The organism is Vicinamibacterales bacterium, assembly GCA_035699745.1.
Lineage (GTDB): Bacteria > Acidobacteriota > Vicinamibacteria > Vicinamibacterales > 2-12-FULL-66-21 > JAICSD01.
Genome location: DASSPH010000015.1, coordinates 1 through 57,671 on the forward strand (window position 1 = coordinate 1; position 57,671 = coordinate 57,671).

Annotated in this window: 45 protein-coding genes, 1 tRNA gene and 1 other RNA gene (1 of these 47 running past the window's edge); 29 read left to right on the forward strand and 18 right to left on the reverse strand. The window is 69.3% G+C overall.

Going from position 1 to position 57,671, the window contains the following annotated elements; genetic code table 11:
* Window positions 1-206: 206 nt before the first annotated feature.
* Genes mltG through VFK57_02225 form a run of 3 tightly spaced genes read right to left on the reverse strand, consistent with a single transcriptional unit; the run spans window position 207 to window position 4,177 of the window.
* Window positions 207-1,244, reverse strand: a complete 1,038-nt coding sequence (gene mltG / locus VFK57_02215; protein HET7694497.1) for an endolytic transglycosylase MltG — start codon at window positions 1,242-1,244, stop codon at window positions 207-209.
* A complete protein-coding gene (gene ruvX / locus VFK57_02220) occupies window positions 1,241-1,672 on the reverse strand; it encodes a Holliday junction resolvase RuvX (protein HET7694498.1) in 432 nt (143 codons plus the stop codon). Before ruvX ends, mltG begins: the two co-directional genes overlap by 4 nt.
* A 24-nt stretch (window positions 1,673-1,696) precedes the next feature.
* A complete protein-coding gene (locus VFK57_02225) occupies window positions 1,697-4,177 on the reverse strand; it encodes an ADOP family duplicated permease (GenBank protein HET7694499.1) in 2,481 nt (826 codons plus the stop codon).
* A gap of 28 nt (window positions 4,178-4,205) precedes the next feature.
* Between VFK57_02225 and VFK57_02230 the strand changes: the two genes are divergently transcribed.
* The 17 genes from VFK57_02230 (at window position 4,206) to VFK57_02310 (ending at window position 20,113) form a co-directional block, all read left to right on the forward strand.
* Window positions 4,206-6,272, forward strand: a complete 2,067-nt coding sequence (locus VFK57_02230; GenBank protein ID HET7694500.1) for an alkaline phosphatase family protein — start codon at window positions 4,206-4,208, stop codon at window positions 6,270-6,272.
* On the forward strand, window positions 6,253-7,431 hold the full coding sequence (locus VFK57_02235) for a peptidoglycan DD-metalloendopeptidase family protein (protein ID HET7694501.1): 1,179 nt from the start codon (window positions 6,253-6,255) through the stop codon (window positions 7,429-7,431). Before VFK57_02230 ends, VFK57_02235 begins: the two co-directional genes overlap by 20 nt.
* A complete protein-coding gene (locus VFK57_02240) occupies window positions 7,428-8,669 on the forward strand; it encodes a S41 family peptidase (GenBank protein HET7694502.1) in 1,242 nt (413 codons plus the stop codon). The genes VFK57_02235 and VFK57_02240 overlap by 4 nt, the downstream gene beginning before the upstream one ends.
* A gap of 47 nt (window positions 8,670-8,716) precedes the next feature.
* A tRNA-Val gene (locus VFK57_02245) sits at window positions 8,717-8,792 on the forward strand.
* A gap of 107 nt (window positions 8,793-8,899) precedes the next feature.
* Window positions 8,900-10,855: a threonine--tRNA ligase gene (gene thrS / locus VFK57_02250; protein HET7694503.1), complete on the forward strand. Its 1,956-nt coding sequence runs from the start codon at window positions 8,900-8,902 to the stop codon at window positions 10,853-10,855.
* Window positions 10,856-10,881: 26 nt separating this feature from the next.
* Window positions 10,882-11,469: a translation initiation factor IF-3 gene (gene infC / locus VFK57_02255; GenBank protein HET7694504.1), complete on the forward strand. Its 588-nt coding sequence runs from the start codon at window positions 10,882-10,884 to the stop codon at window positions 11,467-11,469.
* A gap of 3 nt (window positions 11,470-11,472) precedes the next feature.
* Window positions 11,473-11,667, forward strand: coding sequence for a 50S ribosomal protein L35 (gene rpmI, locus VFK57_02260; protein ID HET7694505.1), 195 nt, complete (start codon window positions 11,473-11,475; stop codon window positions 11,665-11,667).
* A gap of 18 nt (window positions 11,668-11,685) precedes the next feature.
* Complete coding sequence (gene rplT / locus VFK57_02265) at window positions 11,686-12,075, forward strand: 50S ribosomal protein L20 (GenBank protein ID HET7694506.1); 390 nt, start codon at window positions 11,686-11,688, stop codon at window positions 12,073-12,075.
* 93 nt (window positions 12,076-12,168) lie between these two features.
* Window positions 12,169-13,290: a phenylalanine--tRNA ligase subunit alpha gene (gene pheS, locus VFK57_02270; protein HET7694507.1), complete on the forward strand. Its 1,122-nt coding sequence runs from the start codon at window positions 12,169-12,171 to the stop codon at window positions 13,288-13,290.
* On the forward strand, window positions 13,287-15,386 hold the full coding sequence (gene pheT / locus VFK57_02275; protein ID HET7694508.1) for a phenylalanine--tRNA ligase subunit beta: 2,100 nt from the start codon (window positions 13,287-13,289) through the stop codon (window positions 15,384-15,386). Before pheS ends, pheT begins: the two co-directional genes overlap by 4 nt.
* A gap of 15 nt (window positions 15,387-15,401) precedes the next feature.
* Complete coding sequence (locus VFK57_02280; protein HET7694509.1) at window positions 15,402-15,728, forward strand: hypothetical protein; 327 nt, start codon at window positions 15,402-15,404, stop codon at window positions 15,726-15,728.
* An 11-nt stretch (window positions 15,729-15,739) separates the two neighbouring features.
* Window positions 15,740-16,075 (forward strand): cell division protein ZapA, encoded by a 336-nt coding sequence (locus tag VFK57_02285; protein HET7694510.1) that lies wholly within the window; start codon window positions 15,740-15,742, stop codon window positions 16,073-16,075.
* A gap of 112 nt (window positions 16,076-16,187) precedes the next feature.
* Window positions 16,188-16,374, forward strand: a non-coding RNA gene (ssrS, locus tag VFK57_02290) — 6S RNA.
* Between the two features lie 44 nt (window positions 16,375-16,418).
* Window positions 16,419-17,993 (forward strand): ribonuclease Y, encoded by a 1,575-nt coding sequence (gene rny / locus VFK57_02295; GenBank protein ID HET7694511.1) that lies wholly within the window; start codon window positions 16,419-16,421, stop codon window positions 17,991-17,993.
* The gene (gene thiL / locus VFK57_02300) at window positions 17,962-18,981 is read left to right on the forward strand and encodes a thiamine-phosphate kinase (protein ID HET7694512.1); all 1,020 of its coding nucleotides are present in this window, start codon (window positions 17,962-17,964) and stop codon (window positions 18,979-18,981) included. The genes rny and thiL overlap by 32 nt, the downstream gene beginning before the upstream one ends.
* A gap of 4 nt (window positions 18,982-18,985) precedes the next feature.
* Entirely contained in the window at window positions 18,986-19,480 is a 495-nt protein-coding gene (locus VFK57_02305; GenBank protein HET7694513.1) for a DUF2062 domain-containing protein, read from the forward strand.
* 69 nt (window positions 19,481-19,549) lie between these two features.
* Window positions 19,550-20,113 (forward strand): 3D domain-containing protein, encoded by a 564-nt coding sequence (locus VFK57_02310; protein HET7694514.1) that lies wholly within the window; start codon window positions 19,550-19,552, stop codon window positions 20,111-20,113.
* Here VFK57_02310 and VFK57_02315 read toward each other — a convergent pair.
* The 4 genes from VFK57_02315 to VFK57_02330 form a co-directional block, all read right to left on the reverse strand.
* Entirely contained in the window at window positions 20,084-21,898 is a 1,815-nt protein-coding gene (locus tag VFK57_02315; GenBank protein ID HET7694515.1) for an ABC transporter ATP-binding protein, read from the reverse strand. The genes VFK57_02310 and VFK57_02315 overlap by 30 nt on opposite strands.
* 99 nt (window positions 21,899-21,997) lie before the next feature.
* Window positions 21,998-23,812, reverse strand: coding sequence for an ABC transporter ATP-binding protein (locus VFK57_02320; GenBank protein HET7694516.1), 1,815 nt, complete (start codon window positions 23,810-23,812; stop codon window positions 21,998-22,000).
* A gap of 115 nt (window positions 23,813-23,927) precedes the next feature.
* Window positions 23,928-26,885 carry a carboxypeptidase regulatory-like domain-containing protein gene (locus tag VFK57_02325; GenBank protein HET7694517.1) on the reverse strand — a complete coding sequence of 986 codons (2,958 nt, stop codon included), beginning with the start codon at window positions 26,883-26,885 and terminating at the stop codon, window positions 23,928-23,930.
* 175 nt (window positions 26,886-27,060) lie between these two features.
* Complete coding sequence (locus VFK57_02330) at window positions 27,061-27,765, reverse strand: GntR family transcriptional regulator (GenBank protein HET7694518.1); 705 nt, start codon at window positions 27,763-27,765, stop codon at window positions 27,061-27,063.
* A 169-nt stretch (window positions 27,766-27,934) separates the two neighbouring features.
* Here VFK57_02330 and VFK57_02335 point away from each other — a divergent pair, with 169 nt between their 5' ends.
* A complete protein-coding gene (locus VFK57_02335) occupies window positions 27,935-28,768 on the forward strand; it encodes a hypothetical protein (protein ID HET7694519.1) in 834 nt (277 codons plus the stop codon).
* An 89-nt stretch (window positions 28,769-28,857) separates the two neighbouring features.
* On the opposite strand, the gene VFK57_02340 is transcribed toward VFK57_02335, so the two are convergent.
* Window positions 28,858-31,578, reverse strand: a complete 2,721-nt coding sequence (locus VFK57_02340; GenBank protein ID HET7694520.1) for a hypothetical protein — start codon at window positions 31,576-31,578, stop codon at window positions 28,858-28,860.
* A 6-nt stretch (window positions 31,579-31,584) separates the two neighbouring features.
* On the opposite strand from VFK57_02340, the gene VFK57_02345 reads away from it, so the two are divergent.
* Entirely contained in the window at window positions 31,585-33,258 is a 1,674-nt protein-coding gene (locus VFK57_02345) for a hypothetical protein (protein ID HET7694521.1), read from the forward strand.
* Here VFK57_02345 and VFK57_02350 read toward each other — a convergent pair.
* The 5 genes from VFK57_02350 to VFK57_02370 form a co-directional block, all read right to left on the reverse strand.
* Window positions 33,255-35,528, reverse strand: a complete 2,274-nt coding sequence (locus tag VFK57_02350; GenBank protein ID HET7694522.1) for a transglycosylase SLT domain-containing protein — start codon at window positions 35,526-35,528, stop codon at window positions 33,255-33,257. The two genes, VFK57_02345 and VFK57_02350, sit on opposite strands and share 4 nt — an antisense overlap.
* Window positions 35,528-37,819, reverse strand: coding sequence for a hypothetical protein (locus tag VFK57_02355; GenBank protein ID HET7694523.1), 2,292 nt, complete (start codon window positions 37,817-37,819; stop codon window positions 35,528-35,530). Before VFK57_02355 ends, VFK57_02350 begins: the two co-directional genes overlap by 1 nt.
* Before the next feature lie 140 nt (window positions 37,820-37,959).
* Window positions 37,960-38,715 (reverse strand): hypothetical protein, encoded by a 756-nt coding sequence (locus VFK57_02360; protein ID HET7694524.1) that lies wholly within the window; start codon window positions 38,713-38,715, stop codon window positions 37,960-37,962.
* Window positions 38,716-38,776: 61 nt separating this feature from the next.
* Window positions 38,777-39,991 (reverse strand): glutathionylspermidine synthase family protein, encoded by a 1,215-nt coding sequence (locus VFK57_02365; GenBank protein ID HET7694525.1) that lies wholly within the window; start codon window positions 39,989-39,991, stop codon window positions 38,777-38,779.
* Window positions 39,988-40,788, reverse strand: coding sequence for a hypothetical protein (locus VFK57_02370; GenBank protein ID HET7694526.1), 801 nt, complete (start codon window positions 40,786-40,788; stop codon window positions 39,988-39,990). The genes VFK57_02365 and VFK57_02370 overlap by 4 nt, the downstream gene beginning before the upstream one ends.
* A 162-nt stretch (window positions 40,789-40,950) precedes the next feature.
* On the opposite strand from VFK57_02370, the gene VFK57_02375 reads away from it, so the two are divergent.
* The 7 genes from VFK57_02375 to VFK57_02405 all read left to right on the forward strand — a co-directional run bounded on the left by VFK57_02375 (window position 40,951) and on the right by VFK57_02405 (window position 49,530).
* A complete protein-coding gene (locus VFK57_02375; GenBank protein HET7694527.1) occupies window positions 40,951-41,892 on the forward strand; it encodes an amidohydrolase family protein in 942 nt (313 codons plus the stop codon).
* A 71-nt stretch (window positions 41,893-41,963) separates the two neighbouring features.
* Window positions 41,964-42,302, forward strand: coding sequence for a PadR family transcriptional regulator (locus tag VFK57_02380; protein HET7694528.1), 339 nt, complete (start codon window positions 41,964-41,966; stop codon window positions 42,300-42,302).
* Window positions 42,303-42,315: 13 nt separating this feature from the next.
* Entirely contained in the window at window positions 42,316-44,937 is a 2,622-nt protein-coding gene (locus VFK57_02385) for an ADOP family duplicated permease (protein ID HET7694529.1), read from the forward strand.
* Between the two features lie 54 nt (window positions 44,938-44,991).
* Window positions 44,992-46,005, forward strand: a complete 1,014-nt coding sequence (locus VFK57_02390; protein ID HET7694530.1) for a YpdA family putative bacillithiol disulfide reductase — start codon at window positions 44,992-44,994, stop codon at window positions 46,003-46,005.
* A gap of 114 nt (window positions 46,006-46,119) precedes the next feature.
* The gene (locus VFK57_02395; protein ID HET7694531.1) at window positions 46,120-46,584 is read left to right on the forward strand and encodes a (2Fe-2S)-binding protein; all 465 of its coding nucleotides are present in this window, start codon (window positions 46,120-46,122) and stop codon (window positions 46,582-46,584) included.
* A gap of 3 nt (window positions 46,585-46,587) precedes the next feature.
* Window positions 46,588-48,879 carry a molybdopterin cofactor-binding domain-containing protein gene (locus VFK57_02400; GenBank protein ID HET7694532.1) on the forward strand — a complete coding sequence of 764 codons (2,292 nt, stop codon included), beginning with the start codon at window positions 46,588-46,590 and terminating at the stop codon, window positions 48,877-48,879.
* 57 nt (window positions 48,880-48,936) lie between these two features.
* On the forward strand, window positions 48,937-49,530 hold the full coding sequence (locus VFK57_02405; protein HET7694533.1) for a laminin B domain-containing protein: 594 nt from the start codon (window positions 48,937-48,939) through the stop codon (window positions 49,528-49,530).
* A 3-nt stretch (window positions 49,531-49,533) separates the two neighbouring features.
* On the opposite strand, the gene VFK57_02410 is transcribed toward VFK57_02405, so the two are convergent.
* Both VFK57_02410 and VFK57_02415 read right to left on the reverse strand, forming a co-directional pair.
* Window positions 49,534-50,403, reverse strand: coding sequence for a hypothetical protein (locus VFK57_02410; protein ID HET7694534.1), 870 nt, complete (start codon window positions 50,401-50,403; stop codon window positions 49,534-49,536).
* 3 nt (window positions 50,404-50,406) lie between these two features.
* The gene (locus VFK57_02415) at window positions 50,407-50,577 is read right to left on the reverse strand and encodes a hypothetical protein (GenBank protein HET7694535.1); all 171 of its coding nucleotides are present in this window, start codon (window positions 50,575-50,577) and stop codon (window positions 50,407-50,409) included.
* A 244-nt stretch (window positions 50,578-50,821) separates the two neighbouring features.
* Between VFK57_02415 and VFK57_02420 the strand changes: the two genes are divergently transcribed.
* Entirely contained in the window at window positions 50,822-50,947 is a 126-nt protein-coding gene (locus VFK57_02420) for a hypothetical protein (protein HET7694536.1), read from the forward strand.
* A 113-nt stretch (window positions 50,948-51,060) separates the two neighbouring features.
* Here VFK57_02420 and VFK57_02425 read toward each other — a convergent pair whose 3' ends face one another.
* The 3 genes from VFK57_02425 to VFK57_02435 form a co-directional block, all read right to left on the reverse strand.
* Window positions 51,061-53,487, reverse strand: coding sequence for an ABC transporter permease (locus VFK57_02425; GenBank protein ID HET7694537.1), 2,427 nt, complete (start codon window positions 53,485-53,487; stop codon window positions 51,061-51,063).
* Between the two features lie 263 nt (window positions 53,488-53,750).
* On the reverse strand, window positions 53,751-54,113 hold the full coding sequence (locus tag VFK57_02430; GenBank protein ID HET7694538.1) for a PadR family transcriptional regulator: 363 nt from the start codon (window positions 54,111-54,113) through the stop codon (window positions 53,751-53,753).
* Window positions 54,114-54,217: 104 nt separating this feature from the next.
* Complete coding sequence (locus tag VFK57_02435; protein ID HET7694539.1) at window positions 54,218-55,612, reverse strand: Gfo/Idh/MocA family oxidoreductase; 1,395 nt, start codon at window positions 55,610-55,612, stop codon at window positions 54,218-54,220.
* A 108-nt stretch (window positions 55,613-55,720) separates the two neighbouring features.
* Between VFK57_02435 and VFK57_02440 the strand changes: the two genes are divergently transcribed.
* Entirely contained in the window at window positions 55,721-56,062 is a 342-nt protein-coding gene (locus tag VFK57_02440) for a PadR family transcriptional regulator (GenBank protein HET7694540.1), read from the forward strand.
* Window positions 56,059-57,671, forward strand: partial view of an ABC transporter permease gene (locus VFK57_02445; protein ID HET7694541.1) — the 5' portion only. The gene runs 1,009 nt beyond the window's last position; only the first 1,613 of its 2,622 coding nucleotides appear in the window; it begins with the start codon at window positions 56,059-56,061; its stop codon lies off the right edge, out of view. Before VFK57_02440 ends, VFK57_02445 begins: the two co-directional genes overlap by 4 nt.

Consider the following 57,671-nt stretch of genomic DNA (forward strand, 5'->3'; position numbering starts at 1 on the left):
GCCCGTCTGCAGACCTGACCCCCGGTGCGCCCGTCTGCAGACCTGACCCCCGGTGCGCCCGTTTGCAGACCTGACCCCCGGTGCGCCCGTTTGCAGACCTGACCCCCGGTGCGCCCGTTTGCAGACCTGACCCCCGGGTGCGCCGGTTTGCAGACCTGACCCCCGGGTGCGCCCGTTTGCAGACCTGGCCCGCGGGGACGGCCGCTTTACAGACCGGACCCCCGACGTCGGAGGTCGCGGAAGTACTGCACCTGATACTGGTGCACGTTGCGGTTGTGCTCCTCCAGCGTCTCGGCAAACGCGTGGGACCCGTCGTTCTTGCTCACGAAATACAGATACGGCACCGGGGCCGGCGAGGCGGCGGCCGCCAGCGAGGCGCGGCCGGGCGACGCGATCGGGCCCGGCGGCAGCCCCGCGTAGCGATACGTGTTGTACGGAGAGTCGAACTGCAGATCCGCGCGCGTGAGATTGCCGTCGTACCGGCCGGCGCGCTCCAGCGCGTAGATGACGGTCGGATCGCACTGCAGGCCCATGCCGATCTTCAGCCGGTTGGCATACACCGCCGCGACCAGCGGCCGTTCGTCCTGGTTCCCCGTCTCCTTCTCGACAATCGACGCCAGCGTCACCAGCTGCCGCAGCGACAGCCCCCTGGCCGCCGCCGCGTCGACGATGTCCGGCGTCAACGCCTTGCGGAAGCCGGCCACCATCCGCGTCACCAGCTGCTCGGCGGTCGCGCGGCGCGGCAGCGTGTAGGTGTCGGGGAACAGGTAGCCTTCCAGATCCTTCGCCGCCGGATCGAGGTCCTGCACCAGCTCGCCGCGCGAACTCGCGGCAATGAACTCGCGCGCGTCGCCAAACCCCTTGCTCTCGAACAGCGCCGCCATCTGGCGGATCGTCAGCCCTTCGCGGAACGTCAGCGGCGTCACGACCACGTCGCCGCGGGCGATCTTGTCGATCACCTCGCGCGGCGACATCGGCCGATCGAACCGGTACTCCCCCGCCTGCAGGCGCCGCCCCTGCCCCGTCACCCACAGCGCGATGCGGAACCGCGACACGTCCTGGACGACACCGGCGTCGGCGAGACGGCGGGCGATGGTGGCCGAGCCGGCCCCCTGCGGGATCTCGACGAACTGCTCCGCCGCAGCGTAGCCCTTGTACGGCCGGTCGATGTTGAAGTAGAACCACGCGCCGGCCGCGGCGCAGATGGTGAGCAGGATGAAGAGCGCGAGGATGAGCTTCTTCACGGGCGTGGCCGGCCGTCGAGAAAATCCTGCAGGATGAGCGCGGCAGCCATCGCGTCGAGCTGGTCCTTCCGTTTGCGCCAGTCGCGCTCGCGCGCGGCCAGCAGTTCGTCGGCCTCGTGACTCGTCAACCGCTCGTCCTGAAGCGAAATCGGTACCGTGACCGCCGCCGCCAGCATTTCGGCGAGTTTCCGCACCCGCGCGGTCTGATCGTTCGGTTCGCCGTTCAACCGCCGGGGCAGTCCGATGACAATAGCGTCGAGCCCGTCCTCCGACTGTAATGTCCGGATCTCCGCCGCCAGCCGCTGCACGGCGGCGCCGAGGTTGGCATCGTTCTGGAGCCGCTTCCACGGTGAGGCGAGGAGCCCGGTCGCGTCCGACAACGCAAGCCCAATCCGCCGCTCGCCGTAATCGATCCCGAGCACCCGCACGAGGTCGAGCGTACCACGTCGCGCCTAGAGGTCCCGGAGCGCCACGTTCGGCTCGACGCGCGCCGCTCGCGACGCCGGGACGCAGCAGGCCAGGAGCGCGGCGAGCGCGAACGGAACCGGCACCATGACGAACAGTCCAGGATCGATCGGGCTCAGCGTCGTGACGATGGTGGCCTTCAGCGCGACGCGGATCAGGACGCCGAATACGAGCCCGATGACGAGTCCCTTGAGCACGGGACGGAAGCCATCGCGCAGGATCAGACGGAAGATCGCGCCCCGGTTCGCGCCGATCGCGATGCGGATGCCGATCTCTCGCGTCCGGCGCGCGACGACGTGCGCCAGCACGCCATAGAGCCCGGCCATCGCCAGCAGCAGCGCCACGCCCCCGAGCGCGGCCGCCAGACCACCGACGATCCGCAGCAGGAGAAACGGCCCTTCCAGCAACCGCGGACCCGTCCCGATCGCCATCAGCGCGAGCTCGGGATCGACACGTCTGATCGCGGCGCGCAGCGCGCCGACGGCGGCCGAGGGGTTCGCGCTCCGTACGCTGATCGCAATGCCCGGGTCGTAGTGCTGCGCGAGCGGCACGAACAGCGGCGGATTGCCGCGGCGCGTCAGCCTGAACGTGTCCGTATCAGCAGAAACGCCCACGATGGTGTGGACCGCCGGCGCGATCCTGTCGTTGAGAATTCTGCGCCACGGGTGCAGCATCACCGTTCGACCCACCACATCGATCGTATTGAATACCTCCCGCGCCACTCCCTCGCTCACGATGGCGACGCGCGGCGCCTGCGCATCGTCGCGGTCGGTGAAGCCGCGGCCGCGGACGAGGCGCATCCCGAGCGTCGCCAGAACGTCCGGCGTCGCCGCGATCCGGTACGTGTAGTGGCCGACGTCCCGCGTCGCGGTGAACGGCTCTTCGATGGGCGTGATGTAGACCGACGGCGGCATCATGCCGAACGGCAGCCCGGACGATGCGGCCGCGCGCTCGACGCCGGGCTGAGCACGCACGCTCGCCAGGATGTCGTCGACGATCGCCCGGGCGCGTGCCGGGTCACGGCCGTTCAACGCGAAGTCCACTTGCGCCAGCGCGAGGCGCCGGTAGTCGATGCCGGCGTCGAGGCTGCCGGCCCAGCTGACCACTTTCACGCACATCGCGGCGACGAGCACCATCGCGACCGAGCCGCTCACCTGCCAGGCCACGAGCGTGCGATGCAGGCGCCACCGCGCCGGGGTGGCCGCGCCGCCGGCGCCAAGCCTGCCGCGAACGTCGTCCCGCGTGGATTGCAGCGCGGGCCAGACGCCGAAAACGAACAGCGCGAGCATCGTCGCTACGGCCGAGGCGAGGAGCACGGGGCCGCTGATCTCGGGCGTGAAGTGGATGACGACGTTCTGGGCAATGGGCAGGTCGGTCTCGAACGCGCGCGTCAACACGACGAGCAGGACGAGACCGAGGGCGCCGCCGGCCAGCGTCACCAGACCGCTCTCGAGCAGGTGCTCGCGGACGAGACGGCCGCGCGACGCGCCGAGCGCGGTGCGTACCGCGATCTCGTGCATGCGCGACGTGCCCTTTGCCAGCGACAGGTTCGCGAGGTTGGTGCACGCGATGAGCAGGACCATCGCGACGGCAAACAGGATGGCGCCGCCGAGGACGTCGATCCGGTCGGCCTCCGCGGCTTGCGTGCCGTCGCGCACGGTCCAGACGCGGCGCGGCACCGCGCCGTACGGGGTCGAGCCCGGCGATGGCGGGTACGCGGCGTCGAGCCGCTGCCCGATGACCGCCGCTTCGGCGGACGCCTGTGCGGCCGTCACGCCGGGTTTCAACCGGCCCCAGACCGCGATCGAGCGGAGGTTCCGATCGCGCCGCTGCCGCGCGGCCCAGCCGGTGCCAGCCTTGTCGGGCACGCTGACCTCCGGAATCCAGATGGACGCCGGCAGCATCAGGTGCACGCCGTGAAAGGTGCCGCGAACCACGCCGACCAGTTCGAACGTCTCTCCGCCGAGCGTGAACAGCCGGCCGACCGCGGCCGGGTCGGCCCCGAGCCGGGAACGCCAGAACGATTCGGAGACGACCGCGACCCGCGCCGCGTCTGCCTCGTCCTGCGCCTGCAGCAGACGTCCATGCCGCGCGGCCAGACCGAGGGTCGCGAAATACTCGCCGCTGACGCTCTCGCCGAACACCGTCTCGACGGTGCTGCCGATCGAGATCGCCGCCACCATGCGCCGCGCCGCGCCGATCGAGGAGAAGCTCGACTGCTGCGCGCGGATGTCGAGAAAGTCCGGCCAGGAGATCGAGGGAGTCGAACGTCCCGCTGCGGTCCACGACAACGTGCGCTCGGGCGCGGGGATCCCCATCGGCATCCAGAACAGCGTGCGCACCGCCGCATAGATCGCGCTCGATACGCCAATCCCCACCGCGAGCGAGGCGATCGCGAAGCAGGTGAACCCGGGCGCCAGCCGCAGCCGGCGCCACGCCAGCCGAATGTCGCGAAGCCATGGCTCCATGGCGAGGGTTATAATTCGCCGCATCCCCATGTGCAACTGGATGAAGGCGCTCGCGATCGCCGCTGCGGCCTCCGCGCTGTGCACCGCCGCCTGTTCGGGCGGCGCGGCGCGCGGCCCGTCCAGAGTCGACAAGAAGATGGTGATTCTCGGGTTCGACGGCATGGACCCGGCGCTGCTGCAGCGCTACCTCGCCGAGGGCAAGATGCCGCACATCGCCGCGCTGGCAAAGCGCGGCGGCTTCGCGCCGCTGCAGACGACGCATTCGCCCGAGTCGCCGACGGCGTGGGCCTCGTTCGCGACCGGCGTGAACGCCGGCAAGCACAACATCTACGACTTCCTGGTGCGCGACACCACGACCTACCTGCCGGATCTCGGGATGGTGACGCGCACGCCGCCGAAGTTCCTGTTCAACTACTTCCCGGTCTCGAAGCCGAAGGTCGATTCGACGCGCGGCGGAACCTCCTTCTGGGTGACCGCCGGCCAGGCCGGCGTGCGGTCCGACATCCTCACCGTGCCGGTGACGTTCCCGCCCGAAGAGGTGCCGCACGGCTTCATGCTCTCGGGCCTGCCGCTGCCGGACATCCGCGGCACGATGGGCACCTTCTCGTACTACGCGACGGATCTGAGCCGGTACGAGGAAGGCAACACGGAGATGGGCGGCATCCTGAAGCGCCTGGTCTTCGAGGGAGACACCGCAGCCAGCGAGCTGGACGGGCCGCCCAGCCCGATCGTCCGGCAGAAGATCGAAGCGATCCGCCGCAAGGGGGCGACGCTCAGCGAAGCGGATCGCACGCAGCTGGCCGAGCTGCAGGCGGTGCAGGACGTGCGCGTGCCGTTCACGATCCAGTGGAACCGCGCGGCGAAGAACGCGTCGCTCGCCATCGACGGACAGACCATCGCGCTCGAGCCGGGCAGGTGGACGCCGTGGATCGACCTCACCTTCAAGGTGAACTTCGTCGTCCGGCTGCAGGGCATGGTGCAGATGCTGCTGATGAACGCCGGCAGCGAGCTGCAGCTCTACGTCTCGCCGGTGAACTTCAAACCGGAGAATCCGCCGGTGCCGATCTCGTCGCCGCCGGCGTTCGCCGCCGATCTGCGGAAGGGGGTCGGCAATTTCCGGACGCTGGGATGGGCGGAGGCGACCTGGGCGCTGAACGAAGGGCGCATGGACGAGAAGACGTTCATGGACGACCTCATGGTCGCCTTCGACGACCGCGCCAAGGTGATCCTGCACCGGCTCGGCGCCAGCGACTGGGATCTGCTGATCGGCGTCATCGAGTCGACCGACCGCGTCCAGCACATGATGTGGCGGCTGATCGATCCGAAGCATCCGTTGTACGACGCCGCGCTCGCGGCCCGGTTCGGCGACTCGATCGAGCGCGTCTACCGCCGCGCCGACGACTTCGTGGGCGAAGTGGTGAAGCGCGTCGGCGCCGACGTGCCGGTGGTGATCGTCTCGGACCACGGCTTCCACTCGTGGCGCAAGGCGGTGAATCTCAACACCTTCCTGGTGCAGCACGGCTACATGGTGATGAAGGGGCAGAGCGCCGATAAGAAACTGGCGGACCTCTTCGGCGGCGGCACCTTCTGGGAGAACGTCGACTGGTCGAAGACCCGCGCCTACGCCATGGGCATCGGCCAGATCTACTTCAATCTGCGCGGCCGCGAGTCGCAGGGCATCGTGAGCCCCGGCGCGGAGGCGGCGGCGCTCGCCGACGAGCTGAGCGCGCGGCTGCTCACCATGACCGATCCGGACGGCGGCACGCCGATCGTGCGCGCCGTCTACAAGCGTGACGACATCTATACCGGCCCCTACCTGCACAACGCCTCGGAGCTGCAGGTCGGCATGCACGAGGGCTACCGCGTGTCCTGGCAGACCACGCTCGGCGGCTCCCCTCCCGGCATCGTCTACAAGAACGATCGGAAGTGGAGCGCGGACCATGGCGGCTACGACTTCGCGATCACCTCGGGCATCCTGGTGAGCGCCCTCCCGATCACCTCGACCTCGCCGCGGATCATCGATCTCGCGCCGACGGTCCTGAAATATTTCGGCGTCTCGATCCCTGGGGATGTGGATGGCAAGCCGCTGTTCTGAGGATCGTCCGGCAGCGTCCGGCTTCAGCCGGAAGATCCTGACCGCCGGCATCACCCTGCTGCTCGGTCTGGGGCTGGGAGCCCAGACCCCCGACCGATCCCAGACCGAAGCGCTCGCGCGGCGCGCCGCGGAGCGGCTGGCCGCGCTGCAGAAGGAATCCGAGCGGCTCGCCAGCCAGGAGCGCGGCGTGCTCGCGGAACTCCGCAAGCTCGAGGTCGATCGCGCGATCAAGGTCGAGGAGCTGGCGGCCATCGAGCGCGATTCGCGCGGCGTCCAGGACAAGCTCGCCGCCGCGACCCGGCGCGCCGCCGAGCTCCAGGGGGAAGCCGACCGGCAGCGGCCGGACGTCGAAGCGCGCCTGGTGCACTTGTACAAGATGGGGCGCGCCGGCTACTGGCGCCTGCTGCTCGACGTCAACAACCTGCGCGAAGTCGGCCGCGCGTACCGCACCGCCGCGGCGCTGAACCGCATCGATCGCGATCGCGTCGAGGAACACCGACGCACCCTCGCGGCGCTGGCGGCGGAGCGCACGGCGCTCGAGGCGCGCGCCAGGGAGCTGACGATCCTGCAGCGCCGCGCCCGCGACGCGGCCGCCGGAATCGAACGCGCCGTGGCTGCCCGCGCCACCCTCGTGCGATCGATCGACGAGCGCCGCGATCTCAACGCGCAGCTCGCCGGCGAGCTGCAGGACGCGCAGCAGAAGATCCAGGCGACGCTCGCCGCCGCCGCGGCCGGCCGTCCCGCTACCGCGCCGAACCTGCCGCTACGTCCGTTCCAGGGCACGCTGCCCTGGCCGGCCGAGGGTGTCGTGTCGGCGCGCTTCGGCCGGCAGCCTCCCAACACGGCAGGCCCCCCGGTCCGGAACGGCATCGAGCTGTCGCTGCCGGAGGGGCAGCCGGTCAATGCCGTCCATAGCGGGACCGTGGCGTATGCCGACCTCTTCAGTGGCTATGCCAACCTGGTCATTGTCGAGCATGCCGACGGGGCCTACTCGCTCTACGGCCACCTCGCCACCACCGTCGTCAAGAAAGGTGACCGGGTCGAGGCCGGGACGACCGTCGGGACCGCCGGGCGAAACCCGGCCGGGAACCCCTCGATCTACTTCGAGCTTCGCGTCGACGGCAGGCCCGTCGATCCCCTACAATGGCTGAAGCGATGACTACCCGCACGCGACTCTCCGTCCTGCTGATCTCGACGCCGCTCGTCGCCTTCATCGTGTTCGGCGGCATGATGGGCAAGGCGTCCGGCGGCGACCAGACGTTCCAGCATCTCCGCATCTTCGAAGACGTCGTCTCGCTGATCCTCAACAACTACGTCGAGGAGGCGAAGGTCGATCGCGTCATGGAAGGGGCGATGCGCGGTCTCGCGGACGGCCTCGATCCCGACAGCGCGTATCTCACCGCGGCGCAGGTCAAGCTGGTGGATCCGGGCGAGAAGCCCGCCGCCGGCGACGTCGGCGTCGAGCTGACCCGTCAGTACTACTTGCGCGTGATCGCCGCGCGCGACGAGTCGCCGGCGGCGAAGGCCGGATTGCAGACCGGCGATTACGTCCGCGCCATCGACGGCAGGCCGGCGCGCGACATGTCGGTGTTCGAGGGCATGCGGATGCTGCGCGGCGCGCCCGGCACCAAGGTGACGCTGACGATCATCCGCGGCAACGCCGCGGAGCCGCGGCAGATCGAACTGGTGCGCGAGAAGACGCCCGGCGCGATCGTCACCGGCCGCATGCTGCCCGGGGATCTCGGCTACCTGCGCATCGCCGCGTTCGGTCCCGACGCGACGGCGAAAATCCGCGCCCAGGCGACGGAGCTGCAGAAGGCCGGCGCGAAACACCTGATCGTCGACGTGCGCCGCACCGCGGAAGGGCCGTTCGAGAGCGGCATCGACGCGGCGCGCCTGTTCGTGAAGACGGGCACGCTGGCGATGGTGGCCGGGCGCGACCCGAAGGCGACGCCGCCGCCGTCGAACCCGCAGACCTCGCGTCCGGCGGCGGCGGAACCGCCCGCGAGAGTATCGCAGGAGTCGATCAAGGAAACCATCGCCGCCAAGGCCGGCGACGGCGCCATTGCGCTGCCGGTCACGCTCCTGGTGACCACCGGCACCTCCGGCGCGGCGGAGCTGTTCGCCGCGGCGCTCGACGGCAACACACGCGCGGATCTCGTCGGCGAGCGGACGCTCGGACGCGCCGGGATTCAAAAGCTGGTGCGGCTGCCCGACGGCCGCGGCCTGTGGCTCACCTACGCGCGCTATCTCACGCCCGGCGGCGAGATCATCCAGGGACGCGGCCTCACCCCCGACCTGGCGGTCGACGAGCCCGACGTGGACTTCGATCAGCAGAAACCGGCCACCGACCCGGTGCTCGACGCCGCCGTGGCCCGGATCCAGAAAAACGGGTAACTTCTGTTACAATAGCGGTTTCGGCAAGGGCCTGTGTTTCAGGACATAGGCGCGTAGCTCAGTGGTTAGAGCGCCTGCTTGACACGCAGGAGGTCGGTGGTTCGACTCCACTCGCGCCTACCAGCCTTCGCTCACGCGCGCCAACCTGAGCGTGAGCTGCGGTTGGCACGCCAGGCGAAGGTTGTCCGCCGCAGCGCCAGCGCGAAGGTGGACGGCCACGAATAACGTTCATGAGTGAGATCTCAGTCACGCTGCCCGACGGATCGGTCCGTCGTGTGAGCGCCGGCAGTACGCCTGCCGACGTCGCGGCCGGGATCTCTCCGCGCCTCGCCAAGGCCGCCATCGCCGCCATCGTCGACGGCAAGCCCGTCGATCTCACCTGCCCGCTCACGGCGGATGCCCGGGTCGAGATCCTCACGGACCGCGGCAGCGACGCGATGCACGTCTACCGTCACAGCACGGCGCACCTGCTGGCGGCGGCGGTGACGAATCTCTTCCCCGGCGTCCAGTGCGGCATCGGTCCGGCGACGGACGAGGGCTTCTTCTACGACTTCGTCGTCCCGCGGCCGTTCGTGCCCGAGGACCTCGAGGCGATCGAGAAGAAGATGAAGGAGATGGCCGCGCAGGATCTGCCCTACGAACGGCAGCTGTGGCCGCGCGAGGAAGCGATCGCGTTCTTCAAACAGCGCGGCGAGCCGCTGAAGGTGCAGTTGATCGAGGAGAAGACGGCCGGCCAGCCCGAGGTCTCCGTCTACACGATCAAGGACCGCGACACGTTCGTCGATTTCTGCGTCGGCCCGCACGTGCCGTCGACCAGCCGGCTGAAGGGCTTCAAGCTGCTCAACACGTCCAACGCGTACTGGAAAGGTGACGCGAAGGGGACGCCGATGCAGCGGATCTACGGCACGGCCTTCTTCAGCGACAAGGATCTCCAGGCGCACCTGCAGCGCATCGAGGAGGCGAAGAAGCGCGACCATCGCCGCGTCGGTAAGGAGCTCGGGCTCTTCACGTTCCACCAGTGGGCCCCCGGCGCCGCGTTCTGGCTCGGCAAGGGGACGACGCTCTACAACACGCTGGCGGATTACATGCGCCGCGTGCTGTTTCCCTCCGGCTACGTCGAGGTGAAGACGCCGCTCATCTACAACAAGGCGCTGTGGGAGACGTCCGGGCACTGGGGGCATTACCGCGAGAACATGTTCCTCGTCGAGTCCCGCGACGGCGATCCGATGGGCGTGAAGGCGATGAACTGCCCCGGCCACATGCTCGTCTTCGGCAGCGAAGTGCGGAGCTACCGCGATCTGCCGCTGCGCTTCCACGAGCAGACGCCGCTGCACCGCAACGAGGCGTCCGGCGTGCTCGCCGGGCTCACCCGGGTGCGCCAGTTCTCGCAGGACGACGCGCATTGTTTCGTGACCCAGGAGCAGATCGGCGAGGAAGTCGAGCGGCTGATCCGGCTGGTGCAGCGGGTGTATGCCGACTTCGGGCTGCCCTTCGTCGCCAAGCTGTCGACCCGGCCGGACGAGTTCCTCGGCGAGGTCGCGACGTGGGACAACGCGGAAGCGCAGCTCAAGGCGGCGCTCGCGGCGGCGGCGATGCCGTACGAGTTGAACGAGAAGGACGGCGCGTTCTACGGTCCGAAGATCGACTTCGACATCATGGACGCGCTCGGCCGCCGCTGGCAGTGCGCGACGATCCAGCTCGACTACCAGATCCCGCAGCGCTTCGGCCTGAAGTACGTCGGCGCGGACAATGCCGAGCACATGCCGATCGTCATCCACCGCGCGATCTTCGGCAGCTTCGAGCGGTTCATCGGCATCCTGATCGAGCACTACGCGGGGGCGTTCCCGCTGTGGCTGGCGCCGGTGCAGGTGACGGTGCTGCCGATTGCGGACCGCCACGCGGCGTATGCGGCGGGCGTGCGGGATCGGCTGGCGGCGGCGGGCCTGCGGGTGGAGCTGGACGCCCGGCAGGAGAAGATTAATTATAAGATCCGCGAGGCTCAGCTGCAGAAGATCCCCTACATGCTGGTCGCGGGGGATCGCGAGGCGGCGGAAGGCACGGTGTCGGTGCGCAGCCGCAGCGGCGGGGACCAGGGGGCGCAGCGCGTCGACGAGTTCGTGCAGACGGCGCTGACGGAAATCGCCGGCAAGGGGCAGGCGGAACCCGAATCGGGCGCCGCTGCGTAAGTAACAGGGTTGCCCAGGAGGTAGTTATCGCTTTTGATCGAGGTCCGCGCCGAGACGATCGCACGCGGGTGAACGAACGCATCAGGGTCCGCGAAGTCCGCGTCATCGACGAGGACGGGACGCAGCTCGGGATCATGCCGCCGCCTCAGGCGATGGCGATTGCCCGGCAGAAGGGGCTCGACCTCGTGGAGATCGCCGCGACGGCGGTGCCGCCGGTCTGCCGCATCATGGACTTCGGGCGCTATCAGTACCAGGAACAGAAGCGCGCGCGGTCGGCGAAGAAGCACCAGAAGATCATCGAGGTCAAGGAAATCAAGTTCCGCCCGAAGGTCGACGAGCACGACTACCAGTTCAAGAAGAAGCACATCGAGCGCTTCCTCGCGGACGGGGACAAGGTCAAGGCGACGATTTTCTTCCGCGGCCGCGAAATGGCGCACCCCGAGATCGGGCGGCGCATCCTGGAGCGGTTGATCGACGACCTCGCCGACGTGGCGACGCCGGAGAACATGCCGCGGCAGGAAGGCAACCAGATGCACACCATCCTGTCGCAGAAGGTGGGCGGGAAGAAGCCGGCGCCGAAGGCGCCCAAGGTCGAGAGCGTAGAAGGTAGCTGAGTCATGCCGAAACTGAAGAGCCATCGGGGCGCGGCCAAGCGCTTCAAGAAGACGAAGTCGGGAAAGTTCAAGCGCGGGAACGCGTTCAAGGCGCACATCCTCACCAGCAAGACCCGCAGCCGCAAGCGCAAGCTGAAGGGCACGTCGCTGGTGTCGGACCAGGACACGGCGAAGCTGCGCCGCATGCTCCCCTATTAACCAGACGGAACTACATCAATGCCTCGAGTCAAACGTGGAAACGTCCGGCGCGCGAAGCGGAAGAAGCTGCTCAGCCGTGCCAAAGGGTTCTATCAGACCAAGAGCAAGCTCTATCGCTCCGCCAAGGAGTCGGTCGACACCGCCCTGAAGTACGCGTTCGTCGGCCGCCGCCGCAAGAAGCGGGACTTCCGCACGCTGTGGATCCAGCGGATCAACGCCGCGGCGCGCGAGCACGGCCTCACCTACGGGCAGTTCATCGCCGGCCTGAAGGCCTCGGGCAACCTGCTCGATCGCAAGAGCCTGGCCGAGCTCGCCGTGTCGTCGCCCGCGTCGTTCGCGCGGCTGGCGAAGACCGCCGCCGACGCCCGGCCGAAGACCGCGCCGAAGAAACCGGCCGCGCGCGCCTAGTCCGCCCCCGGTCACGACCACAGGAGGTCAGGAGATCAGGAGACGCGTTTCTCCCGATCTCCTGGCCTCTTGTCGTAAACACTGCCCGAAACGATGGACATCGCCGCTCTCAGACAACAGGCCGAGCAGGATCTCGCGGCCGCGCACACGGAGGCGGAGCTGCGCGGCGTCCACGACAAGTACCTGTCGCGCAAGCACGGGCTGATCTCCACCTTCCTGAAAGAGGTGGCGGCGGCGCCGGCCGACATCCGTCCGGCGCTCGGCCGGACCGCGAACGAGCTGAAGCAGCACGTCGAGGCGCTCTGCAAGGCGCGCCTGGCCGAAGCGGCGGCGACGCGGCCGCCGATCGACGCCGTCGACGTCACGCTCCCCGGCCGTCCGCCGCTCGTCGGCCACCGCCATCCGCTGACGCTGATGCGCGAGCGCGTCGAGCAGATCTTCCAGCGCTTCGGCTTCCTCGTCGTCGAAGGGCCCGAACTCGAAGACGACTACCACAACTTCGAAGCGCTCAACATGCCGCCGGAGCATCCCGCGCGCGACATGCAGGACACGCTGTACGTGTCGTCGCCGGTGCCGGCGCCAGGTCGGTCCGACCCGGCCGGCGGCGGCGCTCAGGGCAGGCCCGCGACGCTGCTCCGGACGCACACGTCCGGGATGCAGATCCGCTACATGGAGACGCACCAGCCGCCGATCCGGCTGATCGCGCCCGGCCGCGTCTACCGCCGCGACGGCCTCGACCTCACCCACTCGCCGATGTTCTCGCAGGTCGAAGGGCTCGTGGTCGGTGAAGACGTGACGCTCGCGGATCTGAAAGGCACGCTGATCGCGTTCGCGCACGAGCTGTTCGGCCCCGATCGCGGCACGCGGTTCCGTCCCAGCTTCTTCCCCTACACCGAGCCGTCCGGCGAGCTCGACATCAGCTGCGCCAACTGCGGCGGCACCGGACGGGCGACGCCGGTGTCGCCGAAGCCGGGCGCCGGCGCCGCCGGCGAAGGCGGATGCGCGATGTGCAAGCAGACGGGATGGATTGAGGTGCTCGGGAGCGGGATGGTGCATCCCGCGGTGTTCGAAGCCGTGGGCTACGACCCGGAGAAGTACACCGGCTTCGCGTTCGGCGTCGGCATCGAGCGGCTGGCGCTGCTCAAGTGGGGGATCGAAGACATCCGCCTGTTCTACGAGAACGACCTGCGCTTCCTGGAGCAGTTCCCGCTGTGAAGCTGCCCTATTCCTGGCTCACCGATCTGGTCCGCGTGACCGACGGCGTGGACGCGGTTGCGGCCGCGCTGGCGCGGCGCGGCTTCGAGGTCGCCTCGGTCGAGGACGGCGTGATCGATTTCGAGATCACCGCGAACCGTCCCGACTGCCTGAGCGTGATCGGGCTGGCGCGCGAGGCGTCCGCCGCGTACGGCCTGCCGCTGCAGCTGCCGGATCGGACGATGCCGCCGGCCGGGCAGCCGCAGCCGATCGACATCGCGATCGAGGATCCCGAGCTGTGTCCGCGGTATTGCGCGCAGGTCTTCGAGGTGCGCGCCTCCGGCGCCGCGCCGGCGTGGATGCGCGAGCGGCTCGAGGCGTGCGGCGTCCGCAGCATCAGCCCGATCGTCGACGTCACCAATTACGTGATGCTCGAGATGGGCCAGCCGACGCACGCGTTCGACCACGCCGCGCTGGCGGGGCGGGCGCTGCGGATCCGGCGCGCCCGGCCCGGCGAGACGCTGCGCACGCTGGATGGCATCGATCGCGAGCTGCAGCCCGACATGCTCGTCATCGCCGACGCCGAGCGCGCGCAGGCGATCGGCGGCGTGATGGGCGGCGCGACGTCGGAGATCGGTGCGTCGACGAAGCTGATGGTGCTGGAGAGCGCCTACTTCAAGCCGGCGTCCGTGCGGCGGACCAGCAAGCGGCTGGGCCTCAAGACCGAGGCGTCGACGCGGTTCGAGCGCGGCGCGGACGTGAACGCCGCGCCGGCGGCGATCGCGCGCGCGGCGGCGCTGCTGCAGCAGATCGGCGCGGCGCAGCCGCTCGGCCCGATCATCGACAAGTATCCGGCGCCGCCCGCCGCGGTGACGCTCGAGCTGCGCGCCGCCCGGATCCAGCGCGTGCTCGGCGTCGCGGTCGCGGACGAGGACGTCCCCGCGCGGCTCCAGCCGCTGGGATTCACGGTCGAACCTCGCCCCTCGACCCTCGACCCTCGACCCGCGACCCTCGACCCTCGACCCTCGATCCTCGAACCTCGAGCCTCGTGGTCCGTCATCGTCCCGTCGTTCCGCGTCGACGTTCAGCGCGAGATCGATTTGATCGAAGAAATCGCCCGGCACGACGGCTACCTCGGACTGCCGGCGACGTTCCCCGCGCTGACCGCCGCGCAGCCGCCGCCGGATCCGCGGATGCTGCGCGATCGGCTGGTGCGCCAGGTGCTGACGGCGTGCGGCCTGTCGGAGGCGATGACGTTCGCGTTCATCGAAGCGGCCGCGGCCGCCCCCTTCGCGGATCCCGCCACCGTGGTCGGCGTGGCCAACCCGCTGTCGGAGAAGTACGCCGTGCTTCGCCCGTCGCTGCTGCCCGGATTGATCGATGCCGCGGCGCACAACCGGCGGCGCGAGCATCCTGACGTGCGGCTGTTCGAGACCGGCACGCGGTTCAGCACCGCGGGAGAGACGCGCGCGGCCGCCGGCGTGTGGTGCGGCGCGGGCGCGCCGGCGCACTGGTCGGGCGGCGCGCGCGAAGTGGATTTCTTCGACGTGAAAGGCGTGGTCGAAGCGGCCGCGAAGGCGCTCGGGCTCGCGCTGGAGTTCGAGCCGGCGGTATCGCCCTACTTCGTGGAAGGGCGGGCCGCCGCGGTGAACGTCCGCCTGCGGGAGACGGCGACGGACATCACGCGCCGGTTCGGACTGCTCGGACAGCTGCAACCGGGCGTGCTGGCGGCGCGCGGATTCCCCTCCGGCGACACGATGTACGCCTTCGAGCTGGATCTCGACGCCGTTCCGGCGCTGAGCCAGACGGACGATCTGCGCGCTGAGTCGCTGCCGCGGTTCCCGTCCGTCGTGCGCGACGTCTCGATTCTGGTCGATAGCACCTTGCCTGCGGCTGCCGTTCGTGGCACTATCCGGTCGTCGGCTCCCGCCACGCTGGCGCACGCGATCGAGTTCGATCGTTATCGCGGCAAAGGGGTGCCGGACGGACGCGTCAGCCTGTCGCTGCGCCTCACCTTCCGCTCGCCGGAGCGGACGCTGACGGACGCCGAAGTCGACGCGGCGATGGAACGGATCGTCGCCGCCCTCGCCTCGGCGCACGGCGCGGTCAGACGCTGACACAGAAGGAGTTCAATGGCGAAGACGGCAGTAGCCACCCCCACGGTCGACTTCGAGGCGATCGACCGGCTGGAGCAGAAGCTGAAGCAGCTGGTCGCCGTGCTGGACCGCACCCGCGCCGAGCACGCGCGCGTCAGCGACGAGCTCGCCCGCGTCCGCGGCGAGCATCAGCGCGCGGCCGAAGAGAATACGCGCCTGCGCGCCGAGATCGAGACGGCGCGGACCCGGCTCACCGAGGCCGAGGGCACCGGCTCCGAGCTCGCGGCGCTGCGCCAGGAGCGCGAGCAGATCCGCGGCCGGGTCGATGACATGCTGAAACAGATCGACGCGCTCAATCTCTGACGCCGCCCGACATGGCGAACGAACACGGTCGTCTCGTCACCGTCGAGATCAACGGGCTGCGGTACCCCATCCGCAGCCAGCTCGATCCCGCGTACGTCGCCGAGCTCGCGACCTACGTCGAGGAGAAGATGCGGCTGGCGGCGCGCGAATCCCCCGCCGGAGACACGCTGAAGATCGCCGTCCTCGCCGCCCTCAACATCGCCGACGAGTGCTTCCGCGCGAAAGAGGAGGGTTCGGCGCAGCGTACAGATTTGTCAGAGCGCACGCGCGCGCTCGAACGGATGCTGGATCTCGCGCTGGCGCTCGATCCTCCCGACGCTCTGGCCCGCGCCGCCGGATCACACTGAGGCGCTCCGAGGGGCGCGGCCCCCGGGCTCCCCTGCACGCCCGCGTGCGCTCGCTCGCGGCCTCGCATTGCGGGAACGGTGAGATAGGGTAAAATCCTTCAGGAGTTGTTCGAGCTCCCTGCTTTGCTCGTGATGGTTTCGGAGGCTCGGTTTGAGCCAATGTTCCATCTAAGTGAATCGCGGCGCCGTGCCGTGTGCATGCCTCTGTAAGAGGAAGCCTGACGCGCGGCGAGCTACAGCGGTTCCACCTGGTTTATCCAGGTTCAAACGACCTCCCCACACGGCAAAGCGGGGCCCTTTCTCCCAGCCGGCGGGCCGCCGCCGTTAACAGATAGCAGGTACGATGAGCCCGTCCGCCGTGTACCTCACCCTCGGCGCACTGGCCGATCTCGCCGGCGTCGCCGCCATTGTCTGGTGGTTCAACAGCCGCAAACGTTTTTCCGCTGAAATCATCGCCCGCGCCGAAGGCCTGAGCCGCGACATCCGCGAGCAGGCGGAGCGCGCCGCCGAATCGATCAAGAAGGAAGCGCAAATCGACGCCCGCGAGAAGGCCCACGCGCTCCTGACCGAGGCCGAGACCCGGGCGCGCGACCGGCAGCAGGAGATCCTCGCCGTCGAGCAGACGCTCGCCGATCGCACGCGATCGCTGGCGGATCGCATCTCGGCGACCGACGCGCTGGAGCGGGATCTCCGCGCCCGCGACGCCGCGCTCGCCGAGCTGCGCCGCCGCACCGAGGCCGCCGCCGCGCGCGGCGAGCAGCTGGTCGCGGAACGCGAGCGCGAGCTGCAGCGAATCTCCGGGCTGACCGCCGACGAAGCGCGCGAGCTGGTGCTGAGAGACATCGAATCGGATGCACGGCGCGACGCCGCCAACCTGATCAAGCGGCTCGAAGCCGAGGCGCGCGAGTCCGCGGCCGAGCGGGCGCGCCAGATCATCGCCGACGCCATCCAGCGCAGCGCCGCCGACCACGCCATCGAAACCACCGTCTCGGTCGTCGACCTGCCCAGCGACGACATGAAAGGGCGGATCATCGGCCGTGAAGGGCGCAACATCCGCGCGCTCGAGCAGGCGACCGGCGTCGAGCTGATCGTCGACGACACGCCGGGCGCCATCATCCTGTCGTCGTTCGATCCGTTCCGCCGCGAAGTCGCCAGGCTGGCGATCGCGCGGCTCGTCGCCGACGGCCGGATCCATCCGGCGCGCATCGAGGAAGTGGTCGAGAAGGTCAAGCTCGAGATGGAGGAGACCGTCCGCAAGGAGGGAGAGTCCGCCGCGTTCGAGCTGGGGCTCTACGATCTCCACCCGGAAGTGCTGCGGCTGATGGGGCGCCTCAAGTTCCGCACCAGCTACGGGCAGAACGTGCTCAATCATTCGCGGGAGGTCGCGTTCCTCGCCGGCATCATGGCGAAGGAGATCGGCCTGAACGGCCATGTCGCCGCGCGCGCCGCGTTCCTCCACGACATCGGCAAGGCGATCGACCGCGACCTGCAGGGCACGCACCTCGAGCTCGGCCTCGATTTCCTCCGCCGCCACGGCGAGAGCGAGCCGGTGCTCCAGGCGGTCGCGGCGCATCACATGGACATCGACTGGCCGTCGCTCGAAGCGATGATCGTCCAGGCGGCGGACGCCATCTCGGCGGCGCGCCCCGGCGCCCGGCGCGACATCCTCGAGTCCTACGTCAAGCGGCTGGAGAAGCTGGAGAGCATCGCCGACTCGTTCGAGGGGGTGACCAAGGCGTTCGCCCTCCAGGCGGGGCGCGAGATCCGGATCATGGTGGAGAGCGATCGGGTGTCGGACGAAGCGACCGTCTGGCTGTCGAAGGACATCGCCAAGCGGATCGAGAGCGAGCTGCAGTATCCCGGCCAGATCAAGGTCACCGTCATCCGTGAAACGCGTGCGGTCGAGTACGCCCGCTGATCTGCCGGGCGAACGCGCGCTGATCGAGGAGATTCGCGCGCGCGCCGGGGCCGCGCCGGCGTGGCTGCCGGTCGGCATCGGCGACGACGCCGCGGTGGTGGAGGGGGCGCGCGGCGCGCTGGAGATCCTGACCACCGACGCCATCGTCGAAGGCATTCATTTCGACCGCCGGGTCAGCACGCTGGCGGACGTCGGCTGGAAGGCGCTGGCGGTGAATCTCTCCGACATCGCGGCCATGGGCGGCACGCCGCGGCTGGCGCTGCTCTCGCTCGGCCTGCCGGAGGCGATGTCCGCCGCCGAGGTCCGCGAGCTGCTGGACGGCTTTTTCGCCCTGGCCGGAGAGACCCGCGTGACGCTCGCCGGCGGGAACATCACGCGATCCCCCGGTCCGCTGTTCGTCGACGTCACCGTCTCGGGGTTCGCCCGGCGCCGGCAGGTGCTGACGCGCGGCGGGGCGCGCGCCGGCGACGCCCTCTACGTCACCGGCCAGGTGGGTGCCGCCGCCGCGGGACTGGGCTGGTCGACGGGCCGCCCCGCCGAGGAACCGATCGATGGCATCGACGCCTGCGTGGAGCGGCATCGCCGCCCCGACCCGCGCGTCCGCGTCGGCGCCCTGCTCGGGCGCAACCGGGCGGCGAGCGCGTGCATGGACCTGAGCGACGGCCTCGCCGACGCGGTCCGCCAGGTCGCCGCCGCCTCAGGGCTGGGCGCCGTCGTCGACGGGGAGGCGCTGCCGATCCCCGACGCGGCGCGGACGTGGTTTCAGCGGCGCGGCGTCGATCCCGCCAGCGCCGCGGCGGCCGGCGGCGACGACTACGAGCTGCTCTTCGCCGTGCCCCGCCGGGCGCGCGGCCGCCTCGCGACCGTCATCCGCCAGGCGCGCGGCGTTCCCATCACCCGCGTCGGCGAGCTCACCGCCGATCCGCGCCTGATTCTGATGAACCGCGGCCGGCCGGAACAGCTGCCGGACGGATTCGTCCACTTCTAGAGCGATGCAGCCACGGACGCGCCGCTGGCTCGACCAGCTGCTTCATACCCACGACACGCCCCACCGCACGGCCGCGGCCTACGCGCTGGGGATCTTCTTCGGCTTCTCCCCGTTTCTCGGCCTGCACACGATCCTCGGTCTCGGCTTCGCCTTCGCGCTGAACCTCAATCGCGTCGCGGTGCTGCTCGGCGTCTACTCGAACCTGCCGTGGATCCTCCCGGCGTACTACACCCTCGCGACCGTTGCCGGCGCCGCGATCCTGCAGGTGCAGGTCCCGCCGGGCCTGTTGAACGAGCTGAGGGCCGCGGTCGCCGACGCGTCGTGGTCAGACTTCCGGAGAATCGTCGCGGACCTGGCGCCGCTGGCCTGGGCCTACGTCCTGGGGTCCACCCTCGGGGCCGTGATTCTGGCGGGGATTGCCTATCGCGTGGCCCTGGCGGCCGTCCTGGCCCACCGGGCGAGACACGCCCTTGCGCAACAAACCAAGCAAAATCAATAACTTACAATCTTGTCTCGGCCGTAATTGGGCCTTTGACTGAACGCTTCCGGCCCCCTATAGTGGATGGACATGGTCGGGATCTCCCGGTCGCTTTGGCGCAAGCTGACGGCGACCGCCGCGGTCGCGGCGGGCTTCGTCCTGATGTACGAGGCCAAGGTGATCGACTTCCGTCAGATCGCCGTCCCCAGCCAGGCCAAGGAAGTGGTGTCCGGCGACGAGCCGGTCGGTCCCAACGCCAACCATCTCAGATTCGCCGCCACCGCCTACTGCAAGGGGACGACGACCGCGTCCGGCGTCAACGTGCGGACCGGGATCGCGGCGGCGGATCCCGATCTGCTGCCGGTCGGCTCGGTGATTCAGGTCTACCGGCTCGGCGAGCGCTACAACGGGATCTACACCATCATGGACACGGGACCCGCGGTCCAGGGGCGCGAGATCGACATCTATATGTGGAGCTGCCACGAGGCGCTGCAGTTCGGGCGCCGGCAGATCGCGATCAACGTGCTGCGGCTGGGATGGAACCCGAAGGCCAGCTCGCCGACCCTGATCGAGCGGCTGTTCCGCCAGCGGGAGGCGGCCATTCTGTCAGAGCCGGCCGCGCCGTTAGCCTCGCGGCCGATCGAAATTCGATAACGCCGCCTCTCTCTCCTGATCCTGGTATTGCAGCTGATACAGCTTGAAATAGATGCCGCGCTGGGCGAGCAGCTCCTGGTGCGTGCCCATCTCCCGCAGCCGTCCCTTGTGCAGGACCAGGATCTTGTCCATGTCCTGGATGGTCGACAGGCGGTGCGCGATCGCGATGGTGGTACGGCCCGACATCAGCACGTGCAGCGCGTCGCGGATCAGGATCTCGGTCTCGGTGTCCACGCTGGAGGTCGCCTCGTCGAGCACCAGGATGCGGGGATCGAAGGCGAGGGCGCGCGCGAACGAGAGCAGCTGCTTCTGGCCGACCGACAGCGTCGCGCCGCGTTCGACGACCGGCGCCGCGAATGTTCCAGGGAGCCGCGCGATGAACGCGTCGGCGTGCACCGCCGCCGCGGCGCGCTCGACCTCGGCGTCCGGGATCGCCGACGCGCCGAGGCGGATGTTGTCGGCAATCGTGCCGCTGAACAGGTGCACGTCCTGCAGCACCAGACTGAACAGCCCGCGCAGCCCGCTCAGATCCATCTCGCGCACGTCGACGCCGTCGATGAGGATCCGTCCCTGGCTGACGTCGTAGAACCGCAGCAGCAGGTTGATGATCGTCGACTTCCCCGCCCCGGTCGCGCCGACGATGCCGAGGCGCTCGCCGGGACGGACCTCGAACGACACATCGCGCAGCACCCAGTCGGGTTCCCCCGACTCCGCGGGATTGTAGGCGAACCACACGTGGTCGAAGCGGATGTGCCCTGCCTTCGCGCTCCCGATCGTCCGCTCGGGTGAGTGAATCGTCACCGGTTCGTCGAGCAGCTTGAAGATGCGCTCCGACGAGGCCATCGCCGCCTGCAGGATGTTGAACTTCTCCGACATGTCGGCAATCGGGCGGAAGAAGCGCTGCGAGTAGAGCAGGAACGCCACCAGCGAGCCGAGCGACAGGGTGCCGGCCAGCACGGAGCGGCCGCCGTACCAGATCGTCAGCGCCGCCGCCAGCGCGCCGATGATCTCGATCGCCGGATAGAACACCGCGTAGTAGAAGATCGAGTCCACGTTGGCGACGCGGTGCTCGCGGTTGATCGCCTCGAAGCGGTCGAAGGCGCGGGCCTCCCGGCGGAACAGCTGCACCGTGCTCATGCCGGTGATGTGCTCCTGCAGGTAGGCATTGATCCGGGCGATCAGCCGCCGCACCGTGCGATAGGACTCGCGGACGTTGCGGCGGAACCACTGCGTGACCACGACGATGAGCGGCAGCACGGCAAAGGAGACCAGCGCCAGCTCCCAGTTCATGCTCAGCATCACGATCATGATGCCGGCGAGCGTGAACACGTCGCCGAACACCGACACCACGCCGGACGTGAACAGGTCGTTGATCACGTCGACGTCGGTGGTGACGCGGGTCATCAGCCGGCCGACCGGATTGCGATCGTAGAAGCGCAGGTCGAGGCGCTGCAGATGCGCGTAGATCTGCATCCGCATGTCGAACATGATGCGCTGCCCGGTGGTCTGCAGCAGCCAGGTCTGGGTGAACTCGAGCGCGAACGCGGCGGCGAGGATCGACAGGAACCACAGCGCGATGCGGTTGACGCCGTCGAGATCCCCCGCCGGGATGTAGCGGTCGATCGCCAGCTTCATCACGTAGGGCTGCGCCAGCTGCAGCATCGAGTTGGCGATGATGGCGGCGAGGGCGAGCGCCGCCTGGAGGCGGTACGGCCGCAGGTACTGCAGCAGCCGCCGCATCAGGCGCGCGTCGTACGCTTTTCCGACTACGTCGTCGTCTGTCATGTGAACCGGATGGCGTCGCCCCTCGGGCTGCCCCACGCGCGCGCTCCGTGCGCGCGGCTCGCTCGTTGTCCTCGCTCGCTCATGATGGTTCCGGGGCGCTTACGATGCCTGCAGCTCCTCCTCGAGCAGTTGCTTCTTGTACATCGCGGCATAGAGACCGTCGCGGGCGACGAGCTGGTCGTGCGTGCCGCGCTCGGCGATCCGCCCGGCGGCCAGGACGAAGATCTGATCCGCCTGCCGGACGGTCGAGATCCGGTGCGAGACGATGATCGAGGTCCGCTCGCGCATGACCCCGCGGAGCCGGGACAGGATCTCTTCCTCGGTGTAGGTGTCGACCGCCGATAACGCGTCGTCGAGCACGAGGATGCTCGGATCGACCGCCACGGCCCGGGCGAGGGCGGTGCGCTGTTTCTGCCCGCCCGACAGCGTGATCCCGCGCTCCCCGACGGTCGTGGCGTAGCCGCGGGGAAACCCTTCGACGTCCTTGTCGAGCCGCGCCACTGCCGCCGCGGCAGCGACCGCTTCAACCGCTGGAGCCTCTTCCCCCCCTTCGCATCCTTCGAGCCCCTTCGACCCCTTCGCCTCCTTCGACTCCTCCTTCGTGAGTCCGAAGGCGACGTTCTCGGCAATCGTGTCGGAGAACAGGAACGGTTCCTGCGGCACGAAGCCGATCGCCCCGCGCAGCCGCGACAGCGGAATCTCGCGGACGTCCACGCCGCCGATCCGCACGGTGCCGCGCGGCGGCTCGTGCATCCGCGGGAGGAGGTTGATCAGCGTCGACTTCCCTGCGCCGGTGCCGCCCACCAGCGCCACCGTCTGCCCCGGCTCGATGCGCAGGCTCACCTGCTCGAGCACCGGGCGGTCGCTGCCGGGATAGGTGAAGGTGAGGTCGCGGATTTCGATCGCGCCGTCGAGCGGCGCCGCCCGGCCGGCGGGGGTGACGGCCGCGTCATCGATGGCAGGCTCGTGCTGCAGGACTTCCAGCATCCGCCCCCAGGACGCGAGTCCGCGCTGCAGGATGTTGGTGACCCAGCCGAAGGCGATCATCGGCCAGGCGAGCATCACCAGGTAGCCGTTGAAGGCGACGAACTCGCCCAGCGTGATCGACCCGCGAATCACCTCGCGGCTGCCCAGCCAGAGGACCAGCATCGATCCCAGGCCGAGGAACAGCGTCATGCTGGGATAGAACGCTCCCTGCAGCCGGATCAGAACGCGGTTGCGGCGGAAGTACTCCTCGTTGGCGCGGCGGAAGCGCGCTTCCTCGTGCGCTTCCTGGCGGTAGGCGCGGACCACCCGCACGCCCGACAGCGCCTCCTGCACCACGGCGCTGACTTCCGAGAGCTGCGCCTGGATCTCCTCGAACCGCTGGTGGATGGCGCTGCCGAAGTAGCGCACCGCCACGGTGACGAACGGCAGCGGGATCAGCGCGATCAACGTCAGCCTCACGTCGATCGTCAGCATGAGGACGATCGCGACCACGAACACCAGGATGGTGCTGGCCGAATACATGATCGCCGGGCCGATCATCATCCGCACGGCACTGAGATCGTTGGTGGCGCGCGACATCAGGTCGCCGGTGCGCCGCGCCTGGTAGTAGCCGAGCGGCTGCCGGGCCAGGCGCGCGAAGAAATCGTTGCGCATGTCGTACTCGATGTCGCGCGATGCGCCGATGATGATGCGGCGCATCAGGAACAGGAACAGGCCGCGCACCAGCGCGATGCCGAGCAGCAGCGCCGCGTACAGCACGAGCTTGCGCTGCGTGACGCCGCCGTAGAGATCGTCGATCGCGTACTTGAGCACCCACGGGCCGAGGAGCTGGAAGGTCGTGGTGGAAATGACGCAGATCAGGCCGAGGAGGAACGCGCGGCGGTAGCGATTGACGTAGGGAAGCAGTGCGCGAACGGCCGGTGACATCCGATCCAAGCGTACATGAAAACGGGCGCCGGGCCGAAGCCCGGCGCCCACTCCCCTCCCGACCCGAAGTGCGGCTAGCTGCCTGTCAATTTCCGACCAGGTCTCGAGTCCACGCCTAGAACTGAAAACGCACGCCGAGCTGGAGCTTGCGCGGCGCGTAGCTCGTGCTGTACGAGTTCAGCACCAGGAAGGTCGCGGCATTGCCGGAATTGCCGGACGGGTTCGCGAAGTTCGTGCGGTTCGTCACGTTGAAGATGTCGGCGAAGATCTCGACGCGGCGATCCTGCGGCAGCCCGATGCGGTACCCGAGGCGGACGTCCGCGTTCATGAAGCCGGGACCCTTGGCGCCGTTGCGCTCCGACTTGTAGTGCTTCACCGTGTAAACGTCGACGCCGGTCGCCGTGCCGGTGTAGTCCCCGGCCGGCAGCGGTTCGGAGCTGCTGCCGTTCCGGTCGGGATCGAGGTTGTTGTTCGTCAGGCTGAACGGCGAGCCGCTCAGCGCGCGCACCACCCAGCTGACGTTCAACCCGCCGGTGCGCGGCACCAGCGCCTGGCCGCTGACCACGAAGTTGTGGCGGGTGTCGAACGCGGTCGGCCCCTCGTTCAGGTCCAGGTTCATGTCGTCGAGCACCTGGAAGCCGCTGGTGGGCACGCCGCTGCCGCTGGTGTTGCCGCGCGAGTACGCCAGCGTGTACGAGACGCGGGCGCTGTAGTTGCGGCTGAACCGCTTGTTGAGCGACAGCAGCAGCGCGTCGTAGTCCACCTGGCCGATGTTGAGCGGCTGGGTGACGCCGGTGGTGAAGTTCGCGAACCCGGGATAGCGCTGCCGCAGCACCTCGTAGGCGGCGACGAGCGCCGGCTGCGGATAGATGCGCTGTACCGCGTCGGTCACCGAGGTCGAGTTGCGCAGGCCGGCGTTGAGGTCCTTCGACATCAGCATGTCGCGGTTGAAGGCGTGCACGTAGTCGGCGCTGATCGCCATGTTGCCGGCGATCTGCCGCTCGTAGCCGGCCGTCACCTGGTCGGTGTACGGCACCTGCCGGTCCGCATTGTCCCAGCTGGCGCCGGTGTTGCGCAGCAGCGAGCCCGCCGGGAACCGCTGGTTCAGCAGCGCCGTGTTGATCACCGGCCCCTGGGTGAGGAACGGGTCGATCGGCAGCAGACCGAGCCGCGGGTTCGGATCCGCGGCCCCGACCGGCGTCGTGAACGTGAACGACGAGGTGAACGGGGTCCCGGTGAACAGGCCGCCAATCAGCTCGAAATGGGTCTTGTCGTAGAACCGCCCGTAGCCGCCGCGCACCACGCTGGTGCCGCCGCCGAGATCGTAGGTGAGGCCCACCCGCGGCTGGATGTTGTTCTTGTCGATCGGATAGCTCGACACCAGCGGATCGTCCGTCTCGGGGATCGGAATGATCTCGAGGTCGTAGCGCAGGCCGAGGCTCAGCGTCGCCCGGCTGTTGAGGCGCCACTTGTCCTGCGCGAACGCCGACACGTAGTGCGCCTTCTCGTAGAAGATGCTCGGGCCGCCGACGCGGATGCTGAACCGATCCGGGTAGCTGCGCGGGTCGGACGGATTGAACGGCACGTCGCTGCGGCCGAACGTGAAGGTGCCGTTCAGATTGCCGTCGTTGCGGTTGTAGGCGCCGGAGTACTGGTACTGCGCGCCGAACTTGATGTCGTGGTCGCCGCGTTTCCCCGGCAGGAACCAGCCCACCGTCTCGTCGAGCTGGATCGCGTCGTTGATGCGGTACTGCCCGGTGTTGTCCTGCTGGTCGGTGAACGACTGGAACGCGAGCGTGACCGGGCACTTCGACAGATCGCGATCGTTCGCGTTGTAGCAGGCGTTGCCGAAGGTGACGTTCTCGCGCGTCCAGGTCAGGCGCAGCGTGTTCACCTTGGTGTTGGACAGCACCGAATTGAAGTTCGTCGCCAGGGTCTGGTCGACGTCCGCCTCCGAGCGCGCGGCCGCCGGCGTCACCGAGCCGATGATCTGGTTCGCCTGCGGCGAGCTCTCGCGCAGCCAGCGCACGCTGTAGGTGTTGTTGCGGTTGATCTGGTGATCGCCGCGGACGATCGTGTTCCACACCCGATCGCGCGTCGACTGGGTGTCGTTCAGATCCGGACGCGTGGTGATGTTGATGATGTTCGCCCGATCGATCGCGAACCGCTCCAGGCTGAAGAAGTAGTGCATCTTGTCCTGCACCAGCGGCCCGCCCACCGTGCCGCCCCAGCGCTGATACGACGTGTCGGCCTTCCGCCGGTTCGCGTCCTTCCGCGTGAAGTAGTCCTTCTCGGTCAGGCTGCTGTCCTGGAAGAAGCCGAAGGCGCTGCCGTGCACGTTGTTGGTGCCGGCCTTGGTCACCGCGTTCACGATCGCGCCCGAGGTGCGGCCGAACTCGGCGTCGAACTGGTTGGTGATGACCTGGAACTCCTGAATCGCCTCGATCGGCGTCCGCGCCTGCATCCCCGCCCGCTGCCCGATCACGTCGTCGTTGTTGTTGCCGCCGTCGACGCTGTAGTTGTTGTTGCGCGGATCCTGGCCGTTGACGCTGACCGAGTCGCTGCCGAACGACTCGGTGCTGATCGAGGGGACGATGCCGGGCAGCAGCCCGATGAAGCCGATGAAGTTGCCGTTGACGCTCGGCAGCTGCGACAGCGTCTCGCTCGTGATGTTGCCGCCGATCTCCTTGGACGTGACGTCGACCAGCGGCGATTCGGCGCTGACCGTGACGGTCTGCTCGATGCCGCCGACCTCCATCGTGAGGTCGATGGTGACGGTCTTGCCGACTTCCAGCTGCAGGTCGCGGCGGCTCAATTTCTTGAAGCCGGCGAGCTCGCCGGTGACTTCGTACGTGCCGGGCGTCAGCCCGCTGGCGATGAACGCGCCGTCGGTGCCGCTGACGGTCTCGCGAAACATGCCGGTGGCCTGATTGCGAACCACGACCGTCACCCCGGGCAGCACGCCGCCCTGCGAGTCGAGCACGCGGCCGCGCAGCTCGGTCGTGCCCTGCTGCGCCATCGCCGGAACGGCGAGCAGCAGGAAAAGAAGGGTCCCCACGAATTTCCGCGTCATCAGCTGTCCTCCCAGACCGCGTTCATACGAGCTTTTGGAGTGCGACTTTCGAATAGATGGATCGCCGGCGAGGGTCCTGCCCGTAAGTGATTGAACCGGAATGAACTCAGGCTGGACCCGCCGGAATACGGCCGGTATACAGCAAGCGGGATGCCCGGTCGGGCACTCGAATCGATCAGAGTCCGACGCCGGAGAGCTGACCCCGGAGGAGGGCGTCCTTCATGAGACGGCTGCCGCAGTCGAGATGCTCCTCCATCCGGGCGCGGGCGGCGGCGGGATCGCGCGCCTCGATGGCGTCGACGATCTGGAGGTGCGCCTCGGTCGCCGTCTCGGTGAATTGCCCGAAGTTGACGCCCAGCGACATGAAGCGGTCGACCTGCGCGAGGCAGCGCTCGATCAACTCGGCGGCAAGGCCGTTGCGCGCGCACGCCGCAATCGCGAGGTGGAACTGGACGTTCGCCACCTCCGACTGGCGGTAGTCCTGCGACGCGACGATCGGCACCGAGGCCAGGGTACGCAGGCGCTCCACGTCCGCCGGCGACGCGAGCTCCGCGGCGCGGGCGGCGGCGGCCCCTTCGAGCAGCCGGCGCACGTCGAACGTATCGTGAATCTGCTGGACGGTGACGCGGGCCACGAAGTACCCATGGCCGACGACGCGATCGAGGTAGCCCTCCTGCCAGAGGCGCGCGAGCCCTTCGCGGATCGGCGTCCGGCTCATGCCGTGCTCCGCCGCGAGGCTCACCTCCGACAGCGCCGCGCCCGGGCGGTAGCGCCCGGCGACGATGCCGGCCTTGAGGTTGACGTAGGCACGCTCGACGTGCGGGGCCGTCGGAATCTCAACGGTCGGCCTCGGCGCGCGGCGAGTGGCGCGGGACTTCACGGCGCCGAGTATACCCACGGGATTCCGCGCGCCGCAACTGCGCCCGCGCGTGCCGCAGCTCGGAAAGTGGCTCGCCGTCAGGCCCGGACGTGGTATTCTGAGCCGGCCTTCTCCCAGCAGGCTTGCCCGCGGCTCTTTCAAATCAACCATTCCGGGGCGGGAACGATCTATGCGCACGCGTCTGTTTGCGATCGGTGTTTGCCTGTTCGCGGGCCTGTGGACGGCCGCGCCCGCGGAAGCTCAATACGGCGCGCCGCGCGCCGGATCGGATCGGGCGACCGGCGAGGTCTATCACGTCGAGATCGCCGGCACGCTGTGGAACCCCACGCCCGACATCGTCATCGCCAGCGAAGGGCTCGGGCAGCTCGGGACGAACATCGACTTCGTGAACACGCTGGGGATCGAGAAGACGCGCTTCAAGCAGTTGAAAGTGGCGCTCCGCCCCGGCGTGAAGCACAAGCTGCGCTTCGAGTACACGCCGATCAGCTACACGGCGCAGAAGAACATCCCGGCCACGTTCGTCTTCAACGGCCAGCGCTTCAACGTCGGCATTCCCGTAGCCACCGAAGTGACCTGGAACGCGTACCGATTCGGCTACGAGTGGGACTTCCTGTACAAGGATCGCGGCTTCGCGGGGCTGCTGCTGGAAGTGAAGTACACGGACGTGAATGCCACGCTCACCGCGGCGGCGGTGGGGGCCGAGCAGTTCACCGAGGCCCAGGCGCCGATTCCGGCAATCGGCTTCATCGGCCGCGGATACGTCGCCCCGAACATCTCGATCACCGGCGAGTTCTCCTTCTTCAAGCTCCCGGAGCAGGCGATCGAGAGCGAGGACTACTCGGCGAAGTACTACGACTTCGACCTCTACGGCACCGTCAACTTCAACAACAACGTCGGCGCGCAGGTCGGTTACCGGTCGTTCGACGTGTACTACAAGATCAAGCAGGACACCGGGACGCTGAAGCTGAAGGGCATGTATTTCGGCGGAGTCGTCAGGTTCTGAGTCGCGTCAACTCCCAAGATCTGTTTCGTGAACTTGGGATTCTGGATGTTGGAAGTTGATTGGCACTTGGGCCCTTGGAAACGTGGGAGTCATCTCCCCTTCACCTGCACGAACACCCCGAGGAGCCTGGTATCCCTGCTGCTGGCGTCCACCTCTGATGGCCGGAACCCGGCGGCGGAGCGGATGGTCACCAGCGCGGCGCCGGATGCGTCGATTGGCACGTCGATCCGGTACTCTTCGCCGGCCCCGAGCCTGAACTCGTCGCGCCACGTGCCCGACGCGAGACTGACCTGGTTGTCCACCGCACCGTTGCGCAGCACGAGCGGGATCGCGCGCCGCTGATCCGGTTGGATGGCGACCGTTGATGCCCGGGCGCCGGCGACCCAGAAACCGGCCGGCTCGGGAAACGATCGGTCGTCCACGAAGAAGGCGGTCCCCGCTTCGTAGCGCACGGCGCGTCGCGCCACGTCGCGCGATACCGCGCGATCGGCGCGCGGCAGCGGCCGCAACTCCACCGCCTGCAGCTGATCGCGGGCCCCTTCGTCGGCCCTCACGAGGAGCGCGCGAACCGGCAGCGGCAGGTCGATCCGCACGCCGGCGTCGAACGCCGCGATCGGTTGTGTGACGATCGCGAACTGATCGTTCCCGACGCCCACCATCATCCAGCCTTCCGCACTCCCCTGACGCCGTGCGGTCAGCAGGTAGCTTCCCGCCGGGACCGCGGGGAACGCCGCGAGCGGACGGTTCAGACGGCCGCCAGCCCCTCGCCGCCGCACCGGCGCCTCGATTCGCATCGCCCACGCTTCGTCCGGCGTCAGCCGGCGGCGCCCCTCGAGATCGAGCGCCAGCACGGGTCCGGCCGCGAGCCTCCGCAGCACGTCGAGCTGCGCGGCCGTTGCGGTGATCCGGTCGGCGCCGTGGATCCGCCAGACGACGGACATCGCGATCATCGCGGCCACGGCGAATGCGACGGTTCCGGCCGCGACGATGGTTTCCGGCGTCGCGGAACGCCGGCGGAAAAACAGCACGACGAACGCGGCCGCGGCACCCAGGCTCACGACCCACGGGATCGTCGCCGCAAAGCCGGTTCGCGCCGCGTTCGCGCGTGACACGCGTCCGCCGGGATCGGGCTGGACCGGCTGCGGCACGAACGCCGGAAATGCGGACGGCAGATCGACGACGGTGCTCGCCCACTGCATCCAGGGGGCCGCGGTCAGGCCGGCGTCATTGCGCGTGTGATAGCCGAGGCGGCCGGCGCCGGCGCCCGCCATCAGCGCCGACAGCCACGCGCTGACGATCAGCGCGGCGAGCAGCACGGCGCGGGCGCCGCGCGACGTGTACGCCGTCCACGCACACGCCGCCGGAATCGCGAGCGGCAGCAGGAGCGGAACGAGAAAGCGCGCCGGACCGCTCCATCCGCCCCACCACATCGCGAATGTCGTCACCGCGAGCAGATAGGGAACTGCCACGACCGTCCACTCGAGCGCGAGGCGTCGGGCGCGCGCGAAGCCGGCGAACGCCGCGGCAATCACCGGCGCCGTGGCAAGCAGCCCGAACCCCTGGTCGAAGAGGATGCCGCCGAGACCGTTGGGAAGATAGGCGAACGAGCTTTCGACCGCGGCGCCATAAGGCGCGGAAGGATCGGGCGCGCCGTAGATCACGGTGAAGAAGAAGAGCCATGCGAGCGCGCTGATCGCCGGGGCGCTCAGGAAGGCGATGGCCCTGGTGAGCGGCTCCGGCGTTCGTGCGATCCGCACCAGCACCAGGCCGCCGAGCGTGCCGGCCAGGACGGCAAAGCGCGTGTGCATCCACGGGAGAAAGGCGAGCGCCGCGCCGTGCAGAAACCACGGCCACCACGGCCGCGGCGCCGGATCCGCCTGCTCCCACTCGGCGCGCAGCAGGGCCCAGAAGCCGGTCAGGACGACAGCCGCGCCGGGACCGTCCGGGTAGACCGTGAACGACTCGAGCACGAACGGCGCGGCACAGACGACGGCGCCCCATCCGAACCAGGCGGCGGCGCGGCTGCCGGTGACGCGCCAGGCCAGCCACCACGCGAGTCCGCACGCTGCGGCGGCGATGAGCACGAGAAAGAGGATGACGCCGCGGTAGCCGCCGATCGCGAAGGCCGGCAGCACGGCCGCCGGCACGCCGGGCGCGTGGATCGAATAAATCCGGCCGTCGCGCCCGCGCCGCCTCGAATCGGGCGCGAGATCCCCCGCGAAGTACGCGCGGTAATCGCCGCGGACGTGGTTGTTCTCGATCGCGAGGTCGCGATCGTACAGCAGGCTCTGCGTGATGACGAGATAGTGCGGCTCGTCACCGCCGGGAATCGATGACGACGAGCCCGCCGCCGCGGCCGAGAAGATGATCGCGGCGGCCAGCGCCGGTGCGGCCGCGCTCTGTGCGCGACGCCACGGCACCTGTGGCACTGCCGGACGCGCCGCCAGGGCGAGGGCGACCAGCGACGCCAGCCACGCAAGCGATCCGAGCGCTCCCTGCCACGCCAGAAACGCCGCCGGCACCGGCAGCGGCAGCCACGGCAGAAACACGAGCGCGAGCGGCGCCACCGCGACGGCGGCCGCGCGGCCGTGCCAGCCGGCGCCGACGACCACCAGCGCGGCGATCGCGGCGATGGCCAGCGACGCGGCATCCACAGGAATGACGCCGAACCGCGATCCGGAAAACGAGGCGGCGGACGGTCCGGTGAAGGCGAGGCCGCCCAGGGACACGAGCGCCGCCGCGGCGGTCCAGGCACCGGCGGCCAGCGCGAGAAGGCGGGAAGTCGACACCGGCGCTACAATGACGAGCAATTCTACATGGAGGCAGCGCCCCGCACCATCGCGCGTGCGCGCGAGATCCTGCTCGTCTGCGCCGCCGGTTTCGTTCTCGCGCTGCTGATGACGTGGCCGCTCGCAACCGACCCGGGAGGGCTCGGCCGCACCCATCCCAACGACGCCGATGGACAGTTCGCGATCTGGAACGTCAGCTGGGTCGCGCGAACGCTCGTCGCCGATCCGCTGCGGCTGTTCGACGCCAACATCTATCATCCGCACCGGCTGACGCTCGCCTACTCGGAGGCCAACATCCTCACCGGCGCGATCGGCCTGCCCGTCTACTGGCTGACGAGCAACCCGTGGCTGACGCTCAACGCGGTGATGATCGCCGGGTTCGCCTCAGCATACGCCGCCGCGTACTTCCTCATGCGGCACCTGACCGGCAGCCGTCCGGCATCGGCGGCGGCGGCGGTGCTCTACGCGTACTGCCCGTACGTGATGTCGCATCTCTCGCACATCCAGCTGCTGATGACCGGCGGGATCCCGCTCGCGCTGCTGCTGCTGCACCGCGTCGCAGATGACGTCACGAGCCCGAAGCTGGTCAGGCGCGGCGCCGCGCTCGGCGTCGCGCTCGCCGCGCAGGCGCTCACCTGCGCCTATTACGGCATCTTCGCCGGCCTGGCCGTCGGCTACGCGGCGCTGGTCCTGGCCTGGTCGCGCCGCCTGTGGACCGCGCGCCGCTACTGGATCGCCGTCGCCGCCGGCGCGGCGACCTCCATCGCGCTCGTCCTCCCCTTCTTCATTCCATTCCTGGAGGTGCAGGAAGAGAGCGGATTCGCCCGCAGCCTCGAGGACACCGCGCGATGGGCGGCACGCCCGCACGGGTACCTCGTCTCCTCCGCCAATGCGCACCGCTGGCTGCTGGATCTGGTCCGCCGCTTCGGCCCCTGGGACGAGGTCCTGTTCCCAGGAATCCTCGCGCTCGTGCTCGGCGCCGCCGGTATCGTCCTCGCGCTCCGCCGCGCCGGGCGCGATCGCGAAACGGCGCTGCTCTATGGATCGCTCGGGGCGCTCGCGTTCTGGGCGTCGTTCGGTCCCGACGCCGGCCTGTATCGCGTCCTCTATCACCTGCCGGCGTTCTCGTTCCTGCGCGCCCCGTCGCGGCTGGGACTGGTGGTCGTGCTCTGCCTCGCCCTGTTCGCGGCCTTCGCGCTGCGCGAGATCTTCGCGCGGCTCCCGGCGCGGGGCCGCGGCATCGCCGCCGCCGCCGCGCTCGCCGCCGCGGTTGCCGACCTCGCGATCGTCCCCTTGATCTGGTATCGCGCGCCGCAATTGCCGGCGGGCTACGCGGTGCTGGCGAAGAGTCCGCGCGGACCGCTCGCCGAGTTCCCGTTCTACGGCGAACGGATCGCCTTCCCGCTGCACGCGCAGTACATGCTGTTCTCCACGTCGCACTGGATGCCGATGGTCAACGGCTACAGCGACGTGATTCCGAACGACTTCCGCCAGGCGGCGGTGGTGCTGGATGGCTTCCCGTCCGACGACGCCTTCAGGGTCCTGGCGCGGCGCCGCGTCCGCTACATCGCCGTGCACTGGGACATGTTCGCCGGACGGCAGGCGGAAATCCGCGCCCGGCTCGAGCCCTACCTGCGCAACCTGCGCACGCTCTCCGCCGACGACCGGATGACGCTCTTCGAAGTGGTGAGATATCCCTAGCCGCGCGGGGTGCGGCGGGTGCGGGTGCCCGGCTTCTTCGCCGGCGGCCTCGCCGGCGCCTTCTTCTTTGCCGCCGGCTTGGCCGCGGGACGCCGGACGCCCGGCTTGGAGGTCGTCAGCCGTTTCGACGCCGGCGCGGGGCGCGGCTTCACGTCACCGTCGCCGTACAGGCGCCGATAGTCCTCCGCCGTCCCGAGGATCCGCTTCACGTAGTTCTGGGTCTCGGGGAACGGGATGTCGTCGATGAACTCGTCTTCGTCCATCCCCGGCCGCTCCGCTTTCCACCGCACGACGCGGTTCTCCCCCGCGTTGTAGCTGGCGAGCGCGTAGTGCGTGCCGCCGAACTGCTGGACGAGCCGCTTGAAATAGAGCGTGCCCAGGCGGATGTTGGTCTCGCCGTGCGTCAGCATCGACGTCGAGAAGCGCCGGATGCCCAGCGCCGTCGCGAGGCGGCGGCCCGTGCTCGGCACGATCTGCATCAGCCCCCACGCGTTCGCCACCGACCGCGCGTTGGGATCGAACGTCGACTCCTGCGCGATCAGCGCGGCGACGACGTAGGGATCGAGCTCGTAGACGGCTGCCTGCCGCTTGATCGCGTCCCAGTAGGTCAGCGGGAAGATCACCTGGAGGATCTCGGCGGGCACGGCGTCGCCGCCCGAGGTGAGGAACTGCGGGTACGCCCGCCGCATCAGCGTGATGGCGCGGCGCAGATCCCCCTTCTGATGGTGAATCCATGCGATGGTCGCTTCGATGGCCGGCGACGTGCCCCACGCCTTCTGCGCATATCTCAGCTCGTTCAACCCGTCGTCATACAGGCCGGCGGCCAGCAGGTGACGGATGAGCGTCCCCGTGGGCGGCGCCGGACTGGCGGGCGCGGGGCGCGCCGACTCCACGCTCGCCGGGACGATCGAGCCCTCATCCACCGCGGCGCTGGCCTTGAGCGGCGCGAGACGCGCGGCGGCGAGCCGGCCGTAGTAGGAGTGCAGGTAGTCGGCGTGGACGAGGCGCATCCGCGCTTCGGCGACCTGGCGCTGCCCGAGCTTCTCCCGCGCGCGCGCCGACCAGTAGAGCCACGGCGGCCGGTAGTCGGAGCGCGGGAACGCGGCGGCCGCGGCCTCGAACACGCGCACCGTCTCGTTGTAGTTGCGAGTGGTGTACGCCCACCAGCCGTACTTCCACGCGGCGCGCTCGGCATGCGGCCCGGAGGGGAACCGGGCGAACAGATCCTTGAAGGTCTGCGCCGCGAGGTCGTCCTGGTTGGTGACGATGTAGTGGGTGCCGAGATTGTTGAGCGCTTCGGACGACCACGAACTGTCGGGGAACTCCGCCGCCAGCTCGCGCGTCAGCCGGTTCGCCTCGTCGTCATCGCCGAGGCCGCGCAGCGCGCTCAGGTAGAAGAACTTCGCTTCGGCCCGGCGTGAGGCGCGATCGAGGTACGGACGCACGCCGTCACGGGCGTAGGCGTAGCGCTTGAGGAAGTACTCGCTTTCGGCGATGCGCAGATCGATGACTTCGCGATCGTCGCCGTCGGCCTGGCGCTGGATGTCGAGCAGCAGCCCCTTCGCTTCGGCATAGCGCCTGGCGCCGAACAGAATCAGCGCGCGTCCGAGATCCGCCTTGTAGTCCTTGCGGACGATGAGATCCTGCAGCGAGCCCATCGCCGTCGCCGCGGCGGTGGCGGCCTCGGACAGCGGGAACTCGTAATAGATCCGCACGTATGCTTCCGCGGCGCGCGCGCGGTTGCCGGCGGCCAGCGCGGCCCGCGCGAGGCGCGACAGGATGTCCTCCGGCGCAATCGATTTGTGCGACGCCAGCGTCTCGTAGATCGCGAGCGCCTCGCCGTGGTCCCCGCGGCTCTCGGCCGCCTCGGCCTTCCCGAGCAGCGCCGCGACCGAGAGCTGCCCTTCCGGCTGTTTCGCGAGCACGGCGTCGAACGCCTTCACCGCGTCCGCGGCGTTGTTGAGCCGCAGCTGCGACGCGCCGACGTAATACTGCGCGTAGATCTCGAGCGGACCGCCGGCGGCGAGCGCCTGGCGCGCGGCGGCAAGCGCGGCGGCGTAATCGCCGGCGGCATACGCCGCGGCGGCGTCGGCCAGCCGCTGATTGCGCGGCGCTGATCGCTGCGCGGCCGCGGGCGCGAACCAGTAGTCGTCGATGTTCTGAGGCAGCGACGCGTGCACGGTCGGACGGAGCGGCGTGTCGGCCGGCGGGGACTGCGCCGGCGTGTGCCAGCTCCCGAGCGCCAGCAGGAAGACGGGCACCAGGCGCATCACGCGTTTCCGAGCAGGGCCGGGTCGCCGTCGGCCAGGGTCTGGATCAGCTCCTGCTGGAAGAGGGTGTGCCGCGCGCCGAGCGCCGCCGGCACGCGCTCCTCGTACAACCGCTGCGCGCGATCAATCTCGGCGCGCAGGCGCTGGCGCAGATCCCGCTGTTGCCGGCCGGCGTGAACCGCGGCTTCGTTGTACAGCTTGATCTCGGAAATCAGCAGCCGCGCGAAGCGCCGCGCCCCTTGATCGTCGCCGAGGTCGTCGTCACCGGCGTCGCCGGGGGACACGCCGCGCAGCACGTCGAGCGTCCGCATGGCGGTGCGCAGCGCCACCACCGTCGACGCGTGCCGCGCGAGCAGCTCGACGGTGTCGAACGCGCCGTCCGGCGCGGCCGTCCTGCCGCCGTCCGCGTACAACACGGCGACGGCGCGGCCGCCGATCATGATCGGCGCCGCGGCGCCGGCGCGATCCGCGGCCAGCCGCGCGAACGCGGGAGCCGCAGCCTGCGGCGACGAGCGGACCGTGGCTCCGGACCGGGCCGCACGCGCAAGCAGGTCGTCGCCGTCGATCGGCGCGTCGACGCTGCGCATCTCCGCGTCGGGAATGCCGACGCCTTTCCATGGCTTCAGCCGGTCCCCTTCGATGAGGAACACCGCGGCCCGGCCCGCGATGGTCGCGGCGTTCGCCAGGAGCGTGTCGAGCGTCTGCGACAGACTGCGCGTGGCGTCCAGCGCGCGGAGGCCCGCGACGACGCGTGCGAACGCGGCCGCGGCGACGGCGGCATCCCCGGGCGCCGGACCGCCCGAGGCCGCGGCGGCTTCCCGCGCGGCGGCGATTTCGCCGTGCAGCCGCTCCGCGAGGTCGTGCGAGTCGCTCTGCAGACTGGCGTGCGCGGCTTCGAGCTCCGCCGCCCGCGCCCGCTCGGTGTCGAGCTCCTCCTGCAGCCGCGCGCGCTCGCTGTCGAATTCATTCTGCACGCGGCGGCGATCGGACTCGCGCTCCAGCTCCGCGCTTCGCCTGGTCGCGGCGATCGCCTGCTCGATCCGCTGATCCACTTCGCCGCGCACGCTGTCTTCGCGGGCGCCGAGCTGCTGCTCCAGTTCGGTGCGGACCGCCTGTTCGCGCGCCTGCGCCTGCTGTTCGAGCTCGGCGCGCAGCGTCTCCTCGCGCGCCTGCGCCTGCTGTTCGAGCTCGGCGCGCAGCGTCTCTTCGCGCGCCTGCGCCTGCTGTTCGAGTTCGGCGCGCAGCGCCTGTTCGCGGGCCTGCGCCTGCTGTTCGAGTTCGGCGCGCAGCCCCTGTTCGCGGGCCGGCGCCTGTTGCTCGAGTTCGGCGCGCAGCGCCTGCTCCTGCGCCTGCGCCTGCTGCGTGAGCTCCGCGCGCAGCTGCTCGCGTGCCTGCTGCGCCTCGCGCTCGACCTCGGTGCGAACCGCCTGCTCGCGCGCCTGGATCTGCTGGGCCAGCTCGGCACGCAGCGACTGTTCCCTCGCCGTCTGCTGCTCCAGGTCGGCGCGCAGCATCAGCTCGCGGGCCCGGGCCTGTTCGAGCTCGGCGCGCTGCGCCTGCTCGCGCGCCTCTGCCTGCTGTTCGAGCTCGCGGCGGACCACGTCTTCGCGAGCCTGCAGCTGACGATCGAATTCCTGACGCAGGCTCCGCTCGCGGGCGTCCGCCTCCTCGCGCATGTCGCGGCGGACCGCTTCTTCACGCGCGCGCGCCTGCTGCTCGAGATCGCGCCGGAGCGCCTCGTCCCGCGCGTGCTGCTGCTGCTCGGCCTCCTGACGCGCCGCCTGCACGCGCGCCTCGACGTGCTCGCTGAACTCGCGGCGCAGCTCCTGCTCCCGCGCCTCCAGCGTCTGCTCGAACTCGCGCCGCGCCGCCGCTTCCTGCGCCGCGTAGTGCTGCTCGAACTCGCGGCGCAGCGTCGATTCGCGCGCCTCGTGCTGGACGGCCGCCAGATCGAGCGCGCGCTGCTCCGCCTCGGCCCGCACCGCCGAGAGCTGCGCGTTCAGCTGCTGGTCGTATTGATCGCGGAGCTGGCGCTCCCGCTCGTCGCGCTCGATCGCCGCCGCCTCGAGGGCCTGCTGATAGCTCTCGGCCCTGGCTGCCGCGACCTGCCCCTCGTGCCGGACGTCCCACTCGGCCCGCGCCTGGGCGACGCGGGCGCCGAGCTCCTTCATGGCCTCCTCGGTCGCCTCCCGGCGCGCCTGGGCGATGGCGGACTCGTAGTACTTCTTCAGCGTCGCGAGCTGCTGATCGAGCGCACCGCGGAGCTGATTCTGGAGCTCGTCCAGTGACATGAGAGCCGTATTATCGCATGGGGTTACGGGGATCGGGCCATCGAGTCATCGGGCGATCGGGTGATCGGGTGATCGGGTGATCGGGTGATCGGGTGATCGGGCCATCGGGTGAGCGGGGGATCGAGCGGCAGGCGGGCCCTCTATCCGTATCCGCCGCTGCTGGTCTGCTCGGGGATGGCGGAGCCGAATCCGCCGACGTTGCTGCGCCGGAGGCCCAGGAGCGCGATCGTAGCGTACCACGCCAGGCGGAAGCCGGAGGGCCTGGGGATCGAGACGCCCTCCGCAACCTGGCCGGTCGTGATGTCCGCGGTCCGGATCGTCATCCCGTGGTCCTGCCAGCGGCGGAGCACGTGCGCCAGATCCGGCGGCACGGACGACGGGCCGCGCTGCAGCAGCGTCGCACTGCGGAACCCCCGGCTCACGAGCAGCGCGCCGGAGGGAAAATCCTGCGGCAGCGCGACCCAGCGGTTGTCGTAGACGCCGGGCTTCAGCGTCACCCCGGCCCCGCGGCGGCGCGAATCGAGGAGGAACGCCGGCGTCGAGGCGGGTGCAATCGTGCGCAGTTTCAACGACTCCGCGCCCGCGACGAGCGCGCGGGCGATCGGCTGCACGTCGATCGCCGGCGACGGTCCCGACGTGCCGTTGAACAACGGCACCGGGCAGAATCCGCGCTGGGCGAGGAGCAGCCCCGCCTGAACCGATTCGGCGCCGGGCAGATCGACGATCACGATTGACGACGAGTCGATCGTCAGCGGCAGCCGGAGATCGGCAACGGGAGCGGCCGACGCCGGCGCCTGCGCCGCGTTGACGAACGCGACCGGCTTCGCCCATTCCGACCACGGCACGCCAGCCGGCGTCCACGCGGCGAACGTCTGCTCGTCGACTTCCCAGTTCACCAGATCACCTCGTCTGAGCGGTTCGCTGGCCGCTCACCGCCATCCGCCTGCCGCTTTGCTCTTACGCTGCCAGGACTGCGGCGTCCGCGGCGCGCGCGTCGACGAGCGGCACTGTCGCGAGCCGGCCGTACGCACCGACGACCCGACCGTCGAGCGTATAGACGCCGAGACAGGGAAACACCGCGCGGCCGCCGATCTCGACCGGGAGCGCGCGAAACCGACGCTGCGCGATCCAGCGGCCCGGCCACCAGTGGGCCTGCCGTCGAATCCGGCGCAGCTCCGCGGCGCCGATCGCGTCCGGCATGCCGATCCCCTCCCCCACGCGGCCGAAGGCCGGCTTCACGATCCACTCGTCCGACGTGCGCCACGGGGCCTCCCGCGGATCGCGGGTCTCGGGCAGGTGCGCGCGCCACGCCGGCAGCCGCGTCTGCAGGCGATCCCACACCAGCGGAAAACGCTTGCTCTGCGTCAGGATCGCGGCGGCCGGGTTGCTGAGCGGCGTGCGCGATCCGGCAAACAGCATCGGCCATCCGCACGCGCCGGGCAGGTCGCCGAGCCACTCCGCCGGGAAGAACCGCACGACCGCGTCGAGCGGTCCCTGGAACCAGGCGCTGTCCAGATGCACGCGTCCGTCGCGCCACCGCAAGTGGCTCGGGCTCGCGAGCTGGGGGGCGACGCCCCGGGCCTCGAGCCGCCGGGCGACGAAGGACATCATCTGCTGGTCGTCACTGAACGCGGTGGCGTGGACGAGCGCGACCGTCGACCGCGGACCCGCACCGGCGGCGATGGCCCTGGCGTAGGCGTCGGCCGGATCGCCGACCGGCACGGCCCACGCGTAGTGCGGTCCGATCGCCGCCGGCAGGCCGGAGGCTTCGTTCAGCCCGCCAGGGACGTCGCAGTTCGCCTCCGAAATGCGCCAGCCGTCGGTGGTGAAGTGAAAATCGAACCGCACGATCCGCGCCACACCGGCCGACGGCCCGAGCCGGCCGATCCGCCGCAGCGCCCGCCTCGCCGCACGCGGCACGCCCAGCACGCGATGCAGCTCAGGACGATCGATCAGCTCGCGTTCGGCCGCGAGCGTCTCGTTCGCGAGCGTCTCCGCGAGCCGGACGACGGCGTCCCAGGCGGCCCGCGTAATCACCAGCGGCGTTCGCGCGATGACACACACGTCGCCCACCTGCGGATCCCACTTGCAGCAGTCGACGATGGCGCGCCGGCGCACGTCTGCAAACGCCGCGGACGCCAGCGGTTCGACCGGCACCCACGGTCCGCTCATGGCGGCCACTCCATCGACCACACCGCGGCCGCCGCCATCGCGAGATACAGCACCGCCGGGACGGCGCCGTGCAGCACCAGCGATCCGCGCGGACGCTGCGCCGTCGGCCGCGCGGTCCGTTCGACGGCGATCGCGATCGCGAGAATGATGCCCACCGCCGGCAGGACGCCGGCGACGTCCGTCAGCGTGTCGCCCGCGGAGTACCAGTCGCCGGCGGCGCCGCGGCCGAGCAGCAGACCGATCGCCGCCAGGAACCCGCCGGCGCGGAGCCCGGCGGCCGGGTCGCGGTCGATCGTCACCGCGTCCATCGCCGGACTGAATTGCGCGAGCAGCAGCCACGCGGCGAACCAGCACGCGCTGGCCAGGCCGCTCGAGAACACCACCACCCACCAGCCCGGGCCGTCCCCGATGTTGCCGCCGGCATAACACAAGGTCAGCCCGGCGAACGCGCCCGCCATCGCGGCAATCGCCGCCCCGTTCCTGCGCTCGATCAGATCGTCGCGCACGCTGAGGCCGGCGAACGCAAAGAACCGCTCGCCGATCCGCAGCCACGCCAGCCCCAGCACGCCGTACATGAACTGGTATTCGGGGGCGTCGACGACGTCGAACGAGGCGAGGGTCTCGAGGACGAGCAGGATGGCGACGCCGCACACCGACACGGCGACGGTGAGCGCCTGGACGCCCCGCGCACCGGGGCGCAGCGGCGACAGCCGCGCCCAGAACAGGAAGGTCATCGTCCACCACAGAGGACCGGCGGCCAGCGCGATCAGGGTGACGACAATCTCGTCTGCCGACATCAGGGGATGGCGGAGTGTAACGCAAGTGCGGGACGCGCCCGCTGAACCGGCCGGTTCTCGCCATGCGTGCCCGCGGCTGGTGACTCCCTGCGGCAATCGGCGTATCCTTCCCGCCTCGGCCACTCGGGAAACGCCGCGAACACCGCCAGGAGTCGCTCTGCCATGTTGAATCGCCGTGAGTTTCTCGGCGTGCTCGGCGCCGTCACGTCCGCCGGGCCCGCTGTTCTGCGAGGCGCACAGGTCAACGAATGGGGATCGCCGGTCTTCGACCTGCACTTCCATCTGCGGGCACAGCCAGCCGCGAACGTCGCGCATCTCGACGGGGCCGGCATCACCAGGGCGAATCTGCTGACGCGCGCCGCGGCCAGCAGTCAGGTTCAGTCAGTGCAGGCGGCTGCTCCGGACCGCTTCACGTGGTTCTGCAGCGCCGATCCGTCCCGGCCGGAAGGGATCGACGCGCTGACGCAAAGCGTGAAATCGGGCGCCCGCGGATTCGGCGAAATGAAGTACCACCTCGCCGCCGACGCCCCCGAGTTCCAGCGCGCGTACGCGCTGGCCGCCGAGTTGCGCGTGCCGATCCTGATCCACTTCCAGGAAGTCGATCACTTCCCGAACGAAGGCACGTGGGGCACGGGGTTCGCCAGGAACTTCGAACGCATGCTGAAGACGTATCCGAACACCACCTTCATCGGCCACGCGGACGCGTTCTGGGCGAATGTGAGTGCGGACTATCGCAACGAGGCCGCCTACCCGTCCGGCCCCATCGTCCGCGGCGGGATCACCGACAAACTGCTGGGCGATTATCCCAACTTGTACGGCGACGTGTCGGCCAATTCCGGCAACAACATGTTGTCGCGCGATCCGGACTTCACCGCGGACTTCGTGCGCCGACATCAGAACAAGCTGCTCTTCGGGAGCGACTGCGGGTGCGCCGACGGCCACGGCAGCGGTGTGAGCCAGGGCAACAACCCGGCGGCCGCCCGATTGGCCGGCAAGTGCGTCGCACGCGAAACCCTGACCGTGCTGAAGCGGGCCGCGTCGCCGGAGACCTTCCGGAAGATCGTCTGGAGCAATGCGCTCACGCTGCTCAGGATTCCGGCGTAACGCGACCCCCGCCGCCGCGGGATTTTTATTGTGTAGACAGCCTCCATAACATGTAGTAGGCTGTCTCCACAATGAAGGACCCTCAGACGCAGTTCATCCAGGGGACGTTCGACCTGCTGATCCTGCGGACCCTGATTTACGGCCCCGCCCACGGGCACGCGATCGCCAGGCACATCCAACACGCGTCCGAGGACCTGCGGATCGAGACTGGCTCGCTGTACCCCGCGCTGCACCGCCTCGAGGCGCAGGGTTTCGTGCAGTCCGCGTGGCGCGTCTCCGACAAAGGCAAACGGGCGAAGTACTACCAGCTGACGCCAGCGGGAAAACGCCACCTGACGGCTGAGCAATCCCGCTGGGATCGGTTCGTTCTGGCGATGAGCCGCGTGCTTCAGCCGTCGGAAGCGGAGTGAGACGATGCCCCGGATGCGGTGGTTGCTCTATCGCCTGAGGAGCCTCTGGCACCGGCCAGCGCGTGAGGCCGATCTCGAGGCCGAGCTGCAGTTTCACCTCGAGGCGGAAGCCGAGGAGCAGATCGAGACCGGCCTGCCGCCGGACCGCGCGCGGCAGGCGGCCTTGCGCGCGCTCGGGAACGTCACGCTCGCGAAAGAAGATGCGCGCGCCGTCTGGACCTGGGGCGCGATCGAGCGCCTGCTGCAGGATGTCCGCTATGCGCTTCGCGTGCTTGCCAGGCAACGCGCGTTCACTGCGACCGCGCTCGCAACCATCGTCTTGATCGTCGGCGGCACGACGGCCGTGTTCACGCTCGTCAACGCCGTGCTGCTCCGGCCGCTGCCGTACCCCGCGTCCAACCGGCTCGTGATGGTACGGGCCCACGATCCGCGCGGCGGGACGACGATGTCCTATCGCGATGTCGAACGGCTCCAGGAACAGGTTTCGAGCGTCGAGGCCTGGGGACTCTACCGCGGTCCCGGCTACGTCAGCACGCTCGATCGAAACTCCGATCGCCCGCTGGACGTTCAGGACATGCGGATCACACCAGAATTGTTCCGCCTGCTGGGCGTGCAGGTCGCGCTCGGCCGGCCCCTCCTTCCCGGCGATGCGATAGAGGCGAACCCGGACGTGGCGGTCATCGGTCACGACCTGTGGCAGACGCGGTTTGGCGGCACGCCGGACGTGCTCGGCAAGAGCTTCGAGCTGAGACGAGGACGAACTCTGACCATCGTCGGCGTCGCCGCGCCAGGCGCTGATGTGCCGGGCAACTGGCTGTCGGATCCCATCGTGTGGCATCCGATCCGCGCAGGCGAGCGCGCGGCGTCCACGCTTCGATTCACGGTGCTGGCGAGGCTGAAGCCGGGCCGATCGATCGGCGCCGTCAACGCCGAGATCGCCGCTCGGCGTCCGCTGATGGACTCGGCCGGCGGTGTCGATCGCCCGGTTGACGCCTCGCTGCTCCTCGATCACATCGTGGGCGACAGCCAGCGCATTCTCTGGGTGTTCTTCGGCGCGATGGCGTGCGTGCTGCTCATCGGCGTGGCGAATCTCGTGAGTCTGCAGCTGGTCCGCAACGCCGCCCGCGAACGGGAGCTGGGGCTTCGCGCGGCACTGGGCGCGAGCCGGTGGCGGCTGGTCCGGCAGCTGCTCGTCGAGAGTCTGCTCCTCGGCGCCGCGGGCGGCGCCGGGGGCCTGCTCGTCGCGTCCACCGCCGTCGATCTGGTGACGTCCGCGCTGCCGGCCGGTTTCCCGCGCGCCGATCAGATCGCGCTCGACCCGGCGGTCTGGGTCTTTGCCGCGCTTCTCTCGGCGCTCGTTGGCGCCACGATCGGTTTCATCCCTGTTCTTCGCTCGATCAAACCCGGGTTGATCCAGCGCGTCCAGGAAGGCGGCGGGAGCGCCACGCTGAGCCACCGCCGCGCGCGGGTTCAACGCGCCCTGATCGCCTTCGAGACGGCAGCGGCGCTGGTGCTCCTGGTCGGCGCCGGTCTCCTGGTCAACAGCTTCGGCCGGCTGATTTCGCAGGACGCGGGGATGCGCGAGCGGGACCTGTGGGTCGTGCGCGGCACGCTGCCGATGCGGTATCGCCCGCCCGCGGACACCGACTTCTGGTTGTCCGCCGTGCGTCACCTGCGCGAGCTGCCCGACGTCGAGAGCGCCGCGCTCGTGGTGAACGACGGCGGGCCGCTCCGCGGCGGCGACATCAGCTTCGGCGGGATCGTTCCCGATGGCCAGACCGCTGGACAAGGCCGCGGCTTCAGCCTCAGCCACCGCGCCGTCGGCGGCAGCTATTTCAGCACGCTCGGCATTCGGATTGTCTCCGGCCGGCCGATCCTCGACTCCGATACCGCCCGCAGCGAAGGGGTCGTCGTTCTCAACCAGGCCGCGGCGGCCGCACTCTGGCCCGGCGACAATCCACTGGGCAGAAGGCTCGGCGGTATCGGCCGCCCGTTGACGGTGGTCGGGATCGTTCCGGACTTCAAGCTCACGCGGCTGGACGGCGGCGTGTCGCTCCAGATGTACACCTCGCTGCTGCAGCAGCCGCCGCCGGCGCAGACCTCCACCATCATGGTTCGCGCGAAGCCTGGTGCGACCGCGATCGCCGACCGGACGAAGGCGATCCTCGTGAACCTCGACAAGGACCTCTCGCATCTCGAGGTGCTCACGATGGCGCGGGTGCGGTGGCAGCTGCTCGCGTCCGAGCGGTTTCGCACCGCGGTGCTGCTCGTCTTCGCCGGAACGGCGGCGTTCCTGGCGCTGATCGGCGTGTTCGGGCTCGTGTCGTACACCGTCGCGCAGCGCCATCGCGAGATCGGATTGCGAGTGGCGCTCGGCGCGACCTACTCGCGCGTCGTATCGCTGATGCTCCGTCAGGCGTTGATCCCCGCCGGCCTCGGTATCGCGGCCGGCATCCTGGGGGCGCTCGCGGCGAGCCGCCTGCTGGCTGCGTTTCTCTTCGGCGTGCAGGCAACGGATCCGGCGACGTTCAGCGCCACCATCGGCCTGTTCTTCTGCGCGGTCTTGGTCGCCGCGCTGCTGCCGGCGCTGCGAAGCTTCCGCATCGATCCGGCGGCCGCCCTGCGGCACGAGTAGCGCCCGAACCGTCGCGGGCGCGACGCCCCCGGCGCGCGCCGATACAATTGACGGATGCCTGAGCCGCGTGACGTCGCCGTGATCGGGGCCGGACCTGTCGGCCTGGCGTGTGCCATCGAGCTCCGCCGGCGCGGCCTCAGCGTCCGCGTGTTCGACCAGGGCACGCTGGCGAACTCCATCGTCGGCTACCCGTCGAACATGGAATTCTTCTCCACGCCCGACCTGATCGAGATCGGCGGCTACCCGTTCCCGGTGGCGGGGTACAAGCCGACGCGCGAAGACGCGCTCGAATACTACCGCGGGGTCGCCGCGCGCGAGTCGCTCGAACTGTCGCTCTACGACCGCGTCGGCGCGATCGACGGATCGGCCGGCGCGTTCGTCGTCCGGGCGGCGAGCGGCGCGCACCAGGTCGGCGCCGTCGTGCTGGCGACGGGGTTCTTCGATCGCGCCAACGCGCTCGGCGTCCCGGGCGAGGATCTGCCCAAGGTGACCCACTATTACAAGGAGCCGTTCGCCTACGTCGGCCAGGACGTGGCGGTGATCGGGGCGCGCAACTCGGCCGCCAAGGCGGCGCTGGACTGCTACCGCCACGGCGCCCGCGTCACGCTCGTGGTCCGCGGCGCGGCGCTGTCGGAGAAGATCAAGTACTGGATCAAGCCGGACCTCGAGAACCGGATCAAGGAAGGCAGCATCAAGGCGTTCTTCCACACCACCGTGGCCGAGATCCGTGCTCGGACGCTGCTGCTCAACACCCCGTCCGGCGGCTGCGAGATCGCCAATCACTGGGTGCTGGCGATGACCGGGTATCACCCCGACTTCGACCTGCTTCACCGCTTCGGCGTGACGTTCGCGGAGGATCGCTGGCGCACGCCGATTTACGACGAGTCGACGTTCGAAACGGCGCGGCGCGGCCTCTACATCGCCGGCACCGTCTGCGGCGGCTATCAGACCGGCCGCTGGTTCATCGAGAACGGCCGCTTCCATGCGCGGCAGATTGCCGAGCACCTCTCCGGCGGCGCCGCGGAGCGGATCCCCTACGACGCGATCCACTGGAAGACCGCCGAATAGCCCCCGACCCCGCGCTGTCCTGATCGACCCGCGAATCGGGCTACAATACGCGCCTTGAGCTCACCCGGTCGAGTACGGGCAGAGCCTGAGAGTCGGCTGCCGGAGGCCTCACACATGAGATACACAGTCCTCGTCAATGGGGAGCGGCGCACCGTGGATGTGCCGGAGCGCATGCCCCTGCTCTGGGTGCTCCGGGACGCGATGGATCTGAAGGGCACGAAGTTCGGCTGCGGCGTGGCGATGTGCGGCGCGTGCACGGTGCTCGTCGACGGCCAGCCCACCCGCTCGTGCATCACGCCGATCTCCTCGGTGGGCACGCGCGCGGTCACGACCATCGAGAGCCTGCCGCGCGACGCGTCGCACCCGCTGCAGCGCGCCTGGATGGAGCTCGACGTGGCGCAGTGCGGATACTGCCAGGCGGGCCAGCTGATGGCCGCCTCGGCGCTGCTCAAGGCCACACCGAACCCGACCGACGCGCAGATCGACAGCGCGATGAGCGGCAACGTCTGCCGGTGCGGGACCTACATCCGGATCAAAGAGGCCATCAAGGCGGCGGCGAGCGCCGGAAGGAGGGGATAAGCCATGGCTGACACCTTGAAGCATCCTCGACTCGACCGGCGCGCGTTCCTGCAGGTCTCGGCCGCCGCCGGCGGCGGGCTGCTCATCGGTCTCTACGTGCCGGACGCGCTGGCGCAGGGGCGCGGCGGCGGAGCTCAGGGCAACCCGGCGTCGCTCGCGCCGAACACCTACATCACGATCCATCCCGACAACACGTTCACGATCATCGCGAAGAATCCGGAGACCGGACAAGGCGTCAAGACGGCGCTCCCGATGATCATCGCGGATGAGTTCGACGTCGACTGGGCGCAGGTCAAGATTCAGCAGGCCGACCTGGACCCGAAGTACGGCGCGCAGATCGAGGGCGGCAGCCGCGCGATTCCCTCCAACTACCAGAACATGCGCATGGTGGGGGCGGGCGGCCGGCTCCTCATGCTCGCCGCCGCGGCGCAGCAGTGGAGCGTCCCGCAGAGCGAGTTGACGACGGCGGGCGGTGTGGTCACGCATGCGCCGACGAAGCGTACGGCGACCTACGGCTCGCTCGCGGCCCTGGCGGCGACCCTCCCGGTGCCGGAAACCGCCGCCATCCAGGCGGCGCTCAAGAATCCGCGCGACTTCAAGATCATGGGCAAGCGGATTCGCGGCGTCGACAGCCTGGACATCGTGACGGGGCGTCCGATCTACAGCATCGACGTCTCGTTCCCGAACATGCTCCATGCGGTGCTGGTGAAGTGCGACGTCTTCGGCGGGAAGGTCGTCAGCGCCAACCTGGACGAAATCAAGAAGCTGCCGGGCATCAAGCATGCGTTCATCGTCGAGCCGGCCGGGCAGGGCAACAACTCGCTCGCGTCGGGCGTGGCGATCGTGGCCGACAGCTGGTGGCTGGCCAACGACGCGCGAACCTCGCTGAAAGTCACCTGGGACGAAGGTGCGGTCGCGGCGCAGGCGAGCGATCGCTACCTGGCGCAGGCGCGCGAGCTGGCGGCCAAGGCGGCCACCGCGCCGGCACCCGCGCCGGCGCCGCCGCCGGATCCGGCACAGGGCGGAGGGCGCGGGCCCGGGGGACCGCCCAGGGCCGTGATCGGCGACGTCGAGGCGGCATTCCGCACCGCGGCGAAGACGATCGAAGCCGAGTACTTCTTCCCGCTGCTGTCGCACGCGCCGCTCGAACCGCAGAACTCCACGGCGCATTTTCACGATGGCCGGCTGGAGATCTGGTCGCCGAGCCAGATTCCGTCCAAGCAGCATCCGGCGCTCGGCGCCGGCATTCCGCCCGAGAACGTGACGTTCCATCTCGTGCGGGCGGGCGGCGGATTCGGCCGGCGGCTCGTGAGCGAGTACGACATCGAGGTGGCGCGGATCGCCAGGGTCGTCACCGAGGAGCGGGCAGCCGCGGGGCTGCCGAGCGTCCCGGTCAAGCTGCTGTGGTCGCGCGAAGACGACATGGCGCACGACCAGTACCGGCCGACCGGCTACCACTTCTTCAAGGCCGGCCTCGACGCGAACGGCAAACTGATCGCCTATCGCGATTTCGTCCCCAGCACCAACTCCGTCGTCCCCGCCAACGAGTTCCCGCGCGGGTTCGTGGAGAACGTGCTGATCACGTCCGAGAACGTGACGCCCTTCGGCATCCCCGTCGGTGCGCTGCGCGCCCCGCCTACCAACGGGATTTCGTTCGTGAAGCAGGGCTTCATCGACGAGATCGCCGTCGCGGCGGGCAAGGATCCGCTGCAGTACCGGATCGATCTGCTGAACAATCCGGTCGGCGCCGGACCGGCCGGCGGGTTCAACCCGGCGCGCGCGCGCGGCGTGCTCGAGGCCGTGCGCGAGATGTCGGCGTGGGATCGCCGCGGTTCGCTGCCCAAGGGCACCGGCAAAGGCGTCGCGTTCCAGTTCGCGCACGCCGGTTATGTGGCGTATGTCGTCGAGGTCTCGGTTGACGCGAAGAAGGCCATCAGGGTCAACCGGGCGTGGTGTGCCGTGGACATCGGCCGGCAGATCGTCAACCCGAGCGCGTCGGAGAATCTGGTGCACGGCGGCTTCATCGAGGGGATGAGCCACCTGATGTCCTGGGCGATCACGATCGACAAGGGACGTGTCGTCCAGCGGAACTTCAATCAGTACCAGCCGACGCGCATGCAGCATGCCCCGGCCAGCATCGAGGTCCGGTTCCTGCAGACCGACTTCGATCCGACCGGGCTCGGCGAGCCGTCCCTGCCGCCGGCCGTCCCGGCGATCGCCAACGCCATCTTCGCGGCGACCGGCGTTCGCATCCGGTCGTTGCCGCTGGAGAATCAAGGCTACCGCTGGACCTGATCATCCGGGGGACTTCGTCCCCCGGACCCCCTTACACCCTCGGTTCCCAGGCCAGGCATGTCCCTCGCCGGATCGATCTCTCTCGTTCTCGGCGCGCTCGTCTGCGTCATGAGCGGTCGCGCGCATTCGTCGATGCAGCAGCGGACGCTCGCGGCGCACGACTTCGAGTCGTCTCGCCATGGATGGCTCGTGTCAGGAGACACTGGCCAGTCAGAGCCCCGGCTCCACGCGGCCGGCGGTCATCCCGGCGGCTACATCTCGCACGTCGACGAAGCGGTGGGGGAAACCTGGTACTTCCTGGCGCCCGAGAGCGTGCTGACCGCGCTCCGCGCCGCCGAGAACGGCACGCTGAGTTACAGCCTCAAACAGTCGGCCGAGATACCTGGCGTTCTGGACGATGACGTCATCATCGTGGGACCGGCGGGACGGCTGTCGTACCGGTTTCCGACGTCGCCCGGTACCGGCTGGACGCCGTTTTCGGTGAAGCTCACCGCCGCCGCCGGCTGGCGCTGGAACTGGAACGCGCCGGCCACTCAGGAACAGATCCGCCGCGTGCTCGCGAACGCGACGAGCCTGGAGATTCGCGGCGAGTATCACACCGGGCCGGATGAGGGCGGGCTCGACAATGTCGTGGTGAGAGCCGGCGGGTGACGATCACTGATAGATGACGACCGACGGCAGCGGCTCGAGCTGCATGACCTCGGCCGGATCGAAGAGGTTGGTGTCCTGCCGGTAGAACAGCTTGAAGCCGGCGAACGGCAGCGCGAACTGGCGATTGACCGCGCGGTAGCTCGCCCGCTTCAACGGCCGCGGACCGAATCCGTCCATGTCGAGCACGAGATCGATGCCCCCGCGCGCCCGGATCTCCGGCTTGTCGGGCAGCATGCCAATCGTGAACTGGTGCACGATGACCACCTTCGGCGGGAGCGCCCGCGCGAGCCGGACGCGCTCGACGGCGTCGAGCGCCGCGTTGATCTCGCTCGCGTGCATGTGACCGATCGCGCCGCCCGGACGCTGCCCCTCGCTCATGGCGAATTCGGGATCGAGCGCGAGATGGACGTCCGGTTCGGCCAGCATCGGCAGCAGATACTGGATCTCGTCGGCGACGGTGGAGCGCCCCGGCTGCACATCGAGAACGAGCGCGAACCCGTAGCGTCTCGCCTCGGCGAGCAAGGCCGTCATCAACTCGAGGGACTCGCGCCGCCGCCAGCGGCCGTCGGTGCCGGCCGTCTTCTGGGCCACCACGGCGACCAGATGAAAGGCCGGGAGTACGCGCTTGGCCGTCAGCGGCGCGTAGCACGCAGCTTGACCACGCAGGGCGGCGGCACGCGCTTCTCCCTCAGCCTGGCCGAGCACGCCCATTGCCGCACTGTGCGGGTTGCCGTACCAGGTGACGAGCAGGTGCGATGCGAGCAGCGACGCCGCGGGCCGCGTCGCCACAGGTGTGGCCGCCGCATGAAAGCCGGCCAGCGAGAGCACGAAGACACTCGCGGCCATACGGAGCCCGGAGGCCTGATGCTGCATGTGTCAACCCGCCTGCCAGCTACGCGGCGACGCCTTGACCCAGGTGCGCCATGCTGGGCGACGCCGCTGGCGGTGTAACGCTGCGTCGAGCCGGTGGTCGTATCCGCGTTCGTCGCCGAACTCGACGAACCGTTGATACCGGCCGTACTCGAGCGTGTGGCGGTCGATGATCATGAACCGGGCGCGGCGGACTCGCGGCATCCGGTAGACGGGGACCGGCTGACCGACTGCCGTGGGCATCGCTCACCTGCCGCAGGTGATCCGAGCAAGACCCGCGCCGCGATGCCGACGGCGAGACACCCTAGAAGGCAGGCGCGGACCCGAGCGCCCGCCGCGACATTTTCAGCGCGCACCTGCGAAGGAATTCGCGCTTGAGGCGAGTCTCGCAACGCCGCCGCAGACCCCTGCTGGATTCAAGGTGAGTCTGTATGCCGGCGCCGACGGCTACATCTTCTCGATCAAAGACACGCTGGATCCGTGTCGGTTCGCCATCTTCTCCGATTCGGCCGGCGTGCTGTATGAAAGCAGCCTGTCGCCATGGTAACGGCACCCGCCAACGGCAGCCCCACCGCTCCGCTTGCGCGCGACCAGCGGGTGGCCGTCGCGGGTCCCGTGATTCCCTGGGGCGGATACGCGACGTCGCGATAGTCTCTGCGCTCACTCGCAGCGCAAGGCCTCGATCGGGTTGACCCGGCTCGCGCGGCGGGCCGGGATCCAGCCGGCGACGACGGCGACCGTGCCGAGGGCGAGCGCGACGGCGGCGATTGTGGTCGCGTCTGCTGGTCGCACTCCGAACAGCAATCCTTCCAGCGCCGGGCCGGCCAGCAACAGCAGGCCGGTGCCGATCGCGAGACCGATCGCGGCGAGTTTTCCGATCTGCACCAGGATCAACCGCAACACATCGGTCGATTCGGCACCCACAGCCATCCGCACGCCGATCTCCTGCGTCCGGGCGCTCACCGATTGCGACATGACGCCGTAGATCCCGACCGCGGCGAGGACCAGCGCGACCATCGCGAAGGTACCGAGCAGCAGCGCCGCGATCCGCTGCTGGAACGCCGACATCGCGACCGCCTCCCTCATCGTCTGGATCGCGTAGACCGGCTGCTCCGGATCGATGGTGGTCACGGCCGCGCGGACGGGCGACACCATCCCCGCAGCATCGCCGGCCGACCGCACCAGGAGGAACAACTGGTTCCACGCGTCGCGTCCCTGCTCCATCGGGATGAAGAGCTCGGGTCGCACCATCGCGCCGGCGCCGTTGTTCCTGGCGTCGCCGACGACGCCCACGATCTCGATCCAGCTTCCCGGTCCGCTGCGGCCGACGATGCGGACGCGCGAGGTGAGCGGATCGCGATCCACGAGATGTCGGGCGACGAACGCCTGGTTGACGATGGCGCGGCGCGGCGCGGCCGGCGTGTCCTCGCTTCCGAAGAAGCGTCCGCGGAGGAGCGGGATGGCGATCGTCCGGAAGTAATCGCGCGACGCCACGGTGGTGTTGGCCGTGGGCAGGGTGGTCCCCGTTGCCGCGACGCCCTCGACTTCAACCTGGGAGCTGAACGGTCCCACAGGCGGGAACTGCGACACCATCGCGACGCTCGTCACGCCGGGCACGTTCTGCACCCGTCGGATCAGCTCCTCGAAGAAGGACGTCACCGCCTCGCCGGTGGGATACTTCTGCTGCGGCAGCGTCAGCCGCATGGTGAGGACGTTCTCGGGATTGAACCCGAGGTCCGCGCGCTGCAGATTGACCACGCTGCGCATCAGGAGGCCGGCGCCCAGGAGAAGGACGACCGAGAGGGCCATCTCGGCGACGATGAGCACCTGGCGCATGCGACTGCCGGCCCGGTTCGTGCCGCTGCGCCCGTCCGACTTCAACGATTCGTACGGATCGGTGCGACTGGCGTGAAGGGCTGGCAGTAGCGCGACAAGGACAGCTGCCGCCGTTGCGAGCGCCGCACTCCAGACCAGCACGCGGCCATTGATCGTGGCGTCGAGACCCAGGTTGGCGAACGTCGATGGGATCAAGAGCCCGGCGAACTTCAGGCCGATGGAGGCGAGGACCAGGCCGCCGGCCGCGCCGAAAAAGGCCAGCAGCATGCTCTCCGTCAGGAGCTGCCTGGCAATGCGCCAGCGCGCCGCTCCGAGCGCGAGGCGAACGGCGACTTCCCGGGTCCTCATCGTGGCCCGCGCCAGCATCAGACTGGAGAGGTTGGCGCACGCGATCAGCAGCACGAGGCCTACGGCACACAGCATGAGGAACGCCGCCGGCCGCAGATCCTGGAACAGGGCGGCAGCCCACGGTGTCGCGATCAGGCGCCAGCCTTCGTACTCCTTGAAGGAGGCGAGATGCGTCTGTTGGACCTGCCGTGCAATCGCGGCGAGCTCGGCGTTCGCCCGCTCGAGTGCCACGCCGGGCGCGAGCCGTCCGAGAATGGTGAACTGTCGCGCGGCGCGCGGCACGTCCGTGGCACTGGCGCCCCAGGGGATCCAGAGGTCCGCCCCGATCAGGACGAGCTCCGGCGGCATCACGCCCACCACCGTCGTGGCCTCACCGCCAATCCGGATGCTGCGTCCGACGATCTGCGGGTCCGCGCCGAACCGCGACTGCCAGAGTCGATGACTGAGGATGGCGACGCGCGGACCGCGGGGCGCCAGCTCCTCGGCGGTGAACCCGCGGCCGAGGTGCGGGGGCAATCCGATCACCGGGAACAGGTCGTCGAGCAGCAGTGCGGTGAAAACCCGCTCCGGCACGTCACCGCCCGACACATTGCGGTTCCCGAGGTCGAAGGCGCCGAAGTGCGAGAAGGAACGCGCGGCGCGGATATCCCCGTACTCCGCCGGGGAAAGCGCCTCGACATAGGTCGTGTCCGACGAGACCTTCGGGAACGTGACCCCGATCGAAACGAGCCGGCCGGGATCGGGATATCGGAACGGGTTGAAGACGAATCCATCCAGCAAGCCGAAGATCAGGCTGTTGCCACCGATCGCCAGCGCCAGCGACAGCACCGCGATCGCGGTGAACCGCGGGCGCCTGACGAACTGTCGAAAGGAATAGCGGACGTCCTGCGCAAGCGTTTCCATGAAGCCTCTTCTCGCTGGTTTGGAGAGTTGAGGGACCCCGCGGCGGCGCATGCCGGGGAGACAATCAGGCCTGGCGCGCGTGCGCAGACGCCATGAGGCCACGACCACATCCACGATGAGAAACCGCCAGAGGGCAAGCGCGCCGCGCAGGCCGCGGTGTCTGCCGTCGGCTCGCTCCATTTCGAATGCGGCGAGCAGCTCTCGTTCGTACTGTTGGCGGAACGCGCGAGGATAGGCTCGCAGCAGCAGCCGGTACAAGGCGTTCACGCGAGTCCCTTGCGCAGCTTCGGATGGGCGCGCGCCCGGTCGACGATGGCGCCGAGCCGGTGGATCTCGTCTTCCAGGGCGGCCCACCCCTCGGCGGTGAGGGCGTAATAGCGGCGCTGCGCCTGCTGTCCATTCTCCGCATCCGCGCCGCTCGTCTCCGCGATCAGCCCGGCCTCCAGCAGCCGCTGAATCGCCTCGTAGAGCGTGCCCGGCCCGAGCCGGATCGCGCCCCCGGTCCGTTCCTGGACGTCCTGCTTGATCGCGTAGCCGTGCCGCGCCCCCTCGGCGAGCGCGAGCAGAATATGGATGACGGGGAGCGAAAGGGCCTTGCGAGGCTCGGGTGCGGGCTTTCGGGGCATAGACGTATCGTTAGACGATACGTCTATGCAAAGAGTTTACTCGCAGTTGGCAGAGCCGCAAGGCGTCCTAGCCGAAGAGGCAGGACTGAGTGCAGCAACTCGCGCTACACAGGGACCGCCTTCAACGCCTGCGCGTCCCATTTGAACGACCGGCCCTGACGTACGGCCATGACGCCGAGGATACAGGGCAGCGAGGCGTGGAATCCGATCTCGAGGTCGGAGACCGGCTTCCGACGCGACTTGACGCAATCGAGGAAATTGCGCGTATGCGCGATGGTGTGCGGATCGTCCTGGTAGTTCTCCGCGTAATCCTTGCGCGTGTATTCGAACGGCATCGTCAGCGCGGGCGCCGGTGCCGGCGCCGTCCCGGCCGCCGCCGGAGCGCCCGCGCCACGACGGCCGGCGCCGCCGGCGCGCTGCGGCCGCGGCCGCATCTCGTAGCCGACGCGGTTGACGAGCAGACTGCCTTGCGGGCCGTAGAAGTAGTTGCCGCGCCGATCGAACTCCCCCTGACGCGCCTCGGAGAGAATGTTGGTGAACGTCATGACGAACTCGGGATACTGCCACGTCACGGAGAACGAGTCCGGAGACTGGTCGCGCTCCGGGTTGACGAGGTTCACGTACTGCGCGGAGCCGCTCGTCAGCAGCGGAGCGGCGCTCTGCGCCTCGAGATACCAGAGCGCGACGTCGGTCAGGTGCACGCCCCAGTCGGTAATCAGGCCGCCGCCATAGTCCCAGTAGCCGCGCCAGCTGCGGTGGCGGCCCACCTTGTAGGGATGTCGCGGCGCCGGCCCCTGGAACATGTCCCAGTTGAGTCCCGCCGGCGGCGCGGTGGGCTCCTCCGGGCCGCGGCCGTAGCCGGTGCCGGGATAGAGGAGCACGGCGTGCGTCACCTTGCCCAGCTTGCCCGACTGGACGATCTCCGCCGCTTCCTGGAAGTGGGGACCGGACCGCTGCTGGGTGCCCAGCTGCACGACCCGGTTGGATCCGCGGTACGCCTTCAGCGCGGAGACGGCCCGCTCGATGGTGTTCGACAGCGGCTTCTCGACGTAGACGTCCTTGCCCGCCTTGATCGCGTCGGTCAGGATGTCACAGTGCCAGTGGTCGGGCGTGGCGATGAACACCGCGTCCACGTCCTTGCGGTCGAGGACGCGGCGATAGTCTTCAACGGCGTCCACCTTGCTGCCGGCCTGCACGGTATGGGCGGACCGGGCGAACGCGTTGACGCGTGCGTCCAGCCGTTCCTTGAACACGTCGCACGCGGCCACGAACTGCATGTCCTGATGCCGCAGGAAGAAATCGGTGACTTGTCCGCCGCGGTTGCCGCACCCGATCAGCGCCATCCGCACGCGATCGTTGGCGCCTTGCACGCGCTTCCACGCGTGCGCGGGCGTGGCCGACAGGAGCGCGACTCCAGCGGCCGCGCCGAGGAAGTCACGCCGCGTCAGTTTGCTGTCCGTGATGCCCATGCTCATCTCCTTGGGACGCCGCAGCGTCATCTGCAATCGCGTAGAGGATATCGTCGCTGCCGATGAAATAGCACCCTGAAATTGACTCGGGCATCAACCCTGGTTTACTCTAGGCATCCTCTAACTAGGTATTACGCGATGCCGTCATCAGATCGCTCCGATCTCTTTCCTGGCGCGTTGGAGATGATGATTCTCCAGACGCTGCGCCGTGGCCCCCGGCACGGTTATGAACTGGCGCAAGCCATCCGACGCGCGTCGGACGACCTCGTGCATGTGGAGGAGGGTTCGCTGTATCCCGCGCTGCAGCGCATGCTCAAGGCCGGCTGGCTGTCCGCCGAATGGGGCAAGTCGGCGCGCAACCGTGAGGTACGCATCTACACACTCACCGCCGCGGGGCGCAGGCAGCTGGAGCGGAAGGCTGGTGCGTTCGAACGGCTGATGACCGGCATCACGAAGGTCATGCGGGCGAGAGAGTCATGACTGCGTGGCGGTGGCTCTTCGGTCGTCGCGCGGACACCGAGCTGGCGCGGGAGATCGACGCCCACATTGCCGAGCGCGTCGACGAGCTGGTGGACGAGGGGTGGAGCGAGGCCGACGCGACGGCGCAGGCACGGCGCGAGTTCGGCAACAGGACCTTGCAGATCGAACGCAGCCGTGAGGTCTGGATAGCGCCCTGGTTGTCGAGCGTGTGGCAGGACCTTCGCTACGCGGCGCGATCGATGGCAAGGCAGCCGGGATTTGCCGTGAGCGTGATCGGGATTCTCGCGTTCGGCATCGGACCTGTCACGGCCCTGTTCTCGATGGTCAACGGCAGGGTGTTGCGTCCATGGCCGGTGCGCGATCCGTCCTCGATCGTGATCGTCAAGCCGATTCCTGGACCGAAAGAGCAGTACGGCGACCTGTCGAACGAGGAGTACCGGTATCTCCGCGAACATACCCGTACGCTGACGCATCTGGCGACGTGGCGGCCTGGCGGCGGCCCGATCGCCTACGGCACGACGAACGCCTCCGTCCAATGGAACTTCGTGAGCGCCAACTATTTCGACATGCTGCGTGTCGGAATGCACATGGGACGCGGGTTCCTTCCCGAAGAAGAGGACTATGCGTCGCCGCGAGCCGTGGCGGTCATCAGCGAGCGCCTGTGGCGCGAGTACTTCGGCGCGCCGGCGTCAATCCTCGGCGACACCATCCTCGTGTACGGCCAGCCGTTCACGATCGTTGGCGTGGCGGAAGCGCGCTTTTTCGACGTCGAATGGCACGTCCGCCGTGACGTGTGGATGCCGCTCCCGTCCGTAGCCCTCGCACTCGCCGCGCTCGAGAGCCCGGGGGCGCAGCTCGCGCGTCTTGCCGACCCGCGCGGGGGCGGTGTCGAACGGGTGGCAGGACGTCTGGCACCCGGCACCTCGAGAGCCGCAGCGCTCGCCGAGCTCGACGTGCTTGGCCGGCAATTCCGCAGCACCGTTCCGATGGACGCGCACGGATATGCCCTGCGCGATACGCGACCCGTCAGTCTGGATCCGAAAGCCCTGTCCCGGCAGCTGCCGGTGCTGACCACGCTGTTCGGCGCGCTGATGCTGGTGATGCTGCTCGCGTGCGCGAACGCGGGCAACCTGATCCTGGCCCGCGGTCTGTCACGCCAGCGCGAGCTCGCCATCAGGCTGTCGCTCGGCGCCAGCCGCTGGCGCGTCACGCGGCAGCTGGTGACCGAAGCCTTGCTCATGGCGGTAGTGGCGAGCGGTGTCGGTCTCGGCGTTGGTGTGCTTGGACTGCAGATCATGGTTCGCAGCACGGGCTCGCCGCTGTTGGGAAACCCGGATCCGTACATGCCGGATCTTCTGGTGGTGGTGGTGACGATCGCCCTGGCGTTCCTCGCCTGCCTGGCATCGAGCGTGTTCCCGTCTTTGCGGTCGACACGCATCAGCATCGCCGCGCGCACCGCCGAGAGCGGCGCCGGCCGCCCGGGTGCCGGCCGGCTGCGGACGACCCTGCTCGCCGTGCAACTGGCGGTGTCGCTGGTCCTGCTCGTCGCTGCCGGGCTGCTGACGCGCGCCGTGGGCCATGCGATGACGCTCGATCCAGGCTTCGCCAT

What these genes read in the sequence shown, in the direction of transcription:
- VFK57_02365 (HET7694525.1), bottom strand. Translation starts at nt 39,991, where the DNA reads ATGAGCGGACCGTGGGTGCCGGTCGAACCGCTGGCGTCCGCGGCGTTT.
- VFK57_02400 (HET7694532.1), top strand. Translation starts at nt 46,588, where the DNA reads ATGGCTGACACCTTGAAGCATCCTCGACTCGACCGGCGCGCGTTCCTG.
- rpmI (HET7694505.1), top strand. Translation starts at nt 11,473, where the DNA reads ATGCCGAAACTGAAGAGCCATCGGGGCGCGGCCAAGCGCTTCAAGAAG.
- VFK57_02385 (HET7694529.1), top strand. Translation starts at nt 42,316, where the DNA reads ATGCGGTGGTTGCTCTATCGCCTGAGGAGCCTCTGGCACCGGCCAGCG.
- VFK57_02285 (HET7694510.1), top strand. Translation starts at nt 15,740, where the DNA reads ATGGCGAACGAACACGGTCGTCTCGTCACCGTCGAGATCAACGGGCTG.
- VFK57_02415 (HET7694535.1), bottom strand. Translation starts at nt 50,577, where the DNA reads ATGATCATCGACCGCCACACGCTCGAGTACGGCCGGTATCAACGGTTC.
- thrS (HET7694503.1), top strand. Translation starts at nt 8,900, where the DNA reads ATGAGTGAGATCTCAGTCACGCTGCCCGACGGATCGGTCCGTCGTGTG.
- VFK57_02320 (HET7694516.1), bottom strand. Translation starts at nt 23,812, where the DNA reads ATGTCACCGGCCGTTCGCGCACTGCTTCCCTACGTCAATCGCTACCGC.
- VFK57_02230 (HET7694500.1), top strand. Translation starts at nt 4,206, where the DNA reads ATGTGCAACTGGATGAAGGCGCTCGCGATCGCCGCTGCGGCCTCCGCG.
- VFK57_02305 (HET7694513.1), top strand. Translation starts at nt 18,986, where the DNA reads ATGCAGCCACGGACGCGCCGCTGGCTCGACCAGCTGCTTCATACCCAC.
- VFK57_02405 (HET7694533.1), top strand. Translation starts at nt 48,937, where the DNA reads ATGTCCCTCGCCGGATCGATCTCTCTCGTTCTCGGCGCGCTCGTCTGC.
- VFK57_02425 (HET7694537.1), bottom strand. Translation starts at nt 53,487, where the DNA reads ATGGAAACGCTTGCGCAGGACGTCCGCTATTCCTTTCGACAGTTCGTC.
- VFK57_02440 (HET7694540.1), top strand. Translation starts at nt 55,721, where the DNA reads ATGCCGTCATCAGATCGCTCCGATCTCTTTCCTGGCGCGTTGGAGATG.
- VFK57_02380 (HET7694528.1), top strand. Translation starts at nt 41,964, where the DNA reads ATGAAGGACCCTCAGACGCAGTTCATCCAGGGGACGTTCGACCTGCTG.
- VFK57_02350 (HET7694522.1), bottom strand. Translation starts at nt 35,528, where the DNA reads ATGCGCCTGGTGCCCGTCTTCCTGCTGGCGCTCGGGAGCTGGCACACG.
- VFK57_02335 (HET7694519.1), top strand. Translation starts at nt 27,935, where the DNA reads ATGCGCACGCGTCTGTTTGCGATCGGTGTTTGCCTGTTCGCGGGCCTG.
- VFK57_02280 (HET7694509.1), top strand. Translation starts at nt 15,402, where the DNA reads ATGGCGAAGACGGCAGTAGCCACCCCCACGGTCGACTTCGAGGCGATC.
- VFK57_02355 (HET7694523.1), bottom strand. Translation starts at nt 37,819, where the DNA reads ATGTCACTGGACGAGCTCCAGAATCAGCTCCGCGGTGCGCTCGATCAG.
- VFK57_02370 (HET7694526.1), bottom strand. Translation starts at nt 40,788, where the DNA reads ATGTCGGCAGACGAGATTGTCGTCACCCTGATCGCGCTGGCCGCCGGT.
- VFK57_02410 (HET7694534.1), bottom strand. Translation starts at nt 50,403, where the DNA reads ATGCAGCATCAGGCCTCCGGGCTCCGTATGGCCGCGAGTGTCTTCGTG.
- VFK57_02345 (HET7694521.1), top strand. Translation starts at nt 31,585, where the DNA reads ATGGAGGCAGCGCCCCGCACCATCGCGCGTGCGCGCGAGATCCTGCTC.
- VFK57_02235 (HET7694501.1), top strand. Translation starts at nt 6,253, where the DNA reads ATGGCAAGCCGCTGTTCTGAGGATCGTCCGGCAGCGTCCGGCTTCAGC.
- rny (HET7694511.1), top strand. Translation starts at nt 16,419, where the DNA reads ATGAGCCCGTCCGCCGTGTACCTCACCCTCGGCGCACTGGCCGATCTC.
- VFK57_02430 (HET7694538.1), bottom strand. Translation starts at nt 54,113, where the DNA reads ATGCCCCGAAAGCCCGCACCCGAGCCTCGCAAGGCCCTTTCGCTCCCC.
- VFK57_02390 (HET7694530.1), top strand. Translation starts at nt 44,992, where the DNA reads ATGCCTGAGCCGCGTGACGTCGCCGTGATCGGGGCCGGACCTGTCGGC.
- VFK57_02325 (HET7694517.1), bottom strand. Translation starts at nt 26,885, where the DNA reads ATGACGCGGAAATTCGTGGGGACCCTTCTTTTCCTGCTGCTCGCCGTT.
- VFK57_02240 (HET7694502.1), top strand. Translation starts at nt 7,428, where the DNA reads ATGACTACCCGCACGCGACTCTCCGTCCTGCTGATCTCGACGCCGCTC.
- VFK57_02315 (HET7694515.1), bottom strand. Translation starts at nt 21,898, where the DNA reads ATGACAGACGACGACGTAGTCGGAAAAGCGTACGACGCGCGCCTGATG.
- pheS (HET7694507.1), top strand. Translation starts at nt 12,169, where the DNA reads ATGGACATCGCCGCTCTCAGACAACAGGCCGAGCAGGATCTCGCGGCC.
- VFK57_02225 (HET7694499.1), bottom strand. Translation starts at nt 4,177, where the DNA reads ATGGAGCCATGGCTTCGCGACATTCGGCTGGCGTGGCGCCGGCTGCGG.
- VFK57_02375 (HET7694527.1), top strand. Translation starts at nt 40,951, where the DNA reads ATGTTGAATCGCCGTGAGTTTCTCGGCGTGCTCGGCGCCGTCACGTCC.
- VFK57_02435 (HET7694539.1), bottom strand. Translation starts at nt 55,612, where the DNA reads ATGACGCTGCGGCGTCCCAAGGAGATGAGCATGGGCATCACGGACAGC.
- VFK57_02310 (HET7694514.1), top strand. Translation starts at nt 19,550, where the DNA reads ATGGTCGGGATCTCCCGGTCGCTTTGGCGCAAGCTGACGGCGACCGCC.
- rplT (HET7694506.1), top strand. Translation starts at nt 11,686, where the DNA reads ATGCCTCGAGTCAAACGTGGAAACGTCCGGCGCGCGAAGCGGAAGAAG.
- VFK57_02395 (HET7694531.1), top strand. Translation starts at nt 46,120, where the DNA reads ATGAGATACACAGTCCTCGTCAATGGGGAGCGGCGCACCGTGGATGTG.